The 54,730-nt window shown below is 63.0% G+C and carries 40 protein-coding genes (1 of these 40 only partly in view); 26 read left to right on the top strand and 14 right to left on the bottom strand.

Translation table 11 applies throughout. The features are described from left to right. Nucleotides 1-278: 278 nt before the first annotated feature. A complete protein-coding gene (locus K3180_RS04080) occupies nucleotides 279-806 on the bottom strand; it encodes an acyloxyacyl hydrolase (protein WP_221538388.1) in 528 nt (175 codons plus the stop codon). A 199-nt stretch (nucleotides 807-1,005) separates the two neighbouring features. Here K3180_RS04080 and K3180_RS04075 point away from each other — a divergent pair, with 199 nt between their 5' ends. Then, a complete protein-coding gene (locus tag K3180_RS04075; RefSeq protein ID WP_221538387.1) occupies nucleotides 1,006-1,911 on the top strand; it encodes a transglutaminase-like cysteine peptidase in 906 nt (301 codons plus the stop codon). 46 nt (nucleotides 1,912-1,957) lie between these two features. Here K3180_RS04075 and K3180_RS04070 read toward each other — a convergent pair whose 3' ends face one another. From K3180_RS04070 to K3180_RS04045, 6 genes are read right to left on the bottom strand one after another with little or no spacing between them, the layout of a single operon-like run. Further along, nucleotides 1,958-3,223, bottom strand: coding sequence for an HlyD family type I secretion periplasmic adaptor subunit (locus tag K3180_RS04070; protein WP_221538386.1), 1,266 nt, complete (start codon nucleotides 3,221-3,223; stop codon nucleotides 1,958-1,960). Then, nucleotides 3,220-4,245 carry a cell wall hydrolase gene (locus K3180_RS04065; protein ID WP_345719421.1) on the bottom strand — a complete coding sequence of 342 codons (1,026 nt, stop codon included), beginning with the start codon at nucleotides 4,243-4,245 and terminating at the stop codon, nucleotides 3,220-3,222. The genes K3180_RS04070 and K3180_RS04065 overlap by 4 nt, the downstream gene beginning before the upstream one ends. After that, complete coding sequence (locus tag K3180_RS04060; protein WP_247710280.1) at nucleotides 4,242-6,386, bottom strand: type I secretion system permease/ATPase; 2,145 nt, start codon at nucleotides 6,384-6,386, stop codon at nucleotides 4,242-4,244. The genes K3180_RS04065 and K3180_RS04060 overlap by 4 nt, the downstream gene beginning before the upstream one ends. Nucleotides 6,387-6,412: 26 nt before the next feature. Next, on the bottom strand, nucleotides 6,413-7,816 hold the full coding sequence (locus K3180_RS04055) for a TolC family protein (RefSeq protein WP_221538384.1): 1,404 nt from the start codon (nucleotides 7,814-7,816) through the stop codon (nucleotides 6,413-6,415). Nucleotides 7,817-7,831: 15 nt separating this feature from the next. Then, entirely contained in the window at nucleotides 7,832-8,542 is a 711-nt protein-coding gene (locus K3180_RS04050; protein WP_221538383.1) for an OmpA family protein, read from the bottom strand. Nucleotides 8,543-8,576: 34 nt separating this feature from the next. After that, nucleotides 8,577-19,250 (bottom strand): beta strand repeat-containing protein, encoded by a 10,674-nt coding sequence (locus tag K3180_RS04045; RefSeq protein ID WP_221538382.1) that lies wholly within the window; start codon nucleotides 19,248-19,250, stop codon nucleotides 8,577-8,579. Nucleotides 19,251-20,102: 852 nt separating this feature from the next. Between K3180_RS04045 and K3180_RS04040 the strand changes: the two genes are divergently transcribed. The 14 genes from K3180_RS04040 to K3180_RS03975 all read left to right on the top strand — a co-directional run bounded on the left by K3180_RS04040 (nucleotide 20,103) and on the right by K3180_RS03975 (nucleotide 32,189). Continuing rightward, nucleotides 20,103-20,282, top strand: coding sequence for a Flp family type IVb pilin (locus K3180_RS04040; protein WP_221538381.1), 180 nt, complete (start codon nucleotides 20,103-20,105; stop codon nucleotides 20,280-20,282). 92 nt (nucleotides 20,283-20,374) lie between these two features. Further along, a complete protein-coding gene (gene cpaB, locus K3180_RS04035; RefSeq protein ID WP_221538380.1) occupies nucleotides 20,375-21,304 on the top strand; it encodes a Flp pilus assembly protein CpaB in 930 nt (309 codons plus the stop codon). Next, entirely contained in the window at nucleotides 21,288-22,745 is a 1,458-nt protein-coding gene (locus K3180_RS04030; protein ID WP_247710278.1) for a type II and III secretion system protein family protein, read from the top strand. Before cpaB ends, K3180_RS04030 begins: the two co-directional genes overlap by 17 nt. After that, nucleotides 22,735-23,031, top strand: coding sequence for a hypothetical protein (locus K3180_RS04025; protein WP_221538379.1), 297 nt, complete (start codon nucleotides 22,735-22,737; stop codon nucleotides 23,029-23,031). Before K3180_RS04030 ends, K3180_RS04025 begins: the two co-directional genes overlap by 11 nt. Before the next feature lie 15 nt (nucleotides 23,032-23,046). Next, complete coding sequence (locus K3180_RS04020; RefSeq protein WP_221538378.1) at nucleotides 23,047-24,606, top strand: TadE/TadG family type IV pilus assembly protein; 1,560 nt, start codon at nucleotides 23,047-23,049, stop codon at nucleotides 24,604-24,606. Next, entirely contained in the window at nucleotides 24,603-25,097 is a 495-nt protein-coding gene (locus K3180_RS04015; protein WP_221538377.1) for a TadE/TadG family type IV pilus assembly protein, read from the top strand. The genes K3180_RS04020 and K3180_RS04015 overlap by 4 nt, the downstream gene beginning before the upstream one ends. Then, entirely contained in the window at nucleotides 25,094-25,672 is a 579-nt protein-coding gene (locus K3180_RS04010) for a TadE/TadG family type IV pilus assembly protein (RefSeq protein ID WP_221538376.1), read from the top strand. The genes K3180_RS04015 and K3180_RS04010 overlap by 4 nt, the downstream gene beginning before the upstream one ends. Nucleotides 25,673-25,679: 7 nt before the next feature. Then, entirely contained in the window at nucleotides 25,680-26,864 is a 1,185-nt protein-coding gene (locus K3180_RS04005; protein ID WP_221538375.1) for a CpaE/TadZ family protein, read from the top strand. 4 nt (nucleotides 26,865-26,868) lie between these two features. Continuing rightward, nucleotides 26,869-28,257, top strand: coding sequence for a TadA family conjugal transfer-associated ATPase (locus K3180_RS04000; protein ID WP_247710277.1), 1,389 nt, complete (start codon nucleotides 26,869-26,871; stop codon nucleotides 28,255-28,257). A gap of 1 nt (nucleotide 28,258) precedes the next feature. Further along, on the top strand, nucleotides 28,259-29,260 hold the full coding sequence (locus K3180_RS03995; RefSeq protein ID WP_221538374.1) for a type II secretion system F family protein: 1,002 nt from the start codon (nucleotides 28,259-28,261) through the stop codon (nucleotides 29,258-29,260). Nucleotide 29,261: 1 nt separating this feature from the next. Next, on the top strand, nucleotides 29,262-30,233 hold the full coding sequence (locus tag K3180_RS03990) for a type II secretion system F family protein (RefSeq protein ID WP_221538373.1): 972 nt from the start codon (nucleotides 29,262-29,264) through the stop codon (nucleotides 30,231-30,233). Between the two features lie 2 nt (nucleotides 30,234-30,235). Then, nucleotides 30,236-31,021 (top strand): hypothetical protein, encoded by a 786-nt coding sequence (locus tag K3180_RS03985; RefSeq protein ID WP_221538372.1) that lies wholly within the window; start codon nucleotides 30,236-30,238, stop codon nucleotides 31,019-31,021. A 14-nt stretch (nucleotides 31,022-31,035) separates the two neighbouring features. Beyond that, complete coding sequence (locus K3180_RS03980; protein WP_221538371.1) at nucleotides 31,036-31,491, top strand: prepilin peptidase; 456 nt, start codon at nucleotides 31,036-31,038, stop codon at nucleotides 31,489-31,491. Beyond that, a complete protein-coding gene (locus K3180_RS03975; protein ID WP_221538370.1) occupies nucleotides 31,488-32,189 on the top strand; it encodes a hypothetical protein in 702 nt (233 codons plus the stop codon). Before K3180_RS03980 ends, K3180_RS03975 begins: the two co-directional genes overlap by 4 nt. Nucleotides 32,190-32,205: 16 nt before the next feature. Here K3180_RS03975 and K3180_RS03970 read toward each other — a convergent pair whose 3' ends face one another. Beyond that, nucleotides 32,206-32,889 (bottom strand): PilZ domain-containing protein, encoded by a 684-nt coding sequence (locus K3180_RS03970; RefSeq protein ID WP_221538369.1) that lies wholly within the window; start codon nucleotides 32,887-32,889, stop codon nucleotides 32,206-32,208. A gap of 249 nt (nucleotides 32,890-33,138) precedes the next feature. Here K3180_RS03970 and K3180_RS03965 point away from each other — a divergent pair, with 249 nt between their 5' ends. Then, a complete protein-coding gene (locus K3180_RS03965) occupies nucleotides 33,139-34,551 on the top strand; it encodes an MATE family efflux transporter (RefSeq protein WP_221538368.1) in 1,413 nt (470 codons plus the stop codon). Between the two features lies 1 nt (nucleotide 34,552). Here the strand turns inward: K3180_RS03965 and K3180_RS03960 are convergent, their stop codons facing one another. Beyond that, nucleotides 34,553-35,386 (bottom strand): mechanosensitive ion channel family protein, encoded by an 834-nt coding sequence (locus tag K3180_RS03960; RefSeq protein WP_221538367.1) that lies wholly within the window; start codon nucleotides 35,384-35,386, stop codon nucleotides 34,553-34,555. A 219-nt stretch (nucleotides 35,387-35,605) separates the two neighbouring features. On the opposite strand from K3180_RS03960, the gene groES reads away from it, so the two are divergent. Both groES and groL read left to right on the top strand, forming a co-directional pair. Then, entirely contained in the window at nucleotides 35,606-35,893 is a 288-nt protein-coding gene (gene groES / locus K3180_RS03955) for a co-chaperone GroES (RefSeq protein ID WP_221538404.1), read from the top strand. Between the two features lie 55 nt (nucleotides 35,894-35,948). Continuing rightward, nucleotides 35,949-37,592 (top strand): chaperonin GroEL, encoded by a 1,644-nt coding sequence (gene groL, locus K3180_RS03950; RefSeq protein WP_221538366.1) that lies wholly within the window; start codon nucleotides 35,949-35,951, stop codon nucleotides 37,590-37,592. 124 nt (nucleotides 37,593-37,716) lie between these two features. On the opposite strand, the gene K3180_RS03945 is transcribed toward groL, so the two are convergent. The 3 genes from K3180_RS03945 to K3180_RS03935 all read right to left on the bottom strand — a co-directional run bounded on the left by K3180_RS03945 (nucleotide 37,717) and on the right by K3180_RS03935 (nucleotide 42,651). Continuing rightward, nucleotides 37,717-39,918 carry a DUF305 domain-containing protein gene (locus tag K3180_RS03945; protein WP_221538365.1) on the bottom strand — a complete coding sequence of 734 codons (2,202 nt, stop codon included), beginning with the start codon at nucleotides 39,916-39,918 and terminating at the stop codon, nucleotides 37,717-37,719. Nucleotides 39,919-40,009: 91 nt separating this feature from the next. Then, complete coding sequence (locus K3180_RS03940) at nucleotides 40,010-41,302, bottom strand: acyl-CoA dehydrogenase family protein (RefSeq protein WP_221538364.1); 1,293 nt, start codon at nucleotides 41,300-41,302, stop codon at nucleotides 40,010-40,012. Continuing rightward, the gene (locus K3180_RS03935; protein ID WP_221538363.1) at nucleotides 41,302-42,651 is read right to left on the bottom strand and encodes a phosphotransferase; all 1,350 of its coding nucleotides are present in this window, start codon (nucleotides 42,649-42,651) and stop codon (nucleotides 41,302-41,304) included. The genes K3180_RS03940 and K3180_RS03935 overlap by 1 nt, the downstream gene beginning before the upstream one ends. A 102-nt stretch (nucleotides 42,652-42,753) precedes the next feature. Here K3180_RS03935 and K3180_RS03930 point away from each other — a divergent pair, with 102 nt between their 5' ends. Both K3180_RS03930 and K3180_RS03925 read left to right on the top strand, forming a co-directional pair. Then, nucleotides 42,754-43,161: a baeRF12 domain-containing protein gene (locus K3180_RS03930; RefSeq protein ID WP_221538362.1), complete on the top strand. Its 408-nt coding sequence runs from the start codon at nucleotides 42,754-42,756 to the stop codon at nucleotides 43,159-43,161. 132 nt (nucleotides 43,162-43,293) lie between these two features. Continuing rightward, complete coding sequence (locus tag K3180_RS03925; protein WP_221538361.1) at nucleotides 43,294-44,313, top strand: serine hydrolase; 1,020 nt, start codon at nucleotides 43,294-43,296, stop codon at nucleotides 44,311-44,313. A gap of 94 nt (nucleotides 44,314-44,407) precedes the next feature. On the opposite strand, the gene K3180_RS03920 is transcribed toward K3180_RS03925, so the two are convergent. Beyond that, a complete protein-coding gene (locus K3180_RS03920) occupies nucleotides 44,408-44,680 on the bottom strand; it encodes a hypothetical protein (protein ID WP_221538360.1) in 273 nt (90 codons plus the stop codon). Between the two features lie 231 nt (nucleotides 44,681-44,911). On the opposite strand from K3180_RS03920, the gene polA reads away from it, so the two are divergent. Genes polA through K3180_RS03905 form a run of 3 tightly spaced genes read left to right on the top strand, consistent with a single transcriptional unit; the run spans nucleotide 44,912 to nucleotide 50,175 of the window. After that, on the top strand, nucleotides 44,912-47,776 hold the full coding sequence (gene polA, locus K3180_RS03915; RefSeq protein ID WP_221538359.1) for a DNA polymerase I: 2,865 nt from the start codon (nucleotides 44,912-44,914) through the stop codon (nucleotides 47,774-47,776). A 2-nt stretch (nucleotides 47,777-47,778) separates the two neighbouring features. Continuing rightward, nucleotides 47,779-49,083, top strand: coding sequence for a sensor histidine kinase (locus K3180_RS03910; RefSeq protein ID WP_221538358.1), 1,305 nt, complete (start codon nucleotides 47,779-47,781; stop codon nucleotides 49,081-49,083). 12 nt (nucleotides 49,084-49,095) lie between these two features. Further along, entirely contained in the window at nucleotides 49,096-50,175 is a 1,080-nt protein-coding gene (locus K3180_RS03905) for a mechanosensitive ion channel family protein (RefSeq protein ID WP_221538357.1), read from the top strand. On the opposite strand, the gene K3180_RS03900 is transcribed toward K3180_RS03905, so the two are convergent. Beyond that, nucleotides 50,172-52,499, bottom strand: coding sequence for a CDC48 family AAA ATPase (locus K3180_RS03900; RefSeq protein ID WP_221538356.1), 2,328 nt, complete (start codon nucleotides 52,497-52,499; stop codon nucleotides 50,172-50,174). The two genes, K3180_RS03905 and K3180_RS03900, sit on opposite strands and share 4 nt — an antisense overlap. Before the next feature lie 493 nt (nucleotides 52,500-52,992). Here K3180_RS03900 and K3180_RS03895 point away from each other — a divergent pair, with 493 nt between their 5' ends. The 3 genes in view from K3180_RS03895 to K3180_RS03885 are tightly spaced (at most 1 nt apart) and all read left to right on the top strand, a layout consistent with a single transcriptional unit that may run on beyond the window. Further along, nucleotides 52,993-53,700, top strand: coding sequence for a CoA transferase subunit A (locus tag K3180_RS03895; protein ID WP_221538355.1), 708 nt, complete (start codon nucleotides 52,993-52,995; stop codon nucleotides 53,698-53,700). Then, the gene (locus K3180_RS03890) at nucleotides 53,697-54,599 is read left to right on the top strand and encodes an HAD family acid phosphatase (RefSeq protein ID WP_247710276.1); all 903 of its coding nucleotides are present in this window, start codon (nucleotides 53,697-53,699) and stop codon (nucleotides 54,597-54,599) included. The genes K3180_RS03895 and K3180_RS03890 overlap by 4 nt, the downstream gene beginning before the upstream one ends. Nucleotide 54,600: 1 nt before the next feature. Next, nucleotides 54,601-54,730: the 5' end (the start) of a CoA transferase subunit B gene (locus tag K3180_RS03885; RefSeq protein WP_160727780.1), read on the top strand. Its footprint extends 536 nt past the window's final position; 130 of the gene's 666 nt are visible here — the first part of the coding sequence; its start codon is at nucleotides 54,601-54,603; its stop codon lies off the right edge, out of view.

The following is a 54,730-nucleotide window of genomic DNA, read 5'->3' as shown; positions in this document are numbered from 1 at the left end:
AAAAGGTCCCCGTCATTCTCGCTCTCGGGAGCTACGCCTCGCCTCGCGCAAGGTTCGCCCGGCCGCGTGATCTGTTTATCCTGCGCTACCGCCCTTCGGGCTGCTTGAGCGCGGGTGCTCTTTATCTGCGCTATCGCCCTTCGGGCTGCTTGAGCGCAGGTGCTTCCCACGGCGTTAGGTCCGGGCTCGCCGCCGGATGTTTTGACGTGTCCGCTCGTCACCCTGGCTTTCGCTGGGATAACGACTGGTTCGAATCCGGAACCGCCCGCTGCTACCTGTCACATCCGGTAGTTCACCCGCAGCCCCATCATGTCGATGCCGGGATTCTGCTCGCTGTTGAACAAGCGCGCATTGCTGATGTGGACCCAGCTTGCCTCCACCGACCAGCGCTCGTCGAGGTCCACGCCGACCGCCAGTTCCGGCTCGAACAACACGCGGCTGCCCAGATCGGTACGCATGCCCGTTTCCGGATCGACGCGGAGCGAGGGTGCATCGTGGATCACCAGCCCGACGCCGGGCCGCACATACAGTTTCCCGACCTCCGCCTTCCAGCTCACCCCGGCGCCAACGAAGCTGGTATCGCCCGAAAGATTCGCCGAGCCGAAGATATAGGGCTGCACATCGGCCAGAGCCTCGATCTCGTCGAAGCGAACCCCGACCTGGGCATCGATGCCTCCCTCATTGGTATCGAAGGTGAAGGGCGTATCGACTCCATGTGCATAGATGCCGCCATAGATTTCCTGCGCGCTGGCAGCGCCGGGTATCGCGGCGAAGGCGAGCGCAAGCAGGGGGGCGGTAAAGCGCATGGTGTGAATTCCCGAATTGTCGTGACGGAGCGTTAGGGATTAGGCGGCGCCAGCTTTCGCGGGGCTGAAGCAAGGTCTTACCCGGCCATTAACTCTGACCTGCAACTGTTCCTTGAACTTGCCTTCGTACCACCGGGGCATGGTTGGAACCTCATCCTCCCGCGCCCTGCTTCGCCCTGCCCTGGCGGCCGCAGCTCTGTTGGCAATTGCCCCGCACCCTGCGCAGGCCGCGACCCCGGCTATCGCGGTCCAGGCGGTCGAGATGATGACATCCGGTTGCAACGCACCGATCGCGGCCAATGCGCCGATTTCCCTTACCCCGGCTTCCGCGAGCAAGGCTTCGCAGATCATCGGCGGCGAGAGCGCGCTCGACGCGATCCGCGCCCGGCAGGCGGGAACGGCGCCTTCGCATCCGCTGTTTTCCAGTGCGCCGGGCAAACCCTTCGAACCGGCCGCCGCGCCGCTTGCTTCGCGCAGCACAAACTGCGCCATCGAAGCCAGCCCCTTCGCTGCGGCAAACCTGTTCCAATCGGGCCGGACCCAGTTCGCGGCCCCGCGCCGCGATGCATCGCTCCTGCCGTCGGGCGGGCGCAAGGACCTTGTCCTCGGCAGCCGCATGGTGCCGATTTCGCGCACGAGCTTCGATGCCCAGTGGCAGCGAGTAAGCGCAAGACGGACGAACCTGTCCGCCACCCTTTCGCGCGCGGCGGGAACACGCGAAAATCTCGGACAGCTGATCGCGTCGGTCAACCGCTGGGTGAACCGCGAGATCGAGCATGCCGAGGATATCGACCTTTATGGCCGTAGCGACTACTGGGCCGACGCGGCGACCACCCTCCGCCTTGGCCAGGGTGACTGCGAAGACTTTGCCTTGCTCAAGATGGAACTGCTCGCGGCAGCCGGCGTGGCGCGCGAGGATATGATCCTGACGCTGGCGCGCGACCTCGTCCGCCGCCGCGATCATGCGGTGCTGCTGGTAAGGACCGATGACGGCTATCTCATGCTGGACAATGTCGGCAGCGCGCCGCTCGATGCCTCACAAGACCATGGCTATCGCCCGGTCATGAGCCTGGGCGCTAAGCAGAGCTGGCTGCACGGATACTGAGAGGCACGAGCGGCAGTAACGCTCGCACCACTCCCTCAAGCAAAACTCAACGCTCGGTCAGCGCGCGGTCGAAGGCGCGGTTCACCGGCTTGAAGAGATAGGACAGCACGCTGCGACGTGCGGTGAGGATTTCGACGTCGCAGATCATGCCCGGCACGATCGGCAGGCGCACCCCGCCCTTCTCAATGAATGCGCGGTCGGTCTCGATTACCACTGCATAATAGGCCTCGCGTTCGACCTCGTCGAAGATGCTGTCGGCGCTGACCTGTGCGACGCGCCCTTTCAATCCGCCGTAGATCGAAAAATCATAGGCCGTGACCTTCACATTCGCCCGGTCGCCCACCTTCACGAAGGCGCGGTCGCTGGGCGAGATGCGGGCCTCGATCAGCAGCTTGTCGCCCACCGGCACGATCTGCATGATCTTCTCGCCCGCATTGACGAAGCCGCCCTCGGTGGTGACCTGCACATCGTTGACGATCCCGTCCGACGGCGCGCGCAATTCGTTGCGGTTGCGCCGCGCGGTGGCACCCCGAATGCTTTCCTCGTTCACCGCCATGCGCGTGGCGATCTCGCTACGTTCGGCCAGCGCCTGCTGGCGGAAATCGGCACGCGCCTGGCTGAGATCGGCCTGCGCCTGGCTGATCGATGCGGAAGCGCGCGCTGCGGCCTGACGCGCAGCCGAGAGACGGCCCTGCAGGTCGATCACCTCGCGCTCAGCCGTCAGCAAATCGGTCTGGGGCACGATATTCTTGGCCGCCAGCGGGCGCAGCATCTCGACCTGTTCGCGGGCAAGACGCAGGCTGCTTTCGAGGCTCGACGCGGTGGCCTGGGCTTCGGCGAGATCGCGGCGACGCTGTTCGATCGCCGAAGCGAGCGAAGATTCGCGGGCGCGCGCGGTCGCCGCACGGGCCTGAGCAAGGCGGCGCTCCTCGGCACAGGCGCTGCCGCTTTCGCAGCCCAACACGCCGCCGCCAGCCTCCTGGCTAAGCCGCTGAGCGCGTACGGCGAGCCGCTCGTTCTCGGTCTGCAATTCGCCCAGTGCCGAAGCACTTTGCGAATCGTCGAGCCGGACCAGCAGATCGCCCTCTTTCACGCTTTGCCCGCTGCGAACGAGGATTTCCTCGATGACCGCAGGTTCCGAAGGCTGCACCAATTGCGCCTTGCTCGACGGGATGACCGTGCCGGTGCCGCGGGTTATCTGGTCGACCTGTGCAAAGGCGGCCCAGGCGAACAGCAGGGCGATCCCGACTGCGGCGGTGACGATCAGGCGCTGCGCCGCGCTCATCGTGCTCCAGCGCTGGAAGACAGTCATTGCGATTGCTCCGAAGATCCGGGCGCCGCCGCGACGAGCGCGCCCTGCGAAGAGAGGGTATTGCGATAGCCTGCGCTGGCTTCGACCGGGTCGGGGATGGTCAGGCGCCAGGTCTTGGTAGTGTCGATCCGCCCGCCGACATCGGCGGCGGCATGACGGTCCGTGATGTCCGGCTCTACGGTCAGGCCGGGCGTATAGGCAGCTTCCGCGGCCAGCTCGATACGCTCTTCGCCTTCCTTGTCGATGAAGCGTGCGAAATCGACCTGCGGCTTGAACTCGCGCCCTGCCCAGTCGCCATAGAAACTGGCGGCGCGGCCGGGCGAGCCCGGGAAACGATAAAAGATATGGCGGCCGATGGTGGCGATCTTGCCCAGCTTGAAGGCCCAATAGGGCACGACATAATCGGCATGGTAATGCGTAGCTGTGCCGACTTCGGGAACTTCGCGGCCCGACAGCGCATCGCGTGCAATCGCCTTGGCCGATCGCCACAGATCCGTCTGCGGCTTGCGCATCAGCGCCCCGTCGCAGGTGAAGCTGAACTGGCAGACCTTCTGGTTCCAGCCCTGATATACAACGCCGCACACGGTGTTGGGATAGGCCGGATGCCGCACCCGGTTGAGCACCACCTGCGCAACCGCGCGCTGGCCCAGCACAGGTTCCAGCGCCGCTTCATAATAGACAGCCTGCGCGAGACAGTCGATCGCAGTGCCGTAGTGGCTCGAAGAAAGCGGTATGGCCGAGAAACGGCCGGGACGTTCCAGGCGGCCCGCCAGCGTGGGGATCGCAAGGTTCCGCGCCAGCGCATCGTCATCGTCGGCCCCGGCACCGAGCAGCATTGCGCCCGCTTCGGTGGAAGTCGTCATGTCCGCAAGGTCGGCCTGCAAGTCCGGCGAAAGCTGCGCCATGGCGATGGCCTTCTCCTGCGGCACCAGCAGCGACGAGGTGCCGACGAGTAGGCTTGTCACCGCGAGGACGGAGAAGGCCCAGATGCGGCGGATGCGGGTTGCGGCGGCCTTGCTCACGCCACACCTCCGCGCGCTGCGCCGGCTTTGGCCAGGACTTCCTTCACCGGACCGTCGGCGGCGACACGGCCTTTGTCCAGCACGATCAGGCGATCGCAAATGGCGAAAAGCGCCGCGCGGTGGGTCGAGATGACCAGCGTCTGCTCGGGCTTCATCGCGCCCGACAGGCGTTCGACGAACATCTTCTCGGTTTCGCTGTCCATCGCGCCGGTCGGCTCGTCGAGGAACAGCAGTTCGCGCGGCTCGACCAGCGCGCGGGCGAGCGAAAGGAAACTGCGCTGACCACCCGATAGCTGGCGTCCGTCTTCGCCCACCGAACGGTCGAACCCGCCGGCATCGCGCGAGAGGAACTGGTCCGCACCCGTTGCGCGCATGGCTTCCAGCAATGCCTCTTCGGAAAGGCCGAGCCGTCCAAGCGTAAGATTGTCGCGCACCGAACCCGAAAACAGCGCCGCATCCTGTCCCACGAAGCCCAGTGCCTCACGCAGATGTTGCGGACGATACTGACGGCTATCGATACCGTTGACCATCATCGCGCCCTCTGTCGGCGCATAGAGCCCGCAAAGCAGGCGTCCGAAGGTCGATTTGCCCGATGCGACCCGGCCGACCAGCGCAATACGCTCGCCTGGCTCGATGGTGAGATTGAGACCGGAAAGCGCCGCGGGCGCTTCTTCGGCATAACGGAATTCGGCATCCTCGAAGACGATGCGCGGACGCTTGATGGCGCTGGGCGCGATGCTTGCACCGAGCTTGCGTTCGTCCCCGCCTTCGAACATGCGCTCGATGCTGGATAGTGTCTCCTTGGCCTGCCGCCCGCGGGTCAGCAGGAAAGCGATCTGGCCTGCCGGTGCTAGCGAGCGCGAGGCCAGCATGACGATGGCGATGATCGCGCCCATGGTGATCTCGCCCGCGGCAAACAGATAATAACCGCCGATGATCAGCGCGACGGTCGAGATCTGCTGGAACACCTGTGCGAGGCTGACGGCAACCGAGTTGATGTTGCGCAGGCGCAGCTGCGAATGGCCGCCGATATCGGCAAGCCGGTGCCAGCGCGAGAGCATGCCACCCTCCCCGCCCATTGCCTTCAGCGTCTCCGCACCGGTGAGAGATTCCACCAGCAGCGTCTGCTGCAAGCCGTAATCGGCCTGCGCATCCTGCGAAGCCTCGACCACCTTTTTCTGCAGGACGAAGCCGGCAACCGCCATCGCCGCGATGATGGTCAGCGGCACCAGCGCAAGCCAGCCCGCGATGATCGCGATCACCGCCACGAAGACCACGAGGAAGAGAACGTCGACCACCAGCACGACCGAGGTCGAAGCGAAGAAATCGCGCACGATGGCATATTCGGCCACCCGCGCGGCCATCGAACCGCTGTGACCCTTGCGTTCTGCCAGCGGCATGGCGAGCAGGCGCGAGAAAATCTTCTGGCTGAGCTTGAGATCGAGTCGCTTGGCGATCTCGTCGACGATAGAGGTCCGCGCGCGGCGCAGCGCGAATTCGAGCGCGAAGGCGAGCAACACGCCGAGGCCCAGCACCCATAGCGTTTCCTGCGCCTGGTTGGGGATGACCCGGTCGTAGACGTTCATGGTAAAGATCGGCAGTGCGACCGCCAGCAGGTTCACCAGCAGCGAAGCGAGCAATACCGGCATGAAGGCGCTGCGTTCGCGGCGCAGTTCGCCCCAGAACCAGTGGCTCCGCGCCTTTGCGTGCCAGGGTGCCTCGTCGGCGCGCATCCGGTCGGGATCGCCGTATACAGGTATCAGCGTATCGGCATAGACCTCGCCGAGATCGTGGCGCTTTTCCCAGGTCTCCGCGCCGGTTTCCGGACGCCAGACGAGCAATTCGTCCTCCTGCGCCTCGAGCAGCAGGACGAAGCCGCCATCGTCCATCGCCGCGATGGCAGGCAGGAGCTTGGCATTGGTCGGCAGGCGCCGACGGCGAAGGACATCGTGGTTCAGACCGACAAGGTCGAGTGCAGCCGGGGCCTGGTGGACGGGAAGCAGCCCTTCCGTATTACGCGGAAGCTGGCCAAGAGTATTGCGCGCAAACGGCAAGCCATAGCGCTTCGCCGCTTCCCCAATGCAATCGACGAGCGGGTCAAGGACCCGCCCGCCAATCTGTTCAGCCTTAGCCTGTTCCATAGCCGTCATCGGCCCTTTGTGTTGCGTCAATCTCCGGCGACGCGCCGCTGCAGTTCGGCATCGGCTGACGGTCCATAGTTGAACCGTTCGCGTTCCTGCTCGCCTGCCCCGGCCCCCGGAGCGATGCTCAGCGCATCGAGGAACTGGTTTGTAGCAGCAAGCGTCTGGTACTGCGCGAACAATTGGGAGAACCGTGCCGTTTCGAGACGGACCTGCGTATTGAAGCGCGTATTCTGCGCATCGAGCACGTCCAGCAGCGAACGGCGACCGATGTTGAACTGGCTGCGATAGCTCAGCAGGAGGTCGTCGCTGACCTGGCTCTGGCGGTCGAGTTGCTGCACCACGCGGCGCTGCGTATCAAGCTGTTGCCATGCCAGGCGCACGTCTTCTTCGGCAGCACGCTGGCGATCATGCAGCGCATAACGGGCGAGGCTAGCCTGGCGAATGTTCTCCTGCAGCTTGGCCCGGTTGATGCCGCCGTCGAACACATCCCAGCGCAGCACCACGCGGGCCTGCAGATCGGTGGTTTCTCCTGCGAAACCGTCGATGTCCTCGCCGGTGCGGCCGCTCGCTTCGATGCCAATCGTCGGCCAGAGGTCGCCCTCGGCGGAATCGACCAGAGCATTGGCGGCATCGACATCGGCTTCCGCTTCACGCACCAGCGGGTTGTTCAGTCGAGCCAGTCCTATTGCCGTCGGCAGATCGGAGGGCATAGCGCTCGAAAGATCCGGCGGAACGGTACCGACATTGATGTCCATGCCGGTCAAGCGGCGCAGCGAGATATAGGCATTCTGGAGCTCCAGATCCGCCTCCTCGGTGCGCACCAGCGCCGATTGCAGCCGCTCTTCGGCCTGCTGACGATCGGCGACAGAGATCGAACCTTCGTCCACCCCTGTCGACAGATCGGAAACGAGCGTCTGGTGGAACGCCGCATTGTCACGCGCCGCGGCGGCAACGCGTTCCTGAAGGAGCACGTCGAGATACTGGCGGGCAACCTGCAGGGCGATGAATTCCGAACGTTCGACCACGCGCAGCGATGCGCCATCGACGCGGGCCGCCTGGCGGAGCAGCTCGCCACGGCGGCGACCGAAGTCGAACACCGTCCATTCGGCGTTGATCCCTGCTTCCAACGGATAGAGTTCGTTGTTCGCAATGCCCAGCGAGCGGCGGGTGTTGTTTTCCAGCCGCCTAATGCCGGCGCTTGCCTCTATGCCGACGCGGGGCAGGTAAAGCCCTTGCGCCTGCTTGCGTTCGAACTCGATCGCTTCCTTGTTGTACTGTGCCTGCAGGATTTCCGGATTCGACTGCATGGCGATCGCAATCGCGTCCTGCATCGATACAGTGTCCGCAGACGTGGTCTGCGCCATGGCTGCCGGAGCCGATCCTGCAAGCAGGAGCGCCGCGGCAGTGGCCAGGGTTGTCTTGCGCATTTTTCGTCCCCTCACTTACTGGTTGACCAGGATTTCGACGCGACGGTTCTGCAATTCGCGCACCCCGTCGGCGGTCGGCACGCGGGGGTTTTCCTCACCCTCGGCGCGCGTGGAAATTGCGGCATCGGCGATTCCGCGGCCGACCATCAGGCTCTCGATGGCTTCGGCGCGGCGTTCCGACAGGCCCTGATTGTAGGCGTTGCTGCCCGACCTATCCGTATGACCGACGACGGTGAAGCGGGTCCAGTTGCAGACCGGCGCATTCTCGACCACGTATTCGACCGTCTCCACCGCGTCCTGCTGTGGCGTGGCGGAATCGAATTCGAAGAAGATGAGGCCCGGTGCCTGCGCGGTGCAGACTTCCGGACGCGCAGCCGGTGCCTGCGGTGCGGGGGTGGCAACCCGCGCCTGCGGTGTGCGGTTCATCATGTCGTAGGCCATGCCGCACTTCGACAGGCTGACCTCGTCCTTGGTGCTGGACTTGAGGAAACCGAGCGCGATGCCGCACTGCGCCTTCGCCTCGCTGGCCCAGATGTAACGCGGATCGTTCGCATTCACGATTCCAGGATCGTTGGTGAGCGCGAGTGCGGCGTCGTACCGCATCTGTACGGCGCTGCGCAGCTCGCTGCCGTCCAGGCTCATAAGGTCATCCTGCGCGAAGGCCGCAGTGGGGGTCATCCCCACTGCGGCTCCGGCAAGCGCGAAAATCGCGGTTGTCTTTCTCATTGCAATGCCCCTTGTTTCAAACTTCTCATTGCGATCATGCCGCAGCCGCTGCCAATGCGGCCGCTTCGTCGTTCTGGTCCTGCGGCATCATGCCCATGGCATGGAGCGCCACATCGTTTCCGATCATGCTGTCGAGCAGCCCTTCCGGCGGCGCTACCGCTACTGCCGGACCATCGTTGGCTGCGAAGTGATCGACGATGGCATCGACTGCGGCTTCCGCCGCGATGTCGGCCACAGCCTCGCCCAGAGCCTCTCCGGCTTCCGCCAGCTTGGCCGGGGCTTCGAGCATAAGCAGCGCTTCCATCCCGCTTGCCGCGTCACCCCCGGCAAAGCCTTCGAACACGCTCGGGCCACCCGCCAGTTGCGGTCCGGCATCCATGCTCTGAGTGAAGTTCACGCTTTCGTCTGGCGAGCTGCCAGCCAGGTCGGCCTGCGGTGCCTTGAAAGCACTCTGCCCTTCGAGGATGTTTGCCATCGCCGGTTCGCTCGAGACGGCCCGATCCGTCGGGCCCAGGCTATCGAAGCTCAACGCCTCGGCTTCCGGCAGTTCCGGTGCACGGATATCCGCAATCGGAGCAAACTCGAAATCAACCATATCGCGGTGCGCGGAAGCGGGATCGCCGAAGGTCTGGTCGAATTGCGCCTGCATTTCCGGCATGAAGAAACCGGAGGCCATAGCCGCGACTGTCGCCATTTCCATCGGCCGCATAGCCGTACGCGGATCGGTCGAAGTCTTGGCTGTCGGCGACACGGCAAAGGCCGCGTCTGCGAAAATGCCCGTGGAGCCGTCAGCGTAGGTAAATTCTCCCTCGCCATGGACCAGCACATCGCCGTCGAACACTGTATAGGCATCGCCATCGGACACGAGGGCAATCGACGAGATGCCCGCTTCGGTCAGCGTGGAGAATTCGCCGTCATCCGTCACACCGTTGGAATTGGTATCCTGCCACACGCCGAACGAGGCGAAATCCGCATCCTTCGCGTCCAGAACTCCATCCCGGTTAGTGTCATGTTTCGCAGCGAGCCCCTCGAGGTCGGTCAGGCCATTGCCGCCAAACACGATTTCGGTGCCGTTGTCAGCCGCTCCATTGCCATTGGCATCATGAACCAGCAGGCCATCATCCGGCGCGACCCAGGCCGTGGTTACCAGACCGCCGCCATAGTCGTATGCGACCCCCGCATCCATGCCGAGGAACTCAACCCCGTCGCCATCTAGGTCGAGCACGATGGGTGGAGCCGTCGGCTCTGCCGTGATCGCAAGTTCGCCCGAATCTACTGTATCGCCGTCACCGTCGACAACGGAGATCGGCACAGAGAAATCGACCGGATCATTGGTGATGGCAGTGGCCCCGAAATCACCGATCTTGAAGGTATTTCCGGAGACATAGGCCCATTCGACGCTGTTATAGCCATCGTCGGTATATGCCGCGACCACCGTATCGGCGCGGACGCCAGCGATATCAACCGTCCCGTCCCCGTTGAAGGTTACGGTGAAGACACTGCCGCCTACATTGTAGGCACCATCGGTCGTGATGAGCGAGCTGCCACCATTGTAGCTTATCGCAACGCTGGTGATGGCGTCGGGAGTGCCGTCACCAACATCTTTCACGGTTCCGCTGTCATCATCGTCGAACGCGGAAACCTTGATGGTCGTCGTGCTGTTGATCGAGGTGAACCTGGCCGAACCGCCGTTGATGGTGTAATGTCCATCGAAGGTCTGGGTATCGTCGCCGGCATAGAAGTCGCCACCGGGTACCGGGCTGCCATCGAGGTCGATCACGTAGTCGACTCGCATCGCCTCACCCGAACCAACCGAATTGCCGCCACCAACGCCACCTTCATTGGCGTTGGTGTTCACCGTATCCCCGCCAACCGGCGTGAGCAGGAGATCCTGGCTGTCATTGTCGCCCGGCTGGGTAAAGCCGGCCCACGATCCATTGCCGCCGACGAAATCGTATCCGCCGTCGTTGAAATCGATGGTGCTCGTTGAATCCAGCGACCCGTGCATCGTCACGACATATTGATCGTCGCTGCCCACCGGCTGCAACTCGATCGTGAAGACGACGCTGTCATCGCTCGACTTGGTCGCGGTCAGAACCGTACCGTCCGGCGAGATCGAGTATTCGAGCGATGCCAGCCCCGATGTCAGGCCCTGGGACTCGAGCGCCGCGATCGTGGCGTCGGTGAAGATCACCTCACCGCCATCGGCCCCCATATTGTCGTCCACGTCATTGTCGGTGTCGAGATAGGCGCTGGCACTCGCCCCGCCCCCATTCGTTACGTCGAGCGAGTAGGCCACCACCGGAGTCGGCACATCGTCGGAGACCGAGACGGAGACCGAGGATGTCGCCGTGTCGCCATCTATATCGGTTGCCACCACATCCACCGAGCCGAGCAAGAAGGTGTCATCCGCGGTGAAGATCGGGTGGCTGCCGTAATTGTTCGACAACGTCGCCGTCACCGTCGCCGTGTCGCCCGTTCGCGTCAGATCAAGCGTAACCACCAGCGTGCCGCCATCGGAGCCGGTGATCGTGTCGTCGTCCACCCGCACCCACGTCAGGCTCGCATCGAGCCCTGTCAGGTCGGTGCCGAAGGCAATCGTGTCGATCGCATCCGATCCGGCAGTAAAGACGATGTCGTCACTGTCGGTTACCGGAGGGGCCGGGTTCGTTCCGTCGGCCAGGTTCTCATCATCGACCAGCAAGCTGATCGGAGGACCTGCGATTGGGCCTGCACCGTCGGTGATGTCGATCGGTTGCGTGGCGGTATCGAAATCGCCGTCGCCATCGGTCAGCGTGTAGCTGAACGAAGCATCGATATCGCCGCCCGTATGATCGAGGCCCGGGTTAGGATCGAAGGTCCAGTTGCCATCCATGTCGATCGTGTAGGTGCCGTTGGCGGTCATCAGCGTCGCGTCCGAACCGTCCTGCGGCACGGCAACGGTCTCCACGCCCACCGTGATCGCGGTTACCGTCGCCCCGTCCGCGCCTTCGGTGTCGTTCGACAGCACATTGCCGCCGATCGTGCCGACCGCATCTTCAGCCACCGTCGCTCCGCTCTCGTCGACTGCGTCGGGGCCGTCATCGAAGAAGGAGATCGCAGCTCCTACACCCGCGCTCTGCGAGACGCTGTCGCCATCGCCATCGGTCAGGGTGACCGTGGCATCGACCAGCCCAGCAAGGTTGAGCACATCGTTGTATTCGCCTGCCGAATTGTCGCCATCGACCGTGTGTTCGAGGGCTACGTTCTGGACCAGCGTTACCGTGCCATCCGCATTGATAGTCACGGTGAAGGCAGTCAGATCGCTTATGCCATCGTTATAGACACCCGAGATGACGTTCGGCGTGAGCGGTTCCTGCACCAGTGTGATGGCATGATCGCCTTGCGCGGTGGCGAGCGCGGTCGACCCATCGCCGACAATGTCGAGCGTGTAGGAAACCGAACCGGTCGTTGCCGGACCATCGGCTCCGAAATCGCCACTATAGGCGATGATCGCGGCGGCGCTGGTATCCTCGATCGGGAAGCCGGCGGGGCTGCCCGCATCGGTTTCGTCGACGTCGACCGAGCCGTTTGCGGATACGCTGCCGATGGTCGGGCCGTCATCCTCGAAAGCAATGGCAGTGGTGATGTCGATCGCGGCCGATTGGTCGGTGTCTCCGTCGCCATCCTGCGCAGTTACCACGGCGCTGAGCGAACCGGTCGCCAGCGTTTCGGGCGTCAGCTCTTCGTCGGGATCGCTGGGATCGTCATGCTGGACCGAGAGGTACTGTTCGACGGAGATTTCGCCGGTATCGACGTCGATCGAGACCGCGAAGGCCGCCGTGGTGGTGCCATCCACAACACCGACGACAACCGTATCGCTCACCGCGACGAGTGTGATCGCGGTGCCATCGGTCGTGCTGAGGCCGGAGACGCCGCCATTGCCCACGACGAGGCTGTAGCTCAATCCGCCGCCGTTGACGTCTTGATCGTTTCCGAAGTCGGCGGTCACATCGAGGACGTTCACGCCCGAGCTTGCGCCGACCAGCGTCGGCGAACCGGTGACGTCTGCGTCGTTCCCCTGCGTATAGGTCGCGCCGAGGTCGATCGCGCCTGCAGCTGCAGTAAGATCGGTCTCGTCGAGCACGACCATCGCACCGGCACTGAGGGATGCGCTCACGCTGGGCCCATCGTCGAGGATCTGGAATGCGCCGCCGATATTGGCAGTCGCCTGCGCGGTGTCGCCATCGCCATCGGTTACCGTCGCGGTCAGTGTGATCAGGTCCGCAGCCCAGGCGGGGACCGGTTCGGAATCATTGTGATCGCCGGTGTCACCATGGACGACCGCACGCTGCTGGTCGAAGGTAACAGTGCCGTTCGCATCCACAGAGATAACGAACACGGTGTCTCCATTGCCGTTCTGGCCTTCGATCGTGCCGTTCACCTCGACGAGCGTGACGTCTGTATTGGTCAGGGTGTCGATCAGGCCGGTCGCTGTGTCAGAGAAGCCGAGCGTATAATCGCTCACATCGCCCGGGCCGTCAGCATTGTAGTCGGGTACGAAGAGCGTCGAAAAATCGGCCGTCGCATCGGTACTGAAATCGTCGTCGTCGACCGTCAGGCTGTCTGCCGTGGGCAAGTCCGCGGCAAGCGTCGGGACATCGTCCGAGACATTCACGGCGACCGAACCGGTCGCGGTGTCGCCATCGATATCGGTAGCGATCACATCGACCGAGCCGAGCGCATCGAGTTCGTCGCCCTGGCTGGAGTGGCCGAGATAATTGTCGTTGAGCGTTGCAGTGACGGTGGCATCGTCACCGACTACATTGAGCGTCAGCGTGACGACGAGGCGGCCGCCATCCGAACCGGTGATGGTGAAATCGTCCACCCGCGTCCAGGTAAGGCCGCCGTCGAGACCCGAAGTATCGCCGAAGACGATGCTGTCGAACGGATCCGATCCGGGGACGAAACTGATCGTGTCGGAATCCGAGTCCGGGCCGGCCGGCGTGCTGCCATCGGCAAGATTCTGGTCGTCGACAGTCAGGCTCACCGCTTCGGGATCGTTCGGACCATTTCCGTCGAGGATGCGGATCGGCTGGGTGGCGGTGTCGGTATCGCCGTCACCGTCGGTCAGTGTGTAGCTGAAGTCGGCATCGATCGGCCCGAGGCTCTGGTCGAGGCCCGGGTTCGGATCGAAGGTCCAGTTGCCGTCCATGTCGATCGTGTAGGTGCCGTTGGCGGTCATCAGCGTCGCGTCCGACCCGTCCTGCGGTACGGCAACGGTCTGCGCGCCCACCGTGATCGCGGTGACGGTGGCTCCATCCGCACCTTCGGTGTCGGGCGTGCCGTCGGTCATGACATTGCCGGAAATATCGGCAGCGTCCTCGGCGACATCAATCACCGTCTGGTCGGTGGCGGTCGGAACGTCGTCCACGATATCGACGTTGATCGTCCCGCTGCCGATCAGATTGTTGAACTCGTCATAGACTTCGTATCCGAAGCTTTCCTGGCCGGTGACGGTATTGGCGCCGTTGTCGCCGCCCTGGTCGGGCATGATGCTGTCGCCATCAACGTTCGTATTGAGCGTATAGGTATATTCGCCCGTCACGCTGTCGAGGGTGAGAGTACCGTAGCTGCCGCCCGCCGGATCGGTCAGCACATAGGTGAAGGTGCCTGTCGCATTGGTGACGGTGATCTGGCCGTCGGCGTCGATCTCGCTGTCGCTCGGCGCATCGCTGCCCGTGGGAAGACCCGCTTCGTAGACGATCGCCTCATTGTCTTCGACCGTGCCTGCAACATTGGCGATATCGATATCGAGCGTCGCTTCGGCGATGTCTCCGTCGGCATCGACGATCTGATAGGTGAAGCTGTCCGTGACATCCGCATTGGTGGCGTTGGCGAAGCTTTTGTAGCTGTAGCTGCCATCGGCATTTACAGTCAGTTCGCCGTAGGTCCCCGTAACCACGAAGGGTGCGCCATTGTCGCTGCCGCCGGTGCCCGAAACCGCCAGGATGGTCAGCGTTCCGTCGGCACCGTTCGCATCCACGCCAAAGCCGTCGTCATCGGTCAGGATGTTGCCGGTGACCGTGGCACCTTCCATGACCGAATTGGTATTGTCGGTCGCGGTGGGTGCATCGTCGTCGAAGGTGATGTCGAGCGTGGCGTCGGCAGTTTCGCCTTCGCTGTCGGTGACGGTGAAGCCGATACTGGCCAGCGCATCGTTTTCGTCATTGCCGGCAGTGTGTAACACGTTCTGCAGCAGGGTGACGGTGTAATCGCCGGTCGCCGCATCGGTGATTTCCACCGTGAAAATGTCGCCGCGGTCGCTCGATGCTGTAAGCGTGTTGCCGCTGACCGAATAGGTGACCATTTCGCTGCCCAGCATCACGCTGGAACCGTGGAGGCCGGCATCGAAGGTGATGGTCGCCGGGCCGTCGTTGCCGACGTCGAAGGTCAACGTGCCGGTGAAGCTCGCCTCGCTGGTATCGGCAGGATCGTCACCCGCATTGGCGTCCAGATCGCCGGTGGTGGAGTCCGGATTGCCGCCGGGCAGGCCGTCATCGTCCACTGCCGCGGCAACCGTGCCGCCGCTCGGCTCGCTGTCCGGCTGGAGATTGACTGTCACAGTGGCGGTCGAGCTGTCGCCGTCCTGATCGGTAATGGTGTAGGTGAAGCTGTCGGTCAGCTGGCCGTTGCTGCCTGCGCCCGGAGCCGGGGTATAGGTGAACAGGCCGGTAGCCGGATCGTAGGTCGCGGTTCCCTGTGTGCCCTGCGAACTTACGACGACGCTGACGCCATCTGCAGTGAGGACACCGTCTGCGCCGAACACGTCGTTGGCCAGCGCATCGATCACGATCGGCGCGTTCTCTGCACCCTGATTGGCGCTATCGTCATTCGCCGTCGGAACGTCGTCGATCACCGCAATGTCGAGCAAGGCGGTATCTTCGGACCCGTCGCTGTCGGTGGCAACGACTTCGAGGCTGTCGACCAGCTGGTCTTCGCCGTCCGCCATATGATCCAGCGTGTTGTCGCTCAGTTCGTACTCATAGGAGACGGTGGCCGCGACCACGTCGCCATTGGCGTCGGTCGTGACAGTCACGCCGGTCACGTTCACCGTGCCATAGACGCCGGGGATCGAGATCGGATAGCTTTCGCCGCCGCCCCAGACCTGGACGCCGCCCACGGTCAGCGTGTCCAGCCCGTCGGGGCTGTCGACCGTGAAGTCGCCACTGGGCGTCAGCGCCGCCGCGTCGGGCGAGGAGCCGTCCGCCAGATCGTCTTCGTCGACCGTCAGCTCGGGCGTCTCGAGGTCGAGGCCGTTGATCGTAACGATATCGTCATCGCCATTGATCGTGACCGTCAGCGTGGTGACGCTGGTGTCGCCGTCACCGTCGGTAAGCGTATAGGTGAAGACCTCGGTCAGGCTCTCGGTTGAATCGAGGCCCTGGACGAACTCGTTCGTATTATCGAGCGTGTAGGTATAGCTGCCATCGGCATTGAGGACGAGCGAGCCATAGGAACCCGCAGTCGCTCCGCCGACTGTGCCTGGGCTGCCGCCGAAGGAAACATCGCTCACGCTCGCGCCATCGGCACCGGTTGTGTCGCCGCCATTGTCGCCATTAGCTTCGGCATCGGTGATGACATTGCCGTCCGCGGTCAGCGGGCCGTCCTCGGTCACGCTGTCGGTGTCCGCAACTGCCGTCGGAACGTCGTCGATGATAGCAATGTCGAGATCACCCGAAGCCACGTCGCCATCCTGGTCGGTGACGATTACTTCGAAGCTGTCGAAAGTGTCGTCGCCATCGGTCTTGGTGGTCAGCTCGTAGGTGTAGCCGATCGAACCTTCCGCGATCGAGGTGATCGTCAGTGTGCCGAAGCTGCCATTGATCGTCTGGCCGACCGCGGTCACGGTCTGGCCGCCGATGGTCACCGTTGCCGGGCCGTCGGGCGCGTCATAGGTGAAGGCGCCGCTCGTGAATTCGCTGTCGCTTGCCGCGTCGGAACCGGCGGGCAGGCCGGCCTCGTCGACCAGCGTGCCATCTCCGCCTGCAACCGGCAGGTCGATCACGACCGGGCTGTCGGCAATCGCGATCACGAGATTGGCGGTGGCGGTATCGCCGTCGCCGTCGGTGATCGTGTAGGTGAAGCTGTCGCTGACACCGCCTTCGGTGCCCGGATTCCGGGTGTAACTGTAGCTGCCGTCGGCCGCGATGGTCAGCGTGCCGTATTCGCCCTGGATGGTATCGCCTGCCGAACCGGTGCCGTTCGCGCCGGTGTAGGAAGTGACGAGCGCGCCGTCCGCGCCTTCGACATCATTGGCCAGCACATTGCCGCCGACCGGGCCGTATTCACCCGCCGAGATGGCGTTCGCATCGTCCGCAGCCGAAGGGTTGTCGTCGACGATGGAGACCACCAGGGTCGTTTGCGCCGTATCGCCATCGCTGTCGGTGACGACCAGCGTGAAGCTGTCGCTATCCGGATCGACCAGCGTATTGTCGGTCAGTTCGTAGCTGTAGCTGTATGCGCCGTCGGTAACCGAAACCGTGAGCACGCCGCGTTCGGTCGTGACGGTGCCGCCGTCGGTTACGTCGACACCGTTGACGACAAGCGAGTCGATGCTGTCGCCGCCGGTCGCGATGGCGATGGAGCCACTGGCGAATTCGCCGTCGCTCGCCGCGTTGGAACCGGCCGGTTCGTCTCCCCGCGCATCCAGCGCTTCCTCGAAGACCGTGTCCTGCCCCTCGACCGCGATTTCGGGCGCGGAATCGGGCTGAAGCGTGATCGTAACCGTAGCGGTCGAAGTATCGCCGTCGCCATCGGTGATCGTGTAATCGAAGGTTACGGTGCCTTCCTCGCCCGCTCCCGGGGTATAGGTGAAGGTGCCGTCGCCATTGTAGGAAACGCTGCCGTCGCCGCTGAGCGTACCGTCGACCACCGCCACTCCGGTGGCCAGGTCCACGCCGTCCGCACCGGTAATATCGTTGTCGAGCGCATCGACGGTGATCGGGGCGTTCTCTTCGCCCTGCGCGCCCGTATCGTCGAAGGCTTCGGGCACGTCGTCGACGATGGTGATCACCAGGTCGTCTTCGGCCACGTCGCCGTCGAGGTCGATCACCACGATGGGGAAGTCGACCGTCGTGCCTTCAGGATCGCCCGTATTGTCGGTCAGTTCGTATTCGTAGGTGATCGTACCTTCGCCGGTCTCCGGGTCATAGGTATAGTCGATGACCGTCAGCGTGCCGGTATCGTCCGCGACGACGACCTGCGGCAGGTTTTCGGGATCGACCACGGTACCGCCGATGGTCACCGAGCCTACGCCATCGGGCGAGGTGAAGGTGATCGTGCCGGATGCCGTTTCATCGTCGCCGTCGAAATCCGAACCCGCCGGTTCGTCGTCGCGGGTGCCGGTGGTGGGTGGCAGCTCGTCCTCGTCGACAACCGTTGCGTCTTCGCCATCGGGCACATTGGTTATGGCATCGTTCGCATCGCCGATATCGATGGTCAGCGTCGCGGTGCTGGTGCTGCCGTCGGCATCGGTGATGGTGTAGGTGAACTCTTCGCTCACGCCGCCGGGCGTGTTGAAATAGCGGGTGTAGGAATAGCTGCCGTCGGCGTTGAGCGTCAGCTCGCCATAGGTGCCGACCAGCGTATCGCCCGGTTCGGCCGAGCCGCCGTCATTGGCGAAGCCGGTAACCGCTCCGCCGGCGGCATAGCCGTCCGCGCCGGATTCGTCGTTGACCAGAACGCTGCCCGCAATCGGCCCGAATGTCCCTGCGGCAACGCTGTTCGCATCGTCGGCCGCGATCGGCGCATCGTCGATGATGCGGATCTGCAGGTTCGCATCGGCGCGGTCGCCATCGGCATCGATCACACTCATCATGAACGAACCGTCAATCTCGCCCCCGACCATATTGTCTTCGAGCGTGAAGCTGAAGCCGATGCGGCCATTGGCAAAATCGATGCTGGTGATGGTCAGCGTGCCCGTTTCGCCTTGGAAGGTCTGGCCGACCGAGGTGATCGCCACGCCGTTGATCAGGACCGATCCCACGCCGTCGGGCGCGTTGAAGACGATGGTGCCGCTGGCGGTTTCGGAATTGGTTTCGCTGCGCGTGCCTTCGGGTTCGGGGGCGCCGTCCACCGTGCGGGCGGGCAGACCGTCTTCATCGACGGTGGCAATGGCGTTGACCACGCCCACCGGATTGTCGGGAGTTTCGATCACGATGTCCGGATCGCGCTCGGCCAGCGCGGGGATGATCTCGCGCTCTTCGGGCTGCGGGAACTGGAGCTGTGTGTAGGGCAGCAGGTCACCCAGAGCGTAGGCGGCCTGGATGTTGCCGGGATCGACTTCGAAATTGCCGCCCGAGCTCTGCGGGTCGCCGGCGGCGGGTTGCGGCTCGTTGCCGGTCAACAGCGCGGCGAGGTTGGCGGCGGGTACGGTGACGCCGTCGATCACGATCTGCGGGACGATGATCGCGCCTTCGGGGATGACGATGCGTGTGCCGTCTTCCAGCACGATCACGAGGTCGCGGCCCTGCGCGGTCATGTTGTCGAGGCTGGCACCTTCCGGCAGGACTACGACGCCATCGGCGTCGGGACGCAGTACGATATCGGCATTGCGCAGGTTCATCGCCTGCGCGGAATTGCCCTGTATATCAGTGGCTTGGCTCTCGGAAGCATTGTCGCTACCCTGGGCGTCGGCAAACTCGTTGCGCGTTTCGAAGCTGTCCATCTCGTCCGTCCTTCCTGTGCGGGCAGGAAAGGAATTCCCCTCCTGTTGCGGACAGTTCACGGATTGTCGGGCCATCTGGCTTTGGAATCCCCACCGGCAAGTATTGCCCCCACCGCAGGGAAGTCTTCCGTACTGTCTCGCGGCCCCGACTTGTTCATTCGCATCCGGAGCGAATCGCCCGGATGATCGATGTGTCGCTGTTGCACCTGAAGTAACGCTTCTCGCACCATTCATGCAATGGAATTTACTTTCTTGAGACCGGTTGAGGGGTGAGAAATGGCTGGCCCGGGGCGGGGAAATCGAATTATCCCATTGATATTCTGAGATAATGCAATTGCGTCTTGGAATGGGACAGTCTTGCGTTCTGCGGGGCGGATCGGGAGGGGTGCTGGAGACTTTCCCGGTTTTTCAGAAGGTAATTATACGCGCGAAGGCGGTTGAAGTGTTCGACGGAGGGTGCGAATCAAGTGCTTCATCGATCCGCGAACACGCCGGAACGCGACGGTAAACATGGGCGATTCACCAGGCAGCGCGATTCGCCACGCAAAGCCGCCCGAATTAACCGCATTTGTTAAAATACGCCCCGGCTAACCCATTGAAATTCGGAGATAGTCGATTTTAGTTGCATGAAAGTTGACCCCCGCCTACATTTGGAGGAACTTAAATGGGCTTCGAGAGGAGCCAGCGTGATAAGAACCGGCGCGAGCCGGTAAACAAAAACAGGGTCGCGCCGGTTCCACACTACCCCTCTCGAACATGGGTTATCCGGAAATAGATGCCGGGACCTTTGAACCATGCGGCGACACGTCAACCAGGCGCCAGCCGTGAATTCACAACTTGGGGTAATACATCATGTTCAAGACTTTTCTTCGTGACGAATCCGGCGCTTCGGCTGCCGAATATGCTCTGATCCTTGCCATTGTTGGCACCGGTATTGCATTCGCTGCATTCACCCTCGGCGAGGCTATCACAGGTGCTATGAGCAGTGCTTCGGACTGCATCGAAAATGGAGCCTCTGACGGTCAATGCTGAGGCATTGAGAAGAATTCGCCCGCGGTCTTTTTGGAAGACCGCGGGCGATTTTTAGTGTAGTTTGCTATTCAATATAGGCTGGGGGGCTATTTATGAGAGGCCGAAATCTTGCTGTTCTAGGAATAGCTATAGCGATCGGGTTGATTGCGGTCTTCTTGGCCAACTCTTACTTTTCAGGCGTACAGGAAGCCGAAGAGCGCAAAGCTGAAGAAATGCAAATGGCGCGCATCGTCGTCGCATCGCAGGAAATCGCTTTCGGTAATCCGCTCACCGACACGAACACTCGTCTCGTGAACTGGCCTGCCAGCTCGGTTCCGACGGGCGCCTTCACCAGTTTACAGGAAGCTGCGAACGGCCGCGTGGCGCTGCGCCCGATCACCCCGGGCGAACCGATCCTGGCCAGCAAGGTCAGCGGCGCGGGCGGCCGCGCCACGCTGTCCGCCAATCTCCCCGAAGATATGCGCGCCGTCTCCATCCCCGTGAACCGGGTGGCCGGCGTTTCCGGCTTCGTGCGACCGGGCGATGTGGTCGACGTGATGCTGACTCGCCAGATTCCCGGCGATGGATCCAGCACCAACGACAAGATGACGCATGTCGTACTCGAAAACGTGCTCGTCCTCGCTACCGACCAGGTGGCGGATGAAAAGAGCACCGAACCCGCCGTCAGCCAGACGGCCACCTTGCAGACCGATCTTTACGGCGCGCAGAAGCTGGCGCTGGCCCGCGAAGTGGGCACCTTCACCTTGGCGCTGCGCAATGTCGAAAACCAGGAAGTCGGCGCGACCGAAACGGTTGTGCTCTCCGACCTCGGCGGGGCGGGCTATCGCATCTACGGCCGTGGCAACAGCGGCGGCAGCGATGCCGGTAGCCGCGATACGCAGCCGGTTATCAATATCACCCCCGCCATGCTGGGCGGCAGCACGCAGGCCACGCGCACTGCGAGTGCACCGAGCCGCCCGCGCGGACCAACGATGGCAATCATCCGCGGCACGGAAAGCCAATCCTATGAAGTGGAGCGTTAAGATGGCTCGCCTGAAGAAGCCTCTCGCCGCGATCGCCCTGGCACTGGCCGGGACCGCACTGGCCCCAAGCGCCGCTACGGCGCAGGTTTACGGACAGGGCGGCGCGAACATCCATGCCGGTACGGTGGATATCGCCGTCAACAAGAGCCAGGTGCTGACCGCCGATACGGCGATCGACCGCGCGATGATCGGGAACGAGGAAATCGCCGATATCTTGCCCGTATCCAGCAATTCGATCTATGTGCTGGGCAAGGCCGTGGGCACGACATCGCTGACGCTGTACGACCGCAGCAACCGCGTGATCGCGGTGATGGATATTTCCGTCGGCCCTGATGTGGCGGGCCTGCGCGAACAGATGGGCCAGCTGATGCCCGGCCAGCCGGTGGAGAGCCGTGTTTCCAACGGTGCCATCGTCCTGTCCGGAACGGTCAGCGATGCGGGCGCAGCCTCCCGCGCAATGCAGCTTGCCCGCGCCTATGCGCCGGAAGACAAGATCGTGAACCTGATGACGCTGGGCGGCAGCCAGCAGGTGATGCTGGAAGTGCGCTTTGCCGAAGTATCGCGCAATATCGGCAAGGAACTGGGTTCTTCCATATTCTTCGGCAATGGCACCGATGTGGAAGGGGCCATCGGTAATGGCGCGGGCAATTTGCCCAACGGCAACCCGCGCCTCGACACGATCCAGGGATCCTTCGGAATTATCCGCGGCCTCTTCAACGATGTCTTCGGACTTTCGATAGATGCCACGCTGGATGCGCTGGAGGAAAAGGGCCTGTCCAAGACGCTGGCCGAACCGACGCTGATCGCGCTTTCGGGTGAAACCGCCAGCTTCCTTGCGGGCGGCGAATTCCCGATCCCCGTGGTGCAGAGCGGCGGAGGCGGCGGGCAGGACGGCAACAATGCCGTGACGGTGGAATTCAAGCCCTTCGGCGTCAGCCTGGGCTTCACGCCCACAGTGCTTTCCGACAAGGTCATAAACCTGGTGGTGGAGCCAGAGGTATCCTCCATCGACCAGGCCGCATCGATCAATATCGGCGGATTGCAGATTCCCGGCCTCCAGACCCGGCGCGCCAGCACCGTGCTGGAACTGCGCGACGGGGAAAGCTTTGCCATCGCCGGCCTGTTGCAGCGCGATTTTTCGACCACGGTCAACCAGGTGCCGCTGCTGGGATCGATCCCGATCATCGGATCGCTGTTCCGTTCCTCCTCCTTCCAGAAGGGCGAAACAGAATTGCTGATCATCGTGACCCCGCGGCTGGTGGCACCGATCAAGCCCGAACAGGTGCGCCTGCCGACCGACCGGATCTACGACCCGAGCGAGGCCGACGTGCTGTTGCTGGACGGCGAAGGGTACAAGCCCCGCCCGCTGGAGCCGATTACCGGCGAACTTCCCGCGGATGGCGAAACGGCCACTGCCGAAGGAGACGGTTATGAATATTGACGCAAAGCGCATCCTGCCGATCGCGGGCGCGGCTCTGGCCCTTGCGGCCTGCACCAATAATGACGGGCGGCTGGACCTGACGCAGGGCGATCCGACCTGGGGCGATGCCAACCGCGCGACCATGGCCGCGCAGGTGGTGGACCCATCGCCCGAATACGACACGCCGATCCCGCCGACTTCGGCCACCAACGCGGTGCGCGCGATCGACGCCTATAACGAAGGCAATGTCGAAGAGGTCGAAACCATCAGCACAACTCGAGCAGTATCCGGCAGCGGTCCAAACTAGGACGAGGCATGCACCATGAAGGCGGTCAGTACTAAGCGGTTTTTCGGCGATCAGAGCGGGGCGGTTGCGGCCACCTATGCACTTGCGCTGATTCCGCTGATCGCCTTTGCCGGGGTCGGGTTCGATTACGCCCGCGTGATGGGGCTGGACAGCGAATTGCAGAACGGCGCCGACCAGGCCGCGCTGGCCGCAGCCAGCCAGCTGGACGGCCGGACCGGGGCCTGTGCCCGCGCCGCCGATGCTGCATCGGGGATGCTGCAGAACCTCGCCCTGCTGTCCTCCGAAAGCCAGTTCGTGACCGTGGCATCCGAAACCACTTGCGATGGAACCGGCCAGATCCGGTTCTTCCAGGACAAGGCCAAGGCCAATGCGGCAACTACCGATGCCAATGCGAATTACGTGGAAGTGCAGGTCGATGGGCGGCGGCTGGACTATTCGCTGTTGCCGATAGTTGGCGCCTATGGCGCGGATTTGGCCGGGGTGGCCTTTGCCGGACTCGGCTCTGCCATCTGCAAGGTCCCGCCGGTGATGATGTGCAATCCGAACGAAGCGAGCGATCCCGATTTCAACACCGCGCTCTATGTCGGCAACGGTGTGCGCCTGATCGCCAACGAACAGGGCGGCCTCTACGGCCCCGGCGTGTTCGGCTATCTCGAAACGAATGCAGGCAATGGTGCGATTGCCACGGCCCGCACGCTGGGCCGGGAAATTCCGCCGGGCGATTGCGTGACCACAGATGGCGCGGACGTGAAACCCGGCCAGCAGATCAGCGTGCTCGATGCGCTCAACACGCGCGTCGGCGTCTATGCCAACGGTCTCAACAATGTTTGCGGGACGAACGACGCATCCTGCCCGCCGCCCGCCAATGCGCGCATCGACCTGCTCCAGAAAGGCGGAAGCTGCGCCATCAGCAATGGCGGCTTCCAGGTCGGCCCGAACCCCTATCGCCCGACATCGCCGGTCAACGACCTGACCGCGACGGAGGCCGCAGCGCTCGATCCGATGGGCTTCCCGCGCGACAAGTGCCACGCTGTCAGCGTGAGCGGATCGTGCATCGGCGGAACGATGGGCGACGGAAACTGGGACCGCGCCGCCTATTACCAGACGAACAGCCTTGGCAGCATCCCCACAACCTGGTCCAGCTATGGCTATAGCGAGCTGGCCGGGCGTTCCACCCCGACCCGTTACCAGCAATACCGGTGGGAATACGAACAGCACGCAGCGGGCGGCGGCCAGCTGGACAATGTCAATGTCACCGGCGGTTACAGCACCCAGCGCAGCCCGCTGTGCAACGGACCGGGCGTGCCGCCTGCCTCGACACCCGATCGCCGGGTGCTGAGCATCGCCATCATCAACTGCAATGCCGAAGCGGTGGGATCGAACACCACCGATGCCGCGATCCTGAAGTTCATCGACGTGTTCCTGGTGGAACCCTCTGCCCGCCGCGGCAACGGCTCCTCGCTGCGCACCGAGGCGAGCGACGTCTATGTGGAGGTGATCGGCGAAACCATCCTCGGCGGCGGATCCCAACAGGGACAGGAGGTCCGCAAGGACGTCCCCTATCTGATCGAATGATGCGCGCCCTCGCCTTCCTTCGCGATACGCGCGGTGCCGCAGCGGCAGAAATGGCGCTGATGATCCCGCTGTTGCTGATCTTCATGTTCGTCGGCTTCGAGGCGGGGCATTACTTCTATACCGAGCACAAGGTGATCAAATCGGTGCGCGAAGGCGCTCGCTATGGCGGGCGTTTGCCGTGGATCAACTTCCCCTGCGGGGGCAGCATCAGCGGCGCGGCGGAAAGCCAGATCAAGCAGGTGACGCGTACCGGCACCACCACCGGCACCGCGGCGCGCGTGCCCGGCATGGCGCTGGACGACATCACCGTGACCTATCGCTGCGATACGGATTACGAAAACGACGGCATCTTCAAGGGCACCACCGGCGGGGCGCCGATCCTGCTGGTGGAGGCGCGCACCGCCTATCCATCGCTGTTCGAACAATTGGGGCTGCTCGATTCCTCGATCGACGTGCAGGCCAGCGCCGAGGCCGTGGTGAACGGCATATGATCCGCGCGCGCACCTTCCTCCGCGACATTCGCGGCGCCATGGCGGCGGAGTTCGCGCTGGTGCTGCCGATCATGCTGCTGTTCCTCTTCGGCATCATGGACGTTGGCTATTACGCATGGGCGATCAACCAGGGCGAAAAGGCCACCCAGATGGGCGCGCGCTGGGCGGTGGCGACCAATCTCGTGCCCGCCGACCTCTATGACTACAGCTTCGCGGCGAGCGGCGAGGTGCCGCAGGGCACGCCCGTGCCGCAGAACCTGTTTCCCACCGTCACCTGCGATTCTGCCGGATGCAGCGACTGGGGATACGACGCGGCGGCCTTCGCCGACATCGTTTCGCGGATGCAGGATTTCAAAGCCACCATTCAGCCCGAAAACGTCCAGATCGATTACGACTGGTCGGGCCTCGGATATTCCGGAGACCCCAACGGTCCCGACGTCGCACCCATCGTCACCGTAAGACTGATCGACATGGAACACAGGCCGCTGTTCGGCCTGCTGATCGGCTCGGTGGACCTACCCGAATTTGCCTATTCGCTGACCTCAGAGGACGGCGAAGGCACGATATCGAATTGAACCAGACATGAGCAATTTCCAAAAATTCAACGCCGCGGAGACGAACAAGATGGCCGGATTGCCGGAACAGGTCTTCGTCTTCGCCCGGCCGAGCGAGCTGGACGGGCTGGAGACGCTGGCGGACACGGTGACGCTGGTCGAAATCGAACCGTCCGAGCCGCTTCCCGCCGAACTGGTGAGCAAGGCACGGATCGCGGTGATCGAGGTGGATCCCGCCGCCCCCCGCTCGCTGGCGCGGCTGGATGCGCTGCGCGAGGCGCGGCCCAACCTCGCCATCATCGCGGGCCTGCCGCAGGTCGATCTGGCGATCACGCGCCTGATGCTGCGCAAGGGCATCGGCGACGTAGTGCCCATGCCCTTCACCACCGACGAACTGCTCACCGCCATCCTCGAGGTCGAGCGGGAACAGGCCGATACGTCCGACGAGCCCGCGCCCGAACTGGCGCCGGTCTTCGCGGTGCAGAAATGCGTCGGCGGAACCGGGGCGACCACCATCGCCACCCACCTCGCCGATGCGATGGCCCGCGCGATGGGCCCGGGCCTGCGCGCCTGCGTCATCGATCTCGACCTGCAGAGCGGCGACGCCGCCTCCTACCTCGACCGCAAATCGCGCAAATCGCTGATCGACCTCGTCGAGGCCGGAGCAAGACTCGACGACGAGCTGTTCCGTTCGGTGGCGGTGGAAGGAAGCGAAACCTTCGACGTAATCGCCGCCCCGGCCGACATCATGCCGATCGAGGAACTCGACCTCGGCGGCCTCCGTTCGGTCGTGGCGCTGGCGCGCCGCAAATACGACCTCGTGCTCTTTGACATGCCCGGCGCGCTCACCAACTGGGCGATGTCGACCTTGCTGGGAGCAAACGCCGTGCTGCTGGTCGGCAACGGTTCCATCGGGGCGCTGCGCCAGGTGAAGCGCAAGCTGCAGCTCCTGCGCAACTTCGATTACCCGGAAGCGCATGTCGCCATCGCGCTCAATCACACGGCGTCCGGCCTGTTCAAGAAGATCGACCGCAAGGGCATCGAGGATGCACTCGGCCACCGCATTTCCGCCATGGTCCATTCTGACACACAGCTGATCGAACAGGCGCAGGCCCGCGGCGTCCTCGCTAGGGATGTCCAGCGCAAGAGCAGGTTTGCCGCCGATATCGACTCGCTGGCCCAACACATGCTCGCGCTGGTCGAGGAGGGCTGAGATCATGTGGAAGGTCAGACGCGGCGAGGATGCCGGGCATGCTTCGGAAATCGAAGCCCTGCACGTCCCCGACGACGAGGAGCAGGAACGCATCCTCTTCGGCGAGAAGGATAGCCAGCGCGAGGCCATGCTCGACCTGAAGGTGTCGATCCACAAGGCGCTGCTGGACCGGCTCAATCTCGGCATGCTGGACAAGACCCCGGTCGAACAGCTCAAGAACCAGATCTCCGCGATCATGCCGGAACTGATTGCGGATTTCGATCAGCCCCTGAACCGCCAGGAACGCGAGAACCTCCTCCAGGAAGTGGTGGACGAGCTGATGGGTCTCGGCCCGCTCGAACCGCTGCTGCAGGATGAGACAATCACCGACATCCTGGTCAACGGCCATAATACCGTCTTCGTCGAACGTCGTGGCCAGCTCGAACGGGTCCCGACCAGGTTCCAGGACGAAAAGCACCTGATGCGCGTGATCCAGAAGATCGTCAGCGCCGTGGGCCGCCGGGTGGACGAAAGTTCGCCCTTCGTCGACGCGCGCCTTGCCGACGGGTCGCGCGTCAATGCCATCGTCGCGCCGCTGGCAATCGACGGATCGCTGCTGTCGATCCGCAAATTCGCCAAGCAGCCGATCAGTATCGAGAAGATGATCGGCCTCGGCTCCCTGCCGCAGGAAATGGCGCAAGTGCTGGAAGCCATCGTCGCCTCGCGCCGCAATGTGCTGATCTCCGGTGGCACCGGCTCGGGCAAGACGACGCTGCTCAACGCCATGTCGACCTATATCGACGAGAGAGAGCGCATCGTCACCATCGAGGATTCGGCCGAACTCCAGCTGCAACAGCAGCACGTTGCCCGGCTCGAAACCCGCCCGCCCAATATCGAGGGCAAGGGCGAGGTCACGCAGCGCGACCTGGTGAAAAACGCCCTTCGCATGCGGCCCGACCGCATCATCGTGGGCGAAGTCCGCGCCGGCGAGGCCTTCGACATGCTGCAGGCCATGAACACCGGCCACGACGGATCGATGACCACGGTTCACGCCAATACGCCGCGCGATGCCCTGAGCCGTGTCGAACAGATGATCGGCATGAGCGGCATCGACATCACGTCCAAATCCTCACGCGCGCAGATCGCTTCGGCGCTCAACGTGGTCGTTCAGGTCGCCCGCCTGTCCGACGGACGCCGCAAGGTCAAAAGCCTTTCCGAGCTTACCGGCATGGAAGGCGAAACCATCACGATGCAGGAAATCTTCCGCTTCAAGATGACCGGACGGGACGACGACGGCACGGTGCTGGGCCACTTCGAAGCCACCGGCATCCGGCCGAAATTCCTGCAGGATGCCGAAGCGCATGGCATCAAGCTGCCGAGCGAACTCTTCCGTCCGGAAATGAGGATCGGCTGACGTGGCCGAGACCATCATCCGGATCGTTTTCCTGCTCGCCGTCTTCGTGGCGGTATTCCTGATTGCCCAAACCCTCGCGCGGTCGGCGGCGGAAAAGCGTACCTATTCGCGGGCCGTCAACCGCCGGATGACTCTGATACAGTCCGGCGCGGACCGGGACGAAGTCGTATCCCAGCTGCTCAAGAACAGCCCGCGCCAGCATCCGCATCTGCCCCCGGTCGTTCGCGGGATCGTGGAGAATTTCCAGCGCGCCGTCTTCGCCTCCGCCATTCCCGTGGGCATGGGCCAGCTGGCCATGTTCATGACCATTGCCGGGCTGGTTATCTTCGCCCTCGTAATCCTCGTGGCCGCAGGCTTCGGGGTCGGCATCGGTTTCGGCGTCATCCAGCTGGCCTTTCTGATGGCCCTCTCGCTGGCTTTCGTCCTGCCCTACCTCGTCCTGCAACGCATTGCCGCCTCACGCCGGAGAAAGGTGGAAAAGCAGTTTCCGGTCGCGCTCGATATCTTCGTGCGTGCGCTGCGTTCGGGCCACCCGGTCGCCTCGGCGATCGAACTGCTCACGCGCGAAATGGACGATCCGATCGGGACCGAATTCGGCATTGTGGCCGACGAGATCACCTATGGTTCGGACCTCGTGACCGCGCTAAACGCCATGGCCGAACGCTGGGACCTCGAAGACATGAAGATGTTCGTGGTCTCGCTCTCGGTGCAAAGCGAAACCGGGGGCAATCTGGCCGAAATCCTCGAAAACCTGGCCACGGTCATCCGCGAACGCGCGTCGATGTTCATGAAGGTCCGGGCGCTGAGTTCGGAAGGCCGGATGACGGGCTGGATGCTCACCGTCCTGCCGGTCTTCGCCTTCGTGGTCGTGTTCTTGTCCAATCCGCAATTCTATCTCAACGTGATCGAGGATCCGATTTTCATCATCGGCACGATCACGCTGTCCGTCCTCTACGTCATAGGGGTCATCACCATCCGCAAAATGGTCGATATCAAGGTCTGATATGCTCGAACTCGCGATCTCGAACTGGCTTGTACGCATACTGATCCTGGCGATCATTTTCGCCGTCGCGGTGGGCGTGGTGCTGATTGCGGTCAACTGGGCTGCCAAGCGCCGGGTACTGGGAAACCAGATCGCCCGGCTCGGCCGCGAAAACAGCATCGAATTCGAGAACAACGTGCTCGAGCGGGAAAGCGAGAGCCGCTGGGCGCAGATCGCGCAATCGATCGAATCTTCCGGCATCAAGCTGACCGATACCGAGGACGACAAGCTGCAAAAGCTGCTGAAGGCCGCCGGCTATCGCAGCAGCTCCGCACCCCGGCTTTATACGCTGGTCCGGATTGTGCTGGTGTTCGCCTTTCCGGGATTTTACCTGCTGGGTGTCGTCACCGATCCCGAACCGCCGGGAATCGTGCAAATCTATATCATCTCCGCGATCTGCGCGCTTTTCGGGTTCTACCTTCCGTATCTGTTCGTCCAGGCGAAGGCGGATCGGCGCAAGAACGAGATCATCAACGGCTTTCCCGACTCGCTCGACCTGCTGCTGGTCTGCGTCGAAGCCGGTCTCGGCCTTGAATCCGCTTTGGACCGGGTGGGCCGCGAGATCGCGACGACCCATCCGCTGGTATCGGAGCTGTTCACCGAAACCACGCTGATGATGCGGGCCGGCGCTTCGCGGGAAGATGCCATGCGGCGGATGGGCGAGAACGCGGGGGTCGATGAAATCCGGTCCTTCGCGACGCTGCTGATCCAGTCCGACAAGCTGGGTACGAGCATTTCCAGCACGCTCAGGGTCTATGCGTTGGAAATGCGCGAGGCGCGACGGATGCGCGCAGAAGAGAAGGCGCATCGGCTGCCGGTGCTTATTTCGATACCGCTGGTGACCTGCATGTTGCCCACGATGATCGGCGTTCTCATTCTACCCGCTGCCGTCGGAGTTGTGCGTGAAATTATGCCAGCAATGACAGGAGGATAATCATGAAACCTGCATCCACACTTGCGCTCGTTGCGCTCGCCGCCAGCCTGGGGGGCTGCCAGAATTTCATCCAGGCGTTCGATTTCTCGCGCCATTCCTCGGCTCCGCAATATGCCATCGGACCCGCCGATCTCGAGGAAGGCCGCGAACACCTGCGTGCAGGCCGCACCGGCAATGCACTAGCCCCGCTCCACCGCGCCGCGCTCAATCCGCAGACCAGCGGAGATGCGCTCAACGCGCTGGGGGTCGCTTACGCCAAGCTTGGCCGGGCAGATCTCGCCGAACGCTATTTCGTCGCGGCGACCCGCGTCGATGCGGATAACGAGCGGTTTGCCGCCAATCTCGATCGGTTCTACCGCAGCGATCTCGCCCGCGACAGCCGCCTGCTGTATGCACAGCGTGAAAGGGCGCGCGAAACGCTGGCCGAACTGGCGCAGAACGATCCGGTCTTACCCGCCGAACCGGTGACCGACGAACGGATGGTCATGAGCGGCGGGGAAACCCACCGGATCACCATTTCGAATGCGGCCCGTTCGCAGCGTGTAAGCGTCGGGGGACCGGTATCGGCTTCTCAGACGCAGGCGGCGAATTCCGCGCCATCACGCGTGCGCCTGTCGAGTGGCGAATTGCGGCAGCCGGCAGGTGCCGCCCGTCCGGCGGAGATCGTGCTGCGCACTGCGAATGATGCCGCGCCGCCGCGTGTCCGTATCGGCCAGTCGGCGACTGCCGGCAACTATCCGCTGCGCGTCAGACTGGCTCCGCGCCCGGCCGCGCCCGACAAGAACTAGGCCCCGCGGTGGGCGTGATCACACTCTGGCTCGGCGCGCTGGGTGCCCTCGCCGCCATCGGCGCTGGGCTGGACGCGTTCACGCGGCGCTTGCCGAATATCCTCTGCCTGGTGATGCTGGTGACCGGTCTCGGATTCGCCTTCACCATGGGCGGCTGGAGCGCGCTGGGCCTGCATTTCGCGCACGCCGCGCTCGCCCTGATGGTCGGGTACCTGCTTTTCATGGCGGGTATTTTCGGTGGCGGTGACGGCAAGTTCTACGCGGCGGTGGCCTCCTTCTACCCCTTGTGGGAAATGCTCGGCCTGTTCGTGGCGATCACCTTTGCCGGCTTTTTCCTCGCCGTATCCTGGCTGACCCTCAAGCACGCAACGGGGCTGAAAAAGCGCCTTAAGGGCGATTTTGCCAAGCTTCCCTACGGAGTTGCAATTGCGATCGGCGCGGTCGGTTACGCATTCTGGATGTCGCGATGATCCAGATGCGTCCGGACGATGGGAAGCTGGTGCCCGTACCTCCCCGACGATTTTCACGCGCCATCGTCCTGCTCGCCACCTTCGCCTGCATTCTCCTCTTCGCATGGAGCATGCGGCCTGACGGAAGCGGCAACGACAGCGGGGCAGTCGTGCGCGTCTCGCTTTCCAGCGTACCGGAAGAACGCGTGGTGCATTTCGGGCACGAGTTCCCGGTGCCTGCTCCTGCCGCACCGGACGCGGCGGTCACAGATGCAGGGGCGGATGTCGCCGGGGAAGACGAGATCGCCCCTGTCCGCATCGCAGCGGCCTCTGCTGCCAAGTCTGCGGGATCGCCGCAGAGCCAGCGCGACCAGCGGCGCGCGAATTACGCCAGGCCCGATGCGAACGGGGTGCTTCCGATCGGATACAGCCTCACCGAGGGTGTTTCATCGGTCAACGGGGGCGTCGGCGTGCCCAAGACCATCGCTGCCGAAGGCGGCGAAGCCACGGGTCTGACAATTTTCCTGATCGGCGGTTCGCTGATCGAGGTGGACCGGGGCGAACTGGTCACCGCACTCGCGCGGTTGGGGGCCGCTGACAAGGCCGGAAATCTGCCACCCGCCGGTGAGAGCGGCCGCCTGTCGCTGGACCGGGTCAGGACCGCCGGGCTGGACCTGCGGTACGATGCCATTCACGACCGGCTGGTGCTGCGCCCCTGATTGCGCAGGCGCGCGCCTATTCGCTGTCCCAGTTGATGTGGATTTCGACGCTGGTTTCCTCGACCCCGGCGGCATCGGCAATACGCTTGCGGCTTGCCCGGACGATGTCCGCAAGCGAACCGCCACTGCCTGCATCCTCTTCGGCCAGCGCGATCGCCTTGCCCAGGCCCGGCGCCCCGTAGACCAGTTCCAGCTCGCTCACACCCAGCTCTTCGGCCAGTCTCTGCATCGTCTCGTGACGCGGGCGAACCTGGTCGCCTTCCCACTTCCATAGCGTGGGCTTGCTTACTCCGACTTTCTGCGCCAGCCCGCGCATGGTATGGCCCTTGCTCACCCGCAGGCGCTTGATCCTGCTACCGAGCGTTTCATGATCTACGCCATAGCGATGGTCGGGATCATCCTCGTTCGAAGCGACATAAGTGGCCGCGTCCATTTCGTCCTGGGAAATCGGTTCGAGGAAGCTGCAACCGTAAAGGCCATCCGCAAACCAGACGACCTTGGCAGGCACGGCGCCGCTGTTCGGCAGGACGACCGCGATCGGATCGTCGAGCGACAGTTCCGCTTCGGTTCGCACCAGCATGCCATTGCGCGAGAGGTTGAGGATTTCGGCGTCGAACGCCTTGCCCGACTGCCCTACCCCCGTTTGCAGCCGAAGGACCAAACGCGGCTGGCGGCGGTCGAGATCCATCTTGTCGTTCACCGGAACCTCTCGTTTCATTGTTTTTTCGGCAAACCCGAATTGTTTCCCGAAGGCCGACCGTCTCTTTCATCCCACAACTGGCCACATGGCGCAAATCGCAAAATTCCAGGCTGTGCCGAGCGGGCGGGGCAGGTCGGAATATCCGGCAATCGTAGCGCTGTGGCCCGATGGACGAAATCCGCGTTTGAGGTCCGGCACCGATCCGCCTAAGCGGATCGGCTCTTCCGAATCGAGGGGGAGCGGAAGACCATGAGTTCCACAACTTCCTCCACGCCCCTGCCCCTCGGCAGAGAAGGCTGGCGCGGCGAAATCGCCGCGACCCTGCGGCTGAGCTGGCCGCTGGCGGCGGCGAACCTGCTGCAGATGCTGACCTATGCGATCGACGTGATCTTCATCGCGCGGCTGGGCGAGGACCAGCTGGCCGCATCGGCGCTGGCCATAGCCCTCTTCGGGCTGGTCCTTTGGGCGCTGTCGGGATTGACGGGTGCCGTCGCCGCGGTCGCGGCGGCGGAACTGGGGGAGCGCGCACCGGCGCTGCGGCCCGTGCGCCGTTCGGTGCGGATGGCGCTGTGGCTTTCGGTGATTTCGGGCGTGGCAGGGATCGGCCTGTGCCTGCTGCTCGGCCCGCTGATGCGCGTGACCGGGCAGGAACCGCAGATCATCGCCATGGCGCTCGGATACAATACGCTGCTGGTGCTCAGCCTCGTGCCGATGCTGTTCAACAATGTGCTGCGCAGTTTCGTTTCGACGCTCGACCGGCCGATCTTCGCCACCGCAATTACGGCGGCCGGCATCTTCGTGAACGCGCTGGCGAATTATGCCTTCATCTTCGGTAATTTCGGCGCGCCCGAACTTGGGCTGAAGGGTGCGGCTGTGGCGACAATCATCACCACGCTCACCACGCTGACTGCCTATATCGTCGCCATCCGGCTCGATCCGCGGCTCCACCGCTACCATATCTTCGGCCGCTGGTGGTCGCCGGACTGGCAGCGCCTGTGGCACATCACCCGCGTCGGTACGCCGATCGCGCTGACGATCACGGCCGAAGCGGGGATCTTCGGCGCTGCCGCTTTCCTGATGGGCAATATCGGCGCGACACAGCTGGCCGCGCACACCGTTGCGCTGCAAATCGCCGCGCTCGCCTTCCAGGTGCCTTTCGGGGTCGGGCAGGCGGCCACGATCCGGGTGGGCTATTTCTACGGCGCGCGCGATTCCGAGGGTATGAAGCGCGCGGGCTGGAGCGCGATCGTGATCGGTACGGGCTTCATGGCGATTACCGCGCTGGCGATGATCATCGCGCCTGAATACCTGCTCGCGATCTATATCGATCCGTGGGATCCGAAGAATGCCCCGCTGGTCGGCTTTGCGCTGACCTATATCGTGATCGCTGCCGCCTTCCAGCTGTTTGACGGCATGCAGGCGGTCGCAGCAGGCGCGCTACGCGGCCTGCAGGACACGCGCATCCCAATGTGGATCGCCGGCTTCGCCTATTGGGTGCCGGGCATCGGCACCGCGCTGGTATTGGGCTTTGCCACACCGCTCGAAGGGGTCGGCATCTGGATCGGTCTTGCGACCGGGCTCATCGTCGCCGCCGCGCTGCTCGGATGGCGCTGGCACCGGCGCGAGGCGCTGGGCCTAACCCTGCGCCCCGCCAGCCGGTAATTCACGCTGCCCGCTGGATGACCTCGCGCTGCGGGAAGGGGATGGAGAGACCGACCTGGTCGAAGCGCGCTTTCGCCGCCTCGGTCAGGTCCCAGGTCAGCGTCAGGTAATCGCTCGTGACGCACCAGACGCGCAGGCCGATACCGACCGAGCTGTCATCGAGCGAGCTTACGAAAGCTTGCGGCGCGGGATCGTCCAGCACCCTTTCGTCTGCCTCTGCCAGGGCCAGCAATTCCTTGCGCGCCTGCTCCATGCTGTCGGAATAGGCGATGCCCACGATCAGCTCGAACCGGCGGATCGGGTGGCGATTGAAATTGACGATCGCCTGGTTCCACAGTTCGGAGTTGGGCACCATCACGAAGAGCCCGTCGAACTGTTTCAGCTCGGTGGTGAACAGCCCGATCTGCTGCACCGTGCCGGTCACCGAGCCGGTGGTAATCCCCTCGCCCACCTTGAACGGCTTCTGCACGAGGATCATCACGCCGGAGGCAACATTGCTGAGTGTGCCCTGCAGGGCGAGCCCCACGGCCAGCGCCAGGCCGCCGAGCGCGGCGAGGATGCTCGTGGTCTCCACCCCGAACTGGGCGAGCACCGTTACCAGTACCAGCGCCCACAGCGCATATTTGACCACGTTGGACAGGAAATTCGCCACAGTCGGTTCGAACCGGGGAGAGCGGCTAAGTGCCTTTTCTACCCAGTTCGAAATCAGTCCTGCGACCAGCAGGCCGATCACCAGCACCGCAAAGGCCCCGGCGATCTCGATCATGTTCAGCCGCAGCCAAAGAAAAATCTGTTCCGGGATGGTAAGGGCCGAGACGGTCTGATCGGTTTGCATTCTGGTCGCTCCTGTCATAGGCGAAATGGCGGGATTCAGCGGCGCGATAGAGAGAAGCTCTCGCTCTGGCCACCCCGGGCACCGCCTCGCCCTCGGCGCAGAAATTTTTGTGAAGCCTCCCGTTGACTCTGTGCAGGCGCACACCCAAATGCGGTGCGCTGGCACTCTCGACGTGGGAGTGCCAACACCAGATCCAACCTTATGAGAAAGGTCATCAACATGGCATTTCGTCCGCTGCACGACCGCGTGCTCGTGCGCCGCATCGAAGCAGAAGAAAAGACCGCCGGCGGGATCATCATTCCCGACAGCGCCAAGGAAAAGCCGAGCGAAGGCGAAATCATCGCTGTCGGTTCAGGCGCCCGGGCCGAAGACGGCACCGTAACCCCGCTCGACGTCAAGGCCGGCGACCGCGTGCTGTTCGGCAAGTGGTCGGGCACCGAGATCAAGCTCGACGGTGAAGACCTGCTTATCATGAAGGAAAGCGACATCATGGGGATCATGGGCTGATCGCCCACCCCTTTCGCATTTCTTCGCCTAACAACCAATTCCAGGAGAAACTCCCATGGCAGCCAAGGACGTAAAGTTCGGCCGCGACGCGCGCGAAGGCATTCTGCGCGGCGTCGATACCCTCGCTAATGCCGTCAAGGTCACGCTGGGCCCCAAGGGCCGCAACGTCGTGATCGACAAGAGCTTCGGCGCACCCCGCATCACCAAGGACGGCGTCACCGTCGCCAAGGAAATCGAACTCAAGGACAAGTTCGAGAACATGGGCGCGCAGATGATCAAGGAAGTCGCGAGCAAGACCAATGATCTTGCCGGCGACGGCACCACCACCGCAACCGTTCTGGCCCAGTCGATCGTGACCGAAGGCATGAAGTCGGTCGCAGCGGGCATGAACCCGATGGACCTAAAGCGCGGCATCGATCTCGCGGTGACCAAGGTCGTCGAAGACCTCAAGAGCCGTTCGAAGGACGTGTCCGGCAGCCAGGAAATCGCGCAGGTCGGCATCATCTCCGCCAATGGCGACCGTGAAGTCGGCGAAAAGATCGCCGAAGCCATGGAAAAGGTCGGCAAGGAAGGCGTGATCACCGTCGACGAGAGCAAGGGTCTCGAATTCGAGCTCGAAACCGTCGAAGGCATGCAGTTCGACCGCGGCTACCTCAGCCCGTACTTCATCACCAACCCGGAAAAGATGACGGTCGAACTCGAAAACCCGTACATCCTGATCCACGAAAAGAAGCTGTCGAACCTCCAGGCGATGCTGCCCGTGCTCGAAGCGGCCGTCCAGTCGGGCCGTCCGCTGCTGATCATCGCGGAAGACATCGAAGGCGAAGCGCTGGCTACCCTCGTGGTCAACAAGCTGCGCGGCGGCCTCAAGGTTGCTGCGGTCAAGGCACCCGGCTTCGGCGATCGCCGCAAGGCGATGCTGCAGGACATCGCGATCCTGACCAAGGGCGAAATGATCAGCGAAGATCTCGGTATCAAGCTCGAGAACGTCACGCTCGGCATGCTCGGTGAAGCCAAGCGTGTCACCATCGACAAGGACAACACCACCATCGTCGACGGTGCCGGTGACGAAGGCGACATCAAGGCGCGCGTGAATGAAATCCGCACGCAGATCGACAACACCAGCAGCGATTACGACAAGGAAAAGCTGCAGGAACGTCTGGCCAAGCTGGCTGGCGGTGTCGCAGTGATCAAGGTCGGCGGCGCGTCGGAAGTCGAAGTGAAGGAACGCAAGGACCGCGTCGACGACGCGCTGCACGCAACCCGCGCAGCCGTCGAAGAAGGCATCGTCCCGGGCGGCGGTACTGCCCTGCTCTACGCCACCAAGGCCCTCAACGGTCTCGAAGGCGAGAACAGTGACCAGACCCGCGGCATCGACATCGTTCGCCGTGCACTGCAGGCACCGGTTCGCCAGATCGCGGCCAATGCCGGCCACGACGGCGCGGTTGTTGCAGGCAAGCTGACCGACGCCAATGACGACACGCTCGGCTTCAACGCCGCGACCGACACCTACGAAAACCTCGTGGCTGCCGGCGTGATCGACCCGACCAAGGTCGTGCGCACCGCACTGCAGGACGCAGCTTCGGTTGCCGGCCTGCTGATCACCACCGAAGCAGCCATCGTCGAGAAGCCGGAAGACAAGTCCTCCGGCGGCGGCGGCATGCCCGACATGGGCGGCATGGGCGGTATGGGCTTCTAAGCCTTACCGACCAGCCGAACGGCTAGAAAACACGAAGGCCCGGCGGAGCGATCCGCCGGGCCTTTTCTTGTGCTGTGAGCACTCAGTGTGAAGTGGCGAAGTGACGCCCCTCCCGCGCCGGGACCTAGCCGCCCTTGCGGCTCGCCTCGGCAGCCGCGATCACGTCTTCAGGCCAGGTCACCTGCGTCTGGGTCTGCGGGTTGAAGACATTGCCCGGGTATTGCGCTGCTTCGGCGGCGGCAATTTCCTCGGGGGTCAGGAACTCGCTCGGCTCCAGCGCGAACACATCCAGACCGCGGCTGATCTCGGTCGCGTAGATGCGGCCGTCGTACCAATAGGCGCTCCAGTAGCCGCCGGTGACGAGCTGGTCCTCGTCCACCGGGCCGCGGTCGAAATAGGCGATCTCGACCGGATTGGACGCATCGGTGAAATCGATCACCGAAATGCCGCCCTGATACCACGCCTGCACGAAGATATCGCGGCCCGGAACCGGGATGATCGAGCCGTTGTGTGCGACGCAGTTCTCCTTGTCGCCCTGCGGCGCGGGCAGCTTGTACATCCCGCGATAGCTCAGCTTGCCGTCCTCGATGGCATAGAAGGCGTCGGCGCCCCAGTTGGTGGGATCGCCCGCCTGGCAACGAGGACGTCCGCCGCCGCCCCATTCGTCAGTGAAGAGGACCTTGGTGCCATCGTTGTTGAAAGTAGCCGAGTGCCAGTAGGCAAAGCCCTTGTCGGTCACGTCGTCGATCCGGACCGGCTTCATCGGGTCCGAAATGTCGAGGATGATGCCATTGCCCGAGCACGCGCCCGCCGCGAGGTTCTTTGCCGGGAAGACGGTGATGTCGTGGCACTGGTTGGTGACATTCGTATCCTGCGTGCCGTCGCCATGATCGCCGCCGCGCCAGAGGCCGGCGATCTGGCCGTCGCGCGCGAAGACCCGCGGGCTGTCGACGATGCGCGCAGCCGCCGGATTGGCGACGGGGATCTCGACGACGTCGATGCTGAACAGCGCGGTCTCGTCACCCGCCGTGTCGAAACAGCCTGCCAGTTCCTCATTGTCGCGGACGTAGGAGGTGCCGGAATTGTAGAGCACGATCCGGTCGGCGTCGGAGCTCACGATGGAGTGGGTGTGGCTGCCGCGGCAGGTCTGGACGAGACCGACCTGGCGCGGGCGGGTGATGTCCGAAATATCGAAGATGCGCAGGCCGCGGAAGCGATCTTCGCTGACTTTGCCGGTCACGCCCTCGAGGCCGCAATCGATACGAGCGCGGCTGTCCTGCACGCTCATCACCAGGAGATCGCCGACGATGGAGACGTCGCCCTGCCCGCCGGGGCAGACGATCGAGGAAACGAGCTGCGGCACGCCGTCTTCGCCGAGGCGATAGGCGTTGAAGCCGTGATAATTGCCCGCGACCATGAGATCGCCCGAGAAGGCGATATCGGTATTGGCGAAGCTGAGCAGCGATCCACGCTTGCCGAATTGTGGCTTTTCTTCCTCTTCCTCGCCGTCCGCTTCGGTGCCGGAGGGCTTCTCTTCGTCCTCGTCCTTTTCGATCAGCGGTTGCAGCTGGGCCGGGTTCTCGGGATCGAAGAAGCCGGTCGGCTTGGGCTGGGCCGCGACCAGGCGGAGGTTGGAGATCGCCTGCTCCGCATCGCGGAAGCCCGCCGCAAGCGTGGCACGCGGATCGGTGGAGAGTTCGGCGAGGACCACGTTCATCCGGTCGATCTCGGCCTGCTGGTCGCTCACCACCTCGTTGGTGAATTCGAACATCACCGGCTCGTAGGCGCTGCCCGGCGCATCGTGCAGGCGTTCGACCATGTCGAGCGCACCTTTGTGATGGGCGATCATCAGCTGGAGGAACAGACGGTCGAACTCGGTCCCATTGGCCGCGGCGAGCGCCGCCATTTGCTCCGCAGTGGCCATGCCCATCATAGCGTGGTGGCTGCTGTGGCCCTGATGCCCGGCGTGGCTCATTTCAACCGGCTCGCCGCGCGCTTCGAGCCATTCGCGCATGAACTTCATTTCGTCGTTCTGGCCCGCCCCGATGCGGTCGGCGGTCTTGAGGATCGCGTCGTTATTGGTGCGCGCCTCGACCAGATCGGCCATCTCCACCGCCTGCTGGTGGTGGACGATCATGCCCTGCATGAAGGCAACGTCGGCCGGTGAATAGCGCGTGTCCGAAAGCGCGATTGCCTGCGCCTCGTCGATCACACGCGGCGCCTCTCCCGGAGCGCCGGGCAATACGATCGGCGCCCCTTGCGCAAGAGCGGCGGTGGAAGTCGATACAAGCAGGCCGGTCGCGGCGACGCGAAGGAAGGTGTTCATGTTATAAGTCCCCAAGAATTGCAGGCCTGAGAGAGGCAAATGTAACGCCCACGGTCAAGCGGGAGTTCTGCGAACGACATGAGGATGCGGATCAACCGGCCGCGAACTCGCCCTTGCGCGGCCCCAGATAGCCGAAAAGATATGCCCCCACTTTCCGCATCTGGATTTCCTCGGCGCCTTCGGTGATGCGGTAGCGGCGGTGGTGGCGATAGATGTGTTCGAAGGGCTTGTGCCGCGAATAGCCGATCCCGCCGTGCGCCTGCATCGCGCGGTCGGCGGCTTCGCACACCAGCCGGTTCGCCCAGTAATTGCACATGGAGACCTTGTCGGAGATCGTCTTCTCGATCTCCTCATGCGGCATGTTGTCCATCTGCCAGGCGGTCTTGTAGATCAGCAGGCGGAGCATTTCGCATTGCGTCGCAAGCTCGACCAGCGGGAACTGGATCGCCTGGTTGCGCGCCAGTTCTTCTCCGAAAGGCTTGCGCTGGCGGGCATAACGAACGCTTTCCTCCACGCAGTATTGCGCCGCGCCGAGGCTGGAGGCGGCCTGCCGGATGCGGTTCTGGTGGACGAAGCTCTGGGCCAGCGCGAGACCCCGGCCCTCCTCACCGAGGATCGCGCTGTCAGGCACCCAGACATTCGTGAACGACAGCCGCGGATGATCGGTGGGCATGTTGAAAGTCCACATCCACTCTTCGATCTTCAGGCCTTCGGTCGGATTGGGCACGAGGAAGCAGGTGATCCCCTTCGCATCGCCCGCCGTCCCGCCGGTACGGGCGAAGAGCGCGCAATGCGTGGCGACATGCATGCCCGTGATCCACATCTTCTCCCCATCGATGCGCCAGCCGTCGACGCCGTCACGAACCTCTCGAACTGCGACGGTTGCCATATGGGTTGCGTCCGAACCGTGACCGGGTTCGGTAAGGCCGAAAGCGACGCGGCGCCTGCCCTCGAAGCCGCCGAGGATGAACTCCTGTTTCTGTTCTTCGGTCCCGAAGGTGTCGAACATGGTGACGAAGGGGAAGTTGCCGACGATCGAATGTTCGTTCTGGAGATCGTTGTGGAGGCCCAGCCCGCGCTGTGCGAAACGGTCGCGGATCACCGCCATCCAGAGGTTCGATCCGTCCTTGCCGCCATATTTCTTCGGTGCGGAGAAACGCCAGTGGCCCGCCTTATCAGCCAGTTGCCGCGCCTGATGCAGCAGATCCTCCCACTCGGGGCTCGGCAGTCCGCCCCGCTCCCAATCCGTCCGCGAATTCTCGCGGCGATAATCGAAGAAACGGACGTTGTCGTCTTTCGCGACGAGCGGTTCGATCTCGGCCTCGATGAAGGAAACCAGCTCGGCATAGTAATCTTCGAGTTCCCGGGGGATGGTGAAATCCATCAATCTTCTCCAAGCCATTTCCGACGCGCGACCGCGAGCGAGGGGTATTTGGGTACGTCGGCTTCGAGCTTGTCCAGCGCTTCGGCACGTAACCTTGCAAGCAACCCAGGCTCGTCCAGCCAGACGTCTCCAGCCAACAACGCCGCAGCCAGGTCGATGTCGGTCGCCCGCGCAAGCAGCGCATCGTCACGTTTAATCATGCCGAGCGCGTTGCGCGCAACGGCGAGCTGGAAGCGATCATGTCCTTCCATCCGGTCCTTTATGGTGCCGAGCCATTCAGAGACTGCGCGCGCGATCTCCCCGCTTGTGGCTTCTCCCGGTCCGGACTTGGTCGGTCGAGACGCGGTAACCGGCGCCCTTTGCTCGGCTTCGGGAGCCTCTTCTTCCAGCAAAAGCAGCAAATCGAGTTCCTGCTCGCTGGTCCGCCGTGAGATGACGACCCGTTCCAGCATCCGGTCGTCGCCGCTGCGCCACATCTGCGCATTCCTGAGGCAACCGAGCGCCCACCAGACCGTGCGGTAGATCGTCCAGAAACGGAAGCGTGCACGATCGACCGGCCTGCCGCCGGCTGCCTCATAGGCTGCGAAATAGTCTTCGAGGGCGCCCAACCCCAAGGCGGGCCTTTCGTAGGAGCCAAAGCGCCAGACCGGCATGCAGCCGAAAGCGAGATCTTCGTGCCAGTCGCCGAAATGCGCCAGCTCCCAGTCGAGCACGCCTGCGAGCTTTCCTTCCTCGACAAGCAGATTGCCGAGACGAAAATCCCCGTGATTGAGCACCGGTTCGACAGGAGCAGGGCAATTATCCGCCAGCCACTTCAGGCCGAGCGCCAAAATGGGGCGGTCGCCGCCAGCCTCCTCGAACTGATCCTGGAGCTTCGCGATTGCCTCCTCGTAGTCCATGACCGGTACATTGCCAGGCACGTCGTTGCGGGCGATTGCATGGATGCGGGCAAGTTGAGCTGCACATTCCGACAACAGGCGTTCCGGTTCCGCCATTGCCAAAATGGCGCGCGGATCGGGCGTGCCTGGAAGAGCGCGCATGACGAAACCGCTCCCGATATCGTCCTCGCCACGCAGCTCGACCACAATTTCCGGCGCTCGCACCCCTGCCGCGGCGGCCGCACGGATAATGGCAGCTTCGGTATCGTGCCCGAAGGGTCGGTCTTCGAGGAACGACATGCTTGGGGCCCGGCGAAGGACATATGGCTCTCCATCCGCCTCGAAGCGCCAGCTTTCCATGGTCGCCCCGCCGGTCAGCCGGGCCAACCCACCGGGCGCACCCAGTCCGGCGCGGCGCAGCGCACTGGTCAGTCCGGCTTGCAGCTGGCTCACGCCATCGCTCTCTCCCATGGACGGCACTGTGGCGCATCGCAGATTGCCTCACAAGTCCCGGACCTCTTGGGGACTTTGCCCGTTGATGTAGTGACGGAACTTTCCATCAAGGAGACCCATATGAAACTGCCGCACAAGGCCCATGTTGCAATCGTCGATGGCGAACATTTCATGGTCATGCAAAACACCGGCCAGCTTTTCGAACCGAAGCTGGAAGGGGCTCAGAAGCCGGACCTCACAGCGACCAATTTCAGCGCAGGGGTAAAACATCAGGACGATATGGGCCAGCGTAACGGTTCGACCGATCTGAACGAACTTGCTCACGGCGCAGCGGCGGCCGAATGGCTCAATGCCAAGGCCATTTCGGGTGAATTGACGAACCTGCTGGTGATTGCCGACCCGAAGACCTTGGGAGAGATGCGCCGTCATTATCATACCGAACTGCAGAAGCGCCTTGTCGGCGAGATCGACAAGACCGTCACCGGCGAACCGGTTTCGAAGATCGAACAGGTGATCGCAGCGGCCTGAGCGGCTAACGAAATTTCCTTGCCTCGAAAGGCGCCAACGCTGCCGCGACACAATTCGTCGCGGCAGCACTTGCGCATGAATCCGCCTATACGTTAATGTTTCGACAACCATGAATTTGGTATTGGGATGGGTATGCGGACCAAATCACTAGCAAAACTGCTGGCCGCGGGGGTGCTCTCGCTTTCGCTGTCGACACCGGGACAGGCTCAAACCAGCGATTACACTGCGCAGTTCGATCAGGTGCTCGGCACCGAAATACGCGCTCCAAAGAGCTTCGATGCGGTTTACTACACTGCGCTGGAGCAGCGGATTTCCCAGCTGGCCGATGGCTCTCAGGGTCGTATCGGCGTCTACGCCATCGACCTTTCCACCGGGAAGGAAATCGGCATTCTCGCCGATCAGCGCTTTCCCATGGCCAGCACCAGCAAGGTCGCGATTGCCGCGACATATCTGGCCGGGGTCGATGCGGGCAAGTGGAGCCTGACCAGCGAATGGCGCCTTCCCCGTCCGGGCGGAGCCTATCTTTCCGCTCGCCAGCATATCGACCTGATGATCAGCAAGAGCTGCAATGATTGCACCGATGCCTTGCTCGCTGCCGTCGGTGGGCCGCGGGCGGTCAACCAATGGATGCGCAATGCAGGGCTGGAGGAATTCGAACTCACTCGCGATATCGCCACGCTCATTCGTGAAGACGGCCGTATCGATCCGGCGTCGAGCGTAGATCTGCGCGACAGTGCGACCCCCCGAGTAATGGGGCAACTGCTGGCAGGCATCTATCAGGGCAAATGGCTGAGCGCGTCATCGCGTGGCGTCCTGATGGATGCACTTCGCTCTACCACGACCGGCAAAAAGCGCATGCGCTCCGCCCTGCCTTCGAGTGCAGGATTGGCGCACAAGACCGGAACCTTGAGCCGCACCGCCAGCGACATCGGTATTTTCCATACACCTGACGGGCGCGCGATTGCCGCTGCAATCTATGTCACGGGACAAAGCCCGTCGATGGCGATCGAAAACGGCAATCGCAGCCGAAAGCTCGAAGCCCGGCAGATGCGCGACGCTCGGATTTCGACGATAGCAGGCGCTCTCTATCGCGGCTTCGCCAGCAAGGAAGACGATCGCCGCGTGTGGGCAGACGCCGACTACGGCGGATAATCCGACCCTTTACTTCGGGCATGAAAAAGGGCGGTGCCTCGCGGCGCCGCCCTTTCTTGTTCGAAACGGTTATTCGTTTGCGAAGCTGGCGAGATTAGTCGGCAGCAGCTTCTTCAACGGTTTCACCTTCGACGTCTGCTTCGACTTCAGCAGCAGCTTCGTCGGCTTCAGCGGCCAGTTCTTCGGCACCGGCTTCAACGTCGGCAACAGCTTCTTCAGCACCAGCTTCCATGGCTTCCATGTTGGCTTCGGTGTCGGCAGCAACCGAATCAGCGGTGTCACCAGCTGCGTCTTCGGTGGCTTCCGAGCAAGCAGCGAGCGAGAGAGCAGCGGCCGAAGCGGCAGCGACGAGTGCGATCTTGCGCATAATGTAAATCCTTAAATAGCAAGTTCATGGTGCGAGAGAAGCAATCCCACCCCCCTCACGCAAGGCCCGGCAATTCGGGCCTTACGATGTCTAAATAGTGGCGGGATTGTGGCACCGCAAGCGATTTTGCCTTCTTTTCAGCGGAATTGCCGCATTTCCGCCGTTTTTAGGTCACATTTTTCCGCCGGTTGCCGCTCCCCATGCGCACGACTCACTGCTAGTGCCGCTTGGATGGCCGACAAACAGCACCTCTACCTCGTCGATGGTTCCGCCTATATATTCCGGGCCTATCATCGCCTGCCGCCGCTTACCGATCCGGAGGGTACGCCCGTGGGCGCGGTCTATGGCTATACGACGATGCTGTGGAAGCTGGCCGACGATCTCGACAAGGCCGATGGTCCGACCCACCTTGCAGTAATCCTCGACAAGTCGAGCCATTCCTTCCGCAACGAAATTTACGACCAGTACAAGGCCAACCGTCCCGATCCGCCAGAGGATCTGGTGCCGCAATTTCCCCTGATCCGCGATGCGACGCGCGCTTTCAGCCTTCCCTGCATCGAGGAACCCGATGTCGAGGCGGATGATATGATTGCGTCCTATGCGCGGGCAGCCACGCGCAAGGGGTGGGACGTGACCATCGTTTCCTCCGACAAGGACCTGATGCAGCTCATCGGCAAATGCGCCGACGAGGATCTGGAGCCGGGGGTCGAAACCGGCGGTTGCATCGATATGCTCGACACGATGAAGAGCCAGCGTATCGGGCGCGAGGAAGTGATCGAGAAGTTCGGCGTTCCGCCCGAGAAGGTGGGCGATGTCCTCGCGCTGATGGGCGATTCGGTCGACAACATCCCCGGCATCTTCGGGGTCGGTCCGAAAACCGCGAGCAAGCTGATCGTCGAACATGGAGACCTCACCGCCGCGCTCGATGCTGCCGAGGGGATGAAGAAAAGCAAGCTCAAGGAACGCTTGCTGGAACACCGTGCCAATGCGGAACTCAGCCGCGTTCTTGTCACTCTGCGCGAGGATTGCGATCTTCCGGTCAAGCTGGAAGATATGAAGCTCGACGGGGTCCCGAAAGAGCCGCTTTCGGCATTCCTCGAAAAGCATGGCTTCACCAGCCTGCTGCGCCGTCTGGAATCGGGCGCGGGCAGCCCGAACCGGAGGACCGATCTCAATCCTCCCCGACAGCAGACCGCGGGGGCCGAGGCGAGCAGCGAAGGCAATGTGCAGCCGCTCCCCGAAATGCCTGAAGTCGATCGCAGCGCTTACGAATGCGTCCAGACGATGGACCGGCTGGAGCACTGGATCCGGCGCGCGAAAGAGACGCGGCTCGTCGCAGTGGATACTGAAACCAGTTCGCTCGATTGCATGCTGTGCGATCTTGTCGGCGTCAGTCTGGCGGTCGGTCCGAACGAGGCCTGCTATATCCCGCTGGGGCATGGCGGCAGCGATATGTTTGCGGAACGTCCGGAACAGATTGGAATGGAGGCGGCGCTCGCAGCGCTCAAGCCGATGCTGGAAGACGATGCGGTCCTGAAGATTTTTCAGAACGGCAAGTACGACCTGAATGTCCTGGCAAGACAGGGCATCATGGTGTCCCCCATTGACGATACCATGATCATCAGCTTCGCGCTCGACGCCGGACGCAGCGAATCCGGGATCGGCGGCGGCCACGGGATGGACGAGCTTGCCGAACGCCATCTCGGCCACACCTGTCTCAGCTTCAAGGAGATCTGCGGGACGGGCAAGAAGGCGATCCCCTTCGGCGAAGTGCCGCTGGACAAGGCAACCGAATATGCGGCGGAAGACGCGGACGTCACCTGGCGCCTGCATGCCCATCTGCGCCGCCGCCTCCCACTGGAGGGAGGCACGAAGGTTTACGAGCGCGTCGATCGTCCACTCGTTCCGGTTGTGGCAGGGATGGAACGGCACGGCGTAAAGGTGGACCGATCACGGCTGGCAAAGCTGTCCGAGGAGTTTGCCACGGAAACGGCAAGACTCGAAGGCGAAATCCATACTCTTGCCGGCCAGGAATTCACGGTCGGCAGCCCCAAGCAGCTGGGCGATATCCTGTTCGACAAACTTGGCCACAAGGGCGGCAAGAAAGGGAAGAGCGGACAATATTCGACCGACCAGTCGGTGCTGGAACGCTTGTCGATCGATGGGGCGGAAATCGCGAACAAGGTGCTCGAGTGGCGGCAACTGACCAAGCTGAAGTCCACCTATACCGACGCGCTGCAGCAGGCCATCAATCCCATGACCGGCCGCGTGCACACGAGCTACAGCCTTGTCGGCGCGCAGACCGGGCGGCTTTCCTCGACCGATCCGAACCTGCAGAACATTCCGATCCGCACGGAAATCGGCCGCCAGATCCGCGAAGCCTTCGTGGCGGACGAAGGAAATGTGTTGCTGGCAGCCGACTATTCGCAGATCGAACTGCGCCTCGCCGCTCACATGGCGGACGTCGGCCCTCTCAGGGAAGCCTTTGAAAACGGCGAGGATATCCACTCGCGCACCGCAACCGAAATGTTCGGCGAAGTCACCCGCGACACCCGCGCGCGTGCTAAGACCATCAATTTCGCCATCCTCTACGGCATCTCACGATGGGGGCTTGCCGGCAGGCTGGGCGTGGAGCCCGACGAAGCGCAAGCCATGATCGACACCTATTTCAAGCGCTTTCCGGGGATCCAGAAATATATCCTCCACACCCTCGAAAGCGTGCGTGAAAAGGGGTATTCGGAAACGCTCTTCGGCCGGAAGACCTGGTTTCCGCGTATCAATTCGAAGAACCAGAACGAGCGTGCGGGTTCGGAGCGCGCGGCAATCAACGCCCCTATACAGGGCACCAGCGCAGATATCATCAAGCGCGCAATGGTGCGGATGGGGCCGGCGCTGAACGAGGCGGGGCTGCAAGATGTCCGCATGCTGCTGCAGGTTCACGACGAGCTCGTATTCGAGCTTCCCGAAGCAGATGTCGATGCGGCTTCCAAGGTCATCGAGCGGGTGATGGCGAACGCGCACAATCCAGCTGTGGAGTTGTCTGTCCCGCTGGGAGTCGATATCGGAACAGGCAGGAGTTGGGGAGCGGCGCACTAGGCATGGATCGGACTCGCTTTCAGTGGGGGACCAGACTGCCGAATGCGGCGGTGCTGCTGTTCATAGCCGCCGCGATGATGGGGCTCATCTTCCTCGTTTATCAAACGGTAGAGGCAGAACGTCTGCAGCGCGCCCGCTCGCAGCTCACGGCCGAGATCATCGAAGAGCTTCAGCGCGTCGATTCCGCCGCGCTCAACGGAGAAACCGGTCAGCGCGGCTATCTTATCACGCTCGACCGGCGCTATCTCGAGCCGTACAGAAAAGGCCGCGAGCTGATCGATCCCACCCTGCGGCGACTGCGCGAACTTCTCGCCGAAGATGCCACTACCCGTCAGGAAGAATTGCTCGACGAGATCGATGTGCTGGCCCGCGCAAGATTTTCGGAGATGGAAAATTCCGTCATCCTTCTGGAAGATGGCCGCTTGCTCGACGCGCGCCGGGCCGTCCTGACCGACGAAGGTCAGGAGACGATGGAAAGGTTACGCCGCGCGCTGAGCGAGATGGAAGACATCGAGCGGCGGCTTCTGGCCGAACAAGCTGCGGAAACCGCGCGGATCGAAGGCCGGGTTCTGCCATTGCTCGGCACATTGATCGCGCTTTTGATCATCGCGATAATGCTTGGTTCGCGGCTCGTTTCTCGTGCCGCGCGGCACCAGGCCGAAGCTGCACAGGCAGTGGCGGTCGGAGAGGCTCGCGACCGCGCCGACCTGCTGGCGCGCGAGCTCAACCACAGGGTCAAGAACCTCTTCGCCGTGGTGCTTGCCATCGTGCAGATGAGCGCCAAGGACAAGCCGGAAGCCAAGCCGGTAACCGATGCGATCGCCCAGCGCGTTCGCGCCCTGCTGACGGCGCACGAGGTCAGCCAGGGCGAACTGGATCGTGAACTCGCCTCGCTCGAGACGCTGATCGAAACGACGCTCGCACCCTATCGCTCGCAAAGCCAGCCCGCGAAGGTCGAGGGCCCCGAAGTATTGTTGCCCGCGAAGCGCATCACGCCGCTGGGTCTGGTTCTCCACGAGTTGACCACCAATGCAGTCAAATACGGCGCGTGGGCCCACGGGGGCGAGATCGATATTTCGTGGAAATGGGTCGGCGACTCCGTCCGGCTTAAATGGCACGAAAAGGGCGTGCCGATTGTCGATCCACCCGAGCACAAGGGGTTCGGCAGCCTGCTGATGGAGAGCGCTGCCCGGCAGTTCGGAGGTTCCGTCAGCCGGGACTTCACGACCGAAGGCTTGCTGGTCGAGATCGAGCTCCCCCATGTCGACAAAACCGAGCGCCTTGCAAGTCCGCCCCCTCCTCAATAGGGCAGGGCCGTCATGCTCGAACGCTATTACCCGCAGAACTGGCCCATATCGCAGGAAGGGTTGATCCATACGCTGATCGCGCTGGGCGTGGCATTGCTCGGTGCTCTGATCATTCACTGGGTGGTGTTCGCGATCCTGCGCAAGATTACCCGCGCATCGACCAGCCAGATGGACGATGTGGTCGTCGAGAAGATTCGCAACCCGATGCGCTGGGCGATGGTGGCCTTCGCAATCTCCATTGCTGCCGAGAACGATGCCCTGGTCGGCAATGGCTGGGACGTGTTCGCCAGCTTCCTGACACCCGCCGTAGTCGGCTGGGCAGCTTTCGCCCTGGTGAAGGGCCTTGCCGCCGGATACGAGCGTCAGCTTGAACTGACCGGCGATGAGGTCGCCAACCGTGGTTATCGCACACGGATCGCCATTCTTTCCCGCACGGCGCGTGTGGCTATCGTCATAATCACCATTTCACTCATTATGCTGAACATCCCGGGCGTGCGCGACGTCGGCACGACGATGCTGGCATCGGCCGGTCTTGCAGCCTTGGCAGTCGGTGCCGCCGCACAACCCGCTCTGAAATCGCTCATAGCCGGATTGCAAATGGCGCTTACCCAACCGCTCCGTATCGGCGACCTCGTGAGGGTCGACGGGGAGACCGGAAGGGTGGAAGAGATCCGCATGAGCTATGTCACGGTTCGCACCTGGGACGAACGCGTCCTCGTGGTGCCTACCATCCGTTTCCTCGACCAGAGTTTCGAGAACTGGTCACGCGTGAGCGAGAAGCTGACCGGGCCGGTGATGCTCCATCTGGATCCGGCCGCCGAAATCGAACCCATCCGGCAGGAATTCGAACGTTTCGTGAAGGCGCATCCTCTATGGGATGGCCGCAATCTCGCCTTGCTGATGACCGAGGCCTATCCCGAAAGCGTCGCGCTGCGTCTCTCGATGAGCGCAGACACCATCGGCGACCTGTGGACCCTGCGTTGCGAGGTCAGGGAACACATGGTGACATGGCTGAGGCAGAACCAGCCCGATGCGCTGATCCGCCACCGCCTGGAAGTGGAGGCAGCGAACCAGCGGGCCATACAAGGCTAGCTTTGCTCGCTGCCGTGCTTGGCGTCACGGGTACTCTCGACCATCCCCTCGTGAATGAAACCGATCGGCTGGACCTCTGCCGCCCGCTTTTTCAATTCGCCACGCATCTTCCTGTATTCGGCTTCCATCTGGCTGGTTACCGTGGCGCGGCTATCCTTTAGCGCTTCGACGAAATCTGCAGAGGTAACCTCCCGCACATCGCCGCCGGCCCGTTTCAAGGCGTTCAGCCCTGCCCGCCTAACCACGTCCTCGAGGTCCGCGCCTGTAAAGCGCTCGGTCTTGCCCGCAACATCGGCAAGATCGACGTCCCCTGCCAGAGGCATGCTTTGCGTATGAATTCCAAGAATCTGCGCGCGTCCCGCCTTGTCGGGCGTGCCGACATAGACCAGTTCATCGAACCGGCCCGGGCGTAACAGGGCTGGATCGACAAGTGTCGGGCGGTTGGTCGCGCCAATGACCACGACGGATTGGAGCTCTTCCAGCCCGTCCATCTCGGCAAGGATCGTATTGACCACGCGGCCCGTGACCTGGGGCTCGCTCTGGCCGCTACCGCGTGCCGGCACCAAGCTATCGATCTCGTCGATGAAGACGACGCATGGAGCCACCGCGCGTGCACGCTTGAACATGCGTGCAATCTGCTGCTCGCTCTCGCCATACCACTTGGACAGCAGATCGCTCGATTTCATCGAGATGAAGTTCGCTTCGGCTTCCTTGGCCACGGCCTTGGCAAGCAGCGTCTTGCCCGTGCCCGGCGGACCATAGAGCAGGAAGCCCTTGGCGGGCCTGATCCCGAGGCGGTGGAAGGCGTCGGGATTCTTCAGCGGGAGTTCGATGCCTTCCTTCAGCTTCTCGATCGCATCGCCCACACCGCCGATGTCGGACCAGCCGACATTGGGCACCTGAACCATGACCTCGCGCATGGCGCTGGGCTGGACGCGCTTCAACGCGGAGAGAAAATCCTCGCGGCCGACGTAAAGCTCGTCGAGCACTTCTGGCGGAATCGTGCGCTCGTCGAGATCGATCTTGGGCATGATCCGGCGCACCGCGTCGATTGCCGCTTCCCGGGTCAGTGCGGCGATATCCGCGCCGACGAAGCCGTAGGTCGCCTTGGCGAGTTCGGCGAGATCCACCTTGTCGCCCAGCGGCATACCGCGGGTGTGGATGCCCAGGATTTCACGGCGGCCCTTCTCGTCGGGTACGCCGATGACGATTTCGCGATCGAACCGCCCCGGTCGGCGGAGTGCCTCATCGATCGCCTCGGGACGGTTCGTCGCCGCGATAACCACGAGGTTCGAGCGTGATTCCAGCCCGTCCATCAGCGTCAGCAATTGCGCGACGAGGCGCTTCTCTGCTTCACCGGGTACGCGGTCACGCTTGGGGGCGATGGAATCGATCTCATCGATGAAGATGATAGCTGGCGCGGCCTTGGTCGCCTGCTCGAACACCTGCCGCAGCGCCTTCTCACTATCACCATAGCCAGAACCCATGATTTCGGGGCCGTTGATGGTGAAGAAATTCGCGTCGCTTTCGTTGGCTACTGCCTGAGCCAACCGGGTCTTGCCGGTTCCGGGAGGGCCATGGAGCAGCACGCCCTTGGGCGGATCGACACCAAGCCGCGTGAAGAGTTCGGGATAGCGCAGTGGCAGCTCGACCATTTCGCGCAGCGCCTGGATGGTCTCCTCGATACCGCCGACATCGTCATAGTTCACCACCGCGCGGGCATCGCGCGGCGCCTCAAACTCGGCGCGCAGCTCGACTTCGGTATTCTCGTCGATATGGACGATACCCTTGGGGCTCGTCGAAACGACCGAAAGGCGGATTTGGGTCAGCGCATAGGCTGGCGCATTGAACATACGGCGCACTTCTGGCGGCATGTTCTGCACCGGCTGCTGGCCGGTGGTCGCCACGAGATCACCAGCCATAAGCGGTTTGCCGGCAAAATTGCGCTTGAGCGCCTGTGCCGGACCCTGCAGCCGCATGTCGCGATTGGCGGGGGCGAAGACAACGCGCGTTGCGGGACGCGATTCGGCGGCCTTCACCTTGACGTGCTCGCCCGAGCCGACCTCGGCATTCCCGCGCTGGAGCCCGTCGAGCCGGATGACCTCGATCGACTGGTCCTCGTCATAGGCGGACATCGCAATCGCCACCGTGGCCCGCTTACCGACAATCTCAACCGGATCGCCCTCGGTGATGCCGAGCACCTGGAAGGTGGAGCGCGGCATTCTGGCGATGCCCCGCCCGCTTTCTTCCTGCCGTGCCGCTGCGACCTGCAGCCTGACTGTCTTATCCTCTACCGCCGTCGTCGCAGCATCCGCATCGGCCATCTGGGGTAACTCCCTCGCAATTTCGTGCAATTTCCGCCCCGCAGATGGGGACGGGTGACAGACATGCAATGAGCGAGAAGGCTTGGGGGTCCGCAACTGCAAGGCTGGCGGACAAGAAAAAAGCCCGGCTGGCGAACCAACCGGGCTGGAAAAGTCTTGGGAGAGGATGCCTGAAAGGCAGGGCGACATATGCTCCCGCAGCATCTATTGTGCAAGTGCGAAAAGAACAAGAATTGTTGCATAAAGCGCAAGTGAGCTGTGTAAGTAGCTGAATTCAGGATGCCTATACCGCGACCAATCTCGCAAGTGCAGCGAAATGCAAGCTCCTGCCGCTGGTTCTGCCTTCAAGTCTGACAGGTCAACCGGCAGGCAAACCGACGCGGGCCCAGGTTCAATTACAGCGGCCGCCGGCGGAGTGACGTGCGCGCCCACCTGTTCCGGGGGTGACTTATCCCTGACACGGCGCTAGCAGCCAAGCCGTAACGGAGGTCCGATGAACAAGCTCTTTCCCGACGCCGCTTCCGCCCTCGACGGGCTGCTCAAAGATGACATGCTGATAGCCAGCGGGGGCTTCGGCCTTTGCGGCATCCCCGAGCGGCTGTTGACCGCTATTCGGGAAAGCGGGGTGAAGAACCTAACCTTCGCCAGCAATAACGCCGGGATCGACAATGAAGGCATCGGCATGCTGCTTCGCACGCAGCAGGTGAAGAAGATGATCTCGTCCTATGTCGGCGAGAACAAGGAGTTCGAGCGTCAATTCCTTTCGGGCGAGCTCGAAGTCGAATTCTGCCCGCAGGGGACGCTGGCCGAACGCATGCGCGCGGGCGGTGCAGGCATTCCCGGTTTCTACACCAAGACCGGCGTCGGCACGCAGGTGGCCGAAGGCAAGGAGGTGAAGACCTTCGACGGCGAGGATTATATCCTTGAACGCGGCATCTTCGCCGACCTGGCCATCGTGAAGGCATGGAAGGCGGACGAAACAGGCAACCTCGTCTTCCGCAAGACGGCGCGCAATTTCAACCAGCCCGCCGCCACCTGCGGCAAGGTCTGCGTGGTCGAGGTGGAAGAGATCGTGCCGGTGGGCAGTCTCGATCCCGACTGCATCCACCTGCCTGGCGTCTATGTCCAGCGCATGATCGTGGGCGCGCCCTATGACAAGAAAATCGAATTCGTGACGACCCGCGAAAGGAAAGCGGCATGATGCGCGCGGCCCTTGCCTCTCTGACGGCTCTTTCGCTCGCCGCCTGCGCGACCACCCCCACGCCCGAAGCGCCTTCCGCATCGAACGACGCGCCCGCAACGATGCAATGGCTCTATGGCTCGGGCGAGGCAGCAGGCGTTTCGATCCAGGCATGGCGCAATCTTGCCGACTATGCCGTCGCGCGCTCGCGCGAGCGGCGCGTGCCGCAATCGGTGGCCATGGGTATCGGCGGCGAAGTTGCCGCCCCGCAGAGCTGTGCCCGCGGCGATAGCTGGAAACCGCTGGCGGTGGTGTTCGACGTCGACGAAACTGTCATTCTCAACCTCGGCTATGAGTACTGGACCACTGCCACCGGCCAGAGCTTTTCCAGTGAAAGCTGGAAGCGCTGGGAAGAAACGGGGGCAAGCTACGTTCGCCCCGTTCCCGGTGCAGTGACGGGCATTCGTCGTCTGCGTGAGGCGGGCATTACCCCGGTCTTCAACACCAACCGCGAATTCAGCCCCGAAGGCGCGGCCAGGGCCATTGCTGCGGCCGGCCTTGGCGAGGCAGTCCACCGCGACACGCTGTACCTTCGCGGCGATGATGGCGGAGGCGGCGGCAAGGACGGTCGCCGTGCGTTGATCGCCGAGCGCTACTGCGTAATAGCGCTTGCGGGTGACAACCTCGGAGATTTCGCAGACGTGTTCAATGATGACGGGCTCGCCCCTCAGGAGCGGCGCGAACTCGCCGCGCGGGGCGACCTCGCACAGCTGTGGGGCAATGGCTGGTTCGTCTTCCCGAACCCCGTCTACGGGGATTCGCTGAAAGGCACCCTTGAAGAGGTCTATCCCGAAGGCACGCGCTGGTCGCCCGAAACCGCCCCCGCCGATGCGCCCGCAATCATGAACGAAGGCAAGTGACATGACCGATACCGCCACCCTCACCGGATGGGATCGCAATCAGATGGCCGCGCGCGCTGCGCAGGAGCTGGAAGATGGCTACTATGTCAACCTCGGCATCGGGATCCCCACGCTGGTCGCCAACCACATTC

Origin of the sequence: Qipengyuania huizhouensis (assembly GCF_019711635.1) — a bacterium.
Classification (GTDB): Bacteria; Pseudomonadota; Alphaproteobacteria; order Sphingomonadales; family Sphingomonadaceae; genus Qipengyuania; species Qipengyuania huizhouensis.
Note: the sequence above shows the minus strand (reverse complement) of the source record. Positions and strands in the feature narration are given on the sequence as shown.

What these genes read in the sequence shown, in the direction of transcription:
- K3180_RS03925 (WP_221538361.1), top strand. Translation starts at nt 43,294, where the DNA reads ATGCGGACCAAATCACTAGCAAAACTGCTGGCCGCGGGGGTGCTCTCG.
- K3180_RS04055 (WP_221538384.1), bottom strand. Translation starts at nt 7,816, where the DNA reads ATGCGCAAGACAACCCTGGCCACTGCCGCGGCGCTCCTGCTTGCAGGA.
- K3180_RS04010 (WP_221538376.1), top strand. Translation starts at nt 25,094, where the DNA reads ATGATCCGCGCGCGCACCTTCCTCCGCGACATTCGCGGCGCCATGGCG.
- K3180_RS04040 (WP_221538381.1), top strand. Translation starts at nt 20,103, where the DNA reads ATGTTCAAGACTTTTCTTCGTGACGAATCCGGCGCTTCGGCTGCCGAA.
- K3180_RS04080 (WP_221538388.1), bottom strand. Translation starts at nt 806, where the DNA reads ATGCGCTTTACCGCCCCCCTGCTTGCGCTCGCCTTCGCCGCGATACCC.
- polA (WP_221538359.1), top strand. Translation starts at nt 44,912, where the DNA reads ATGGCCGACAAACAGCACCTCTACCTCGTCGATGGTTCCGCCTATATA.
- K3180_RS03965 (WP_221538368.1), top strand. Translation starts at nt 33,139, where the DNA reads ATGAGTTCCACAACTTCCTCCACGCCCCTGCCCCTCGGCAGAGAAGGC.
- K3180_RS03900 (WP_221538356.1), bottom strand. Translation starts at nt 52,499, where the DNA reads ATGGCCGATGCGGATGCTGCGACGACGGCGGTAGAGGATAAGACAGTC.
- K3180_RS04070 (WP_221538386.1), bottom strand. Translation starts at nt 3,223, where the DNA reads ATGACTGTCTTCCAGCGCTGGAGCACGATGAGCGCGGCGCAGCGCCTG.
- K3180_RS04060 (WP_247710280.1), bottom strand. Translation starts at nt 6,386, where the DNA reads ATGGAACAGGCTAAGGCTGAACAGATTGGCGGGCGGGTCCTTGACCCG.
- K3180_RS04045 (WP_221538382.1), bottom strand. Translation starts at nt 19,250, where the DNA reads ATGGACAGCTTCGAAACGCGCAACGAGTTTGCCGACGCCCAGGGTAGC.
- K3180_RS03890 (WP_247710276.1), top strand. Translation starts at nt 53,697, where the DNA reads ATGATGCGCGCGGCCCTTGCCTCTCTGACGGCTCTTTCGCTCGCCGCC.
- K3180_RS04030 (WP_247710278.1), top strand. Translation starts at nt 21,288, where the DNA reads ATGAAGTGGAGCGTTAAGATGGCTCGCCTGAAGAAGCCTCTCGCCGCG.
- K3180_RS03895 (WP_221538355.1), top strand. Translation starts at nt 52,993, where the DNA reads ATGAACAAGCTCTTTCCCGACGCCGCTTCCGCCCTCGACGGGCTGCTC.
- K3180_RS03935 (WP_221538363.1), bottom strand. Translation starts at nt 42,651, where the DNA reads ATGGGAGAGAGCGATGGCGTGAGCCAGCTGCAAGCCGGACTGACCAGT.
- K3180_RS03905 (WP_221538357.1), top strand. Translation starts at nt 49,096, where the DNA reads ATGCTCGAACGCTATTACCCGCAGAACTGGCCCATATCGCAGGAAGGG.
- K3180_RS04025 (WP_221538379.1), top strand. Translation starts at nt 22,735, where the DNA reads ATGAATATTGACGCAAAGCGCATCCTGCCGATCGCGGGCGCGGCTCTG.
- K3180_RS03920 (WP_221538360.1), bottom strand. Translation starts at nt 44,680, where the DNA reads ATGCGCAAGATCGCACTCGTCGCTGCCGCTTCGGCCGCTGCTCTCTCG.
- cpaB (WP_221538380.1), top strand. Translation starts at nt 20,375, where the DNA reads ATGAGAGGCCGAAATCTTGCTGTTCTAGGAATAGCTATAGCGATCGGG.
- K3180_RS04050 (WP_221538383.1), bottom strand. Translation starts at nt 8,542, where the DNA reads ATGAGAAAGACAACCGCGATTTTCGCGCTTGCCGGAGCCGCAGTGGGG.
- K3180_RS04020 (WP_221538378.1), top strand. Translation starts at nt 23,047, where the DNA reads ATGAAGGCGGTCAGTACTAAGCGGTTTTTCGGCGATCAGAGCGGGGCG.
- K3180_RS03990 (WP_221538373.1), top strand. Translation starts at nt 29,262, where the DNA reads ATGCTCGAACTCGCGATCTCGAACTGGCTTGTACGCATACTGATCCTG.
- K3180_RS03940 (WP_221538364.1), bottom strand. Translation starts at nt 41,302, where the DNA reads ATGGATTTCACCATCCCCCGGGAACTCGAAGATTACTATGCCGAGCTG.
- K3180_RS04005 (WP_221538375.1), top strand. Translation starts at nt 25,680, where the DNA reads ATGAGCAATTTCCAAAAATTCAACGCCGCGGAGACGAACAAGATGGCC.
- groL (WP_221538366.1), top strand. Translation starts at nt 35,949, where the DNA reads ATGGCAGCCAAGGACGTAAAGTTCGGCCGCGACGCGCGCGAAGGCATT.
- K3180_RS04015 (WP_221538377.1), top strand. Translation starts at nt 24,603, where the DNA reads ATGATGCGCGCCCTCGCCTTCCTTCGCGATACGCGCGGTGCCGCAGCG.
- K3180_RS03975 (WP_221538370.1), top strand. Translation starts at nt 31,488, where the DNA reads ATGATCCAGATGCGTCCGGACGATGGGAAGCTGGTGCCCGTACCTCCC.
- K3180_RS03985 (WP_221538372.1), top strand. Translation starts at nt 30,236, where the DNA reads ATGAAACCTGCATCCACACTTGCGCTCGTTGCGCTCGCCGCCAGCCTG.
- K3180_RS03910 (WP_221538358.1), top strand. Translation starts at nt 47,779, where the DNA reads ATGGATCGGACTCGCTTTCAGTGGGGGACCAGACTGCCGAATGCGGCG.
- K3180_RS03960 (WP_221538367.1), bottom strand. Translation starts at nt 35,386, where the DNA reads ATGCAAACCGATCAGACCGTCTCGGCCCTTACCATCCCGGAACAGATT.
- K3180_RS03945 (WP_221538365.1), bottom strand. Translation starts at nt 39,918, where the DNA reads ATGAACACCTTCCTTCGCGTCGCCGCGACCGGCCTGCTTGTATCGACT.
- groES (WP_221538404.1), top strand. Translation starts at nt 35,606, where the DNA reads ATGGCATTTCGTCCGCTGCACGACCGCGTGCTCGTGCGCCGCATCGAA.
- K3180_RS04000 (WP_247710277.1), top strand. Translation starts at nt 26,869, where the DNA reads ATGTGGAAGGTCAGACGCGGCGAGGATGCCGGGCATGCTTCGGAAATC.
- K3180_RS03930 (WP_221538362.1), top strand. Translation starts at nt 42,754, where the DNA reads ATGAAACTGCCGCACAAGGCCCATGTTGCAATCGTCGATGGCGAACAT.